Here is a 57,671-nt window from a genome sequence, read left to right as displayed (position 1 = left end):
TTCAATTCCATTTAACAAAAAGTAATTTTCAAAACACGGCCCTCGAACTGTTGAATTTCGTTACCTTTAATGGGTCCAGGATGCACATATCCAAAACCGATTGCCTATTGAGGCATCAACAAGCATTTACGTGCAAATAAATTAAATATTATTCAAGAAATGGTTGCCCCCAATGTTGTAACCCCTAAAAACAAAAAACCCGAAAACTCCTTTATTTACAAGGGTTTCCGGGCTGTTTTCGTGGTCCCACCTGGGCTCGAACCAGGGACTTTCTGATTATGAGTCAGATACTCTAACCAACTGAGTTATAGGACCTGAAATTGGAGTGCAATATTACTATTAATTTTATTATACTGCAAACCTTTTTTTAATTACTTGATGTCTTGGCAAAGCTCTACCAATACACCGTTTGTGGATTTGGGATGCAAAAACGCCACTAACTTATTGTCTGCCCCTTTTTTAGGTATCGTGTTCAAAACAGTAAAGCCTTCTTTGGTTAGTCGTGCAATTTCCTGTTCAATATCATCCACCGCAAAAGCTATATGATGAATCCCCTCCCCCTTTTTTTCAATAAACTTGGCAATGGGGCTATCTGGATTACTAGCTTCCAACAGTTCAATCTTGTTGGGACCTGATTGGAAAAAAGAGGTCTTCACTCCTTCACTTTCCACGGTTTCCTCTTTATACTTTGGTACACCCAATAAGGCTTCAAATAGAGGATTGGACACTTCCAAATCCTTAACGGCAATACCAATATGTTCTATTTTATTCATTTTAAGTTTGTTTTCTATCTGTAGGTCAAATTTAATGGGACTAAAAATAAGATATTCCTCAAATATGCTCTATTTTTGCAGTGTATTTCCTAATATATAAAACCTAAACACGTTGGAAGAGAGTCAAAGACAGAAAAAAATTGGAAGTGTTTTACAGGAAGATCTTGTAGACGTATTACAGGGTGCTGCCACAAAAGGAGGCCTTAGAGGCATTATCATTTCGGTAAGCAAGGTTAAAGTAACTACAGATTTATCCGTTGCTAAAGTCTATTTAAGCATTTTCCCTAACGACAAGGGTCAGGAACTATTGGAAGGTATTCGTTCCAACACGCCATTAATTCGTCACGAATTGGCACAGCGCACCAAAAATCAATTACGCCGTATGCCTAATTTGGAATTCTTTATCGACGATTCTTTGGAATATATAGACCGTATTGAACAGTCACTAAAAGGCGAAGAAAACCCTATACAAAATCCAGACCTTCTGGATAAACGTAAAAAATCATAATCATGATCACTCCACTCGGAGTGGTTTTTTCTTTAGTACTGCCTTTTCGGTTATTTTCTTTTTTCACCTTAAATTACGGCCATGAATGTATCCCTTTACATTGCCAAACGCTACCTGTTTTCCAAAAGCAGTAATAATGCCATCAATATCATGACCCTTATTGCGGCTTCCGGTATTGTAATTGCCTCAGCCGCCCTGTTTATTGTCCTTTCGGGATTTGCCGGTTTGAAAGATTTTAGTCTTCAGTTTACTTCCTATGTAGATCCAGACCTTAAAATGCTTCCTGCAAAAGGGAAATCCTTTCAATTTACTGAACAGGATTCTTTGGAACTTTCCAACATTGAAGGTGTAGCACTTTTTTCCGAAATCATAGAAGAACATGTCATTCTGGAATTCGATAACAAACGAAAATTGGCCACCCTAAAAGGAGTTGACGAACATTATACCCAAGTGACCCATATGGATTCTATGGTAGCATATGGATTTTGGTTTGAAAAAGGAACGGACCAAGTGGTTTGTGGATGGGGTATTTCCAGCAGTTTGTCTTTGGGTGTTTTGGATTATGCTAAACAACTTAAAATTTATGTGCCCAAACCAGGAACAGGTCAAATTACTTCTGTAAAAGGCGCTTTCAATTCTATAAATGCTGTGAATACAGGGGTTTTTCAAATCAATGAAGATTTAGACAATACCTATGTCTACTCCAACTTGGAAACCGCCAAATTTCTAATGAACTACAACGTTAACCAAGTAAGCAGCATTGAGGTAAAACTACATCCAAATGCCAACGAAGCGCAGATAAGACAAGCTCTGAACGACACGTTTGGAGACCGTTTTATAATAAAAAATAGAACAGAGCTTAACGACTCGCTCAACAAAATGCTCAACTCTGAGAACTTGTTTGTATACCTTGTCTTTACTTTGGTAATTGCTATTGCCCTGTTCAACGTTATAGGATCACTTATCATGATGATTCTGGACAAAAAGGAGTCCTTACACACCCTATTTAATTTGGGGACACCTACAAATGCCATAAAGCGTATTTTCTTCCTTCAGGGAAGTTTAATGACGATTTTGGCAGGTGTTACCGGAATCGTGATTGGATTTATACTTGTGGTCCTGCAACAGCAATTCAGTTTGGTCATGATTACCCCATCATTACCCTACCCCGTAGTTATACAGCCTATCAACTTTGTTGTGGTATTTGTAACGGTAGGTCTTCTAGGAGTGGTCGCTTCCAAAATTGCTTCTGGAAGAATATCGAAAGCTTTAGTTAGACAAACTGGTAATTAGAAAACTGGTCCAATACCTCATCAAACGCTTCGAATACATCCTTGGCATCATCACTGGTTACCATTTTGGTACGGTATTCCTTGAAGTTTGGAATTCCTTTGAAGTAGTTGGTATAGTGACGTCTGGTTTCAAAAACGCCTAACTTCTCACCTTTCCAGTCAATCGCCATTTGCAGATGGCGTCTAGCCGCTTCCACACGCTCTTCCAAAGAAATTGGTGCTAAGTGTTCCCCAGTCTTAAAGAAGTGTTTTACTTGTTTGAAGAACCAAGGATTTCCAATGGTAGCACGACCTATCATACAGCCATCCAAACCATAGCTATCACGCATTTCCATAGCGCGCTCAGGAGTATCCACATCGCCATTTCCAAATACTGGAATGTGCATTCTCGGGTTGTTTTTCACCTCAGCAATTGGGCGCCAATCGGCATTCCCCTTGTACATTTGTGCTCTGGTACGACCATGGATAGAAATGGCCTTACAGCCTACGTCCTGAAGACGTTCGGCTACTTCTACAATCCTAATAGAATCGTGGTCCCAACCTAAACGGGTTTTTACGGTAATGGGCAAATTGGTACGCTTCACCATTTCGGCTGTCAAGGTTTCCATTAAGCACACATCCTTAAGGATTCCTGCTCCAGCTCCTTTACTTACCACCTTCTTTACGGGGCACCCAAAATTGATGTCGATCATATCCGGATTGGACTTTTCAACAATATCAATGGTTTGGAGCATAGTGTCTAAATTGGCACCAAAAATCTGTATGCCTACAGGACGCTCCTTCTCGTAAATATCCAGTTTCATGGTACTTTTGGCCGCATCGCGAATAAGTCCTTCACTTGAAATAAATTCCGTAAATACCACATCTGCCCCCTGCTCCTTGCACAACGCACGAAACGGTGGATCACTTACATCTTCCATAGGTGCCAAAAGCAACGGAAAATCAGGAAGTTCTATATTGCCAATTTTTACCATAATAGCCCATTTTGGTGCAAAATTACATCTTTTTGGCTAATCCTCTTCTATTCCAATAAAATAGTACTGTAGTGACGAATGCTTGTTGTGAAAAAAATTAATTTTCCTGTGTTTCCAAACGATCCAATTCCTGAAGATCTTTACCAGATTCAGTCTCTGATTTAAGGGTTGTATTTCCGAAGTTATAGCGCAGTCCAACTTTAACGGTACGGCTGTCCACATCGTTAAAGCGAGAATTGTATTGATTCAAGAACCGTGTGGCATCTTCCATATCTTGCATATTGAACAAGTCTTCAGCAATCAAGGAGACTACTAATTTCTTCTTGCAAAGCGTTTTGGAAATAGACAAACTAGACACCAATCGATCTTCCACAATTCTGAACCCTTGCATATTCTTACCTACCCAAATTAAATTAAGGTTGGCATTTAAGCTTTTATCCTTTAAAAATTGCCAATTATTGCTCAACTCACTGTAATTGGACCACTGATCCTGTGATATGTCATTACCCCAAAAATTGGCCTCATCCTTAATGTTATAAAACGACGTCACCGCATAAAGGTACCAACGTGGTGATACATAAAAATTCACTACAAAATCGAAACCAAACTCAAGGGTTCTATCAAAATTAACAGGCGCGTAAGTGAGAATGTTATTGGCATTATCCTGTGCAGGCAATTCGTAAATATTGTTCTTGTTCACTTTGTAATAGGCTTCTACCGTATAGGTGTTTTTAAAGGAAGCTCCAATAACCGCATGGTCAATAAACACAGGTTGTAACTTAGGATTTCCAACCACAACTGTATTGTCATTCAAATAGAGTTTGAAAGGATTCAAGCTCTGGTAATCTGGCCTATTAATGCTGCGTTTGTAATTGGTGTACAGACTTAAATTATCCGACGCTGTAAAACTGATGCTCGCGGTCGGAAACCAACTCAAGTAATCCTGTTTGTTCACTTCGTTGTTGGTGATTGAAATCCCCTTTAATTGGGTTTGCTCAACCCTCAAACCAAAGTTCAAACTCCATAAATCCCAATCATTTGAAAAGTCCACATACCCTGCGTAAATAGATTCCTTGTAATCAAAAGCATCTGAGTTGTCCGGATTCAAAGTTTCCTGGCCTTCAAAAACATCGTATTGGGTGATATCGCTATTGGTGGAAATGTTAGAATATTTTACACCGGTTTCAAAACTTGAAGTTTCTGAAGCTGCTCTAGCATAATCCAATTGGGACGTAAAAATATCTGTGTCTTGATTGCTAAAGGTGTTGTAACTGGTGGTTTGCAAAAACTGATCGTTGTTGTCAAAATAATTACTGATCACACTTTGGTCTCTCGAATAGCCGTAGGTTGTATAGTGGGCATTTGCCGAGAGTTGCTCGCCATCCTCATTAAAATTATGGACATAATCCATGTTGAATCCCAAATTGTGTTTTTCATCAAAGGACAAGTTGTTGGCATCAAAATAATACATTAATGATTCGTTGGCATCTAACACTTCACTGGTGTTGTTGATGTTGTATTTAAAATCGGGCATCCAAAGTGTATTGGCTGAAAGACTCAAGGTACTTTGCTTGCTCAACATATAATCCAAGTACACATCCAAATTATGGGTTTTGGACCAAGTATTTCTATTTACCGAGGACAACCAAATTTGATCCACATTGCGGTTACTGTCAAAGTAGTTGATTTCTTCATCAGAATCCCTGTTGATTTTGTTTTGGGTATAGCTGTAGTTGGCAGATACATTCAATTTTTCAGTTTTGAAATAATGCCCCATACCACCATTGTACCTAGGAAAAACCCCTTGTGTAAAATTGCCAAATACATTGCCTTTGTAACCTGTTACCAAATTCTTTCCCATCACAATGTTGATGACCACTCCGCTTTCAGCATCATATTTTGCTGGCGGATTGGTAATCACTTCAATGGATTTTATGGACGATGCCGAAGATCCTTCCAATAGTTGGGTCAATTCTGAAGAAGACAAATTCACCTTACGGTTATTGATGTACACTGTAGGCGCCACACTTTTCACCATAATACTGTTATCTACCACCAAAACCCCTGGAGTACTTTGTATGGCCTGTAACATATTGCCTTCGGTTAGCGCAGTACTTTCCACATCAAACACCAATCTATCGGCTTCCTTTTTAATGGTAGGCTTTTTATAGGTAATGTTGATTTCCTCCAAGCTTTGCAGATCCTCTTGCATCACCATCACCCCCAAATCCAAATTACCACTCAAGGTAATTTCCTTGCGAATGTCTTTATACCCCATAAATGAAATGGTCAATAGATACGTGCCCACATCCAGATTGATAACTTCAAACTCCCCTCTATCATCAGTGGCACTGCCTTTCACGAAAGTTTCAGTGTCGCTGGTCTCAATCATAACATTGGCATAGGAAATAGGATTGCTGTGTTCATCCACAACCTTTCCTTTTACGAAGACTCCTTGTCCAAAACTCAATGATGTAACCAGAAATAGTAGGTTGATTAAGGGTGTTAATTTCAAGTTAAATTAGCTTTAGAGTATTGCAATATAACATTTGTTTTTTTATATCAATTATGGATTTCCGTTATTTTTATAGTTTCTTTTGTTATAAATAATTCATCACAAAGCATAATAAATCAACTATATTTGCAAAATCTTATGCATGTAAGTACCAATTATGAAGCACATTAGAAATTTTTGCATTATTGCACATATAGACCACGGTAAGAGTACCTTAGCCGATCGTTTGTTGGACTTTACCGGCTCGGTAACAGAGCGCGAAAAACAAGATCAGCTATTGGACAATATGGACTTGGAGCGCGAGCGTGGTATCACCATTAAATCGCATGCCATTCAAATGGAATATGTCCATGAAGGCGAAACCTATATCCTTAACCTTATTGACACCCCTGGTCACGTAGATTTCTCTTACGAGGTATCCCGTTCCATTGCCGCCTGTGAAGGTGCACTATTGATTGTAGATGCCGCACAAAGCATTCAGGCACAAACCATTTCCAACCTATATTTGGCTTTGGAAAATGATTTGGAAATCATCCCTGTATTGAACAAAGTAGATTTGCCAAGTGCCAATCCAGAAGAAGTAACCGATGATATTGTAGACCTTTTGGGTTGCGATCCTTCGGAAGTGATTCCTGCCAGTGCCAAAACCGGTTTGGGAATCCAAGATATTTTAACGGCCATTATCGAGCGTGTTCCTGCTCCAAAAGGAAATCCAGATGAGCCATTACAGGCCTTGATTTTCGACTCTGTATACAACCCATTTAGAGGTGTTGAAACCTATTTTAGGGTGATCAACGGTTCGATTAAAAAAGGACAGCAAATTAAGTTTATTGCTACCGGCAACACCTATTTTGCTGATGAAGTAGGAACCTTAAAGCTGAAACAACACCCACAAAAGGAAATTAAAGCTGGTGATGTAGGGTACTTAATTACTGGTATCAAGGAAGCCAAGGAAGTAAAAGTGGGTGACACCATTACCGATGCCAAGGAGCCTACCAAAAATGCGATTGGTGGTTTTGAGGACGTAAAACCTATGGTATTTGCGGGTATTTACCCTGTAGATACTGAGGATTACGAAGAGTTAAGAACCTCTATGGAAAAGCTGCAGCTTAACGATGCTTCATTGGTATTCCAACCAGAGAGTTCTGCCGCCCTAGGTTTTGGTTTTAGATGTGGTTTCTTAGGAATGTTGCACTTGGAAATCATCCAGGAGCGTTTGGAACGTGAGTTCGACATGACCGTAATTACAACGGTACCTAACGTGTCCTACCACGCCTTTACCAACAAAAACCCGGATGAGGTTATCATTGTTAACAACCCGTCCGATTTACCAGACCCTTCCACACTAAACCGTGTTGAAGAGCCTTATATTAAAGCTACCATCATTACCAAGGCCGACTTTATCGGAAACGTGATGTCGCTTTGTATTGAAAAGCGTGGACAGATTACCAATCAAACCTATTTAACGCCAGAGCGTGTAGAGCTGAGTTTTGACATGCCATTGGCAGAAATTGTATTCGATTTTTACGATCGCCTAAAAACGGTGTCCAAAGGATATGCCTCTTTTGACTATTCTCCTATTGGGATGCGCGCCTCTAAATTGGTACGTGTAGACATCCTGTTGAACGCACAGCCAGTAGACGCCCTGTCGGCCCTAATTCACGCCGATAATGCCTACAACATTGGTAAAAAAATGTGTGAGAAGCTTAAGGAATTGATCCCAAGACAGCAGTTCGATATTCCTATCCAAGCCGCCATTGGCGCCAAGATCATTGCGCGTGAAACCATTAAGGCCCTTAGAAAAGACGTTACCGCCAAATGTTACGGTGGGGATATTTCCCGTAAGCGTAAGTTATTGGAAAAACAGAAAAAAGGTAAGAAACGTATGCGCCAAGTAGGGAACGTAGAAATCCCTCAGCAAGCCTTTATGGCCGTTTTAAAGCTTAACGATTAAGCTTGTACCTTCTAGATGATATAAAAATCCCTGTAATGTTTACAGGGATTTTGTTTTTGTGTTGTGTATTTAGAAAATCATTGGCCTATGCAACGATCACCCGTGATATAAACAGTTTTCATTAGTATATGCTTTGATTCAATGAAGTATTTTTCATCCATTTTAGATCTTTAAATTCATATATACGCGTGTTTTTAAATCCACATAACGGACCACAAATTTGTTCTATATGGACAATTGCTAAATTATAGGTTTCATTGAATATTGGTTTTGAAATTGAAATAAATCCATATTCGCAATGATGTTCCTTTAACCAATCCAAATATTTAAAATTGTCCATTTCAAATGTTTTTGAGAAGTTATTGAAATCATCTTTTGTTATAATTTCTTTATCAGGGTTTAGCTCCTTCGTGAAAACAAATTTATGGGTGAGTTTAATCTGGAAATTGATGAAAGCAGTGTCCTTTATATTTAAATTTTCTTTGATATAGGACTCAAAGTCGCTAGGAGATTCCTTTAGTTTCCAAATAGGTTTTTCAAGAATGCAATTGGTCCTGTTTAAATTTTCATCAAGTAATAATTGACTAATTATTTCAATAGTTTTTTGCTTGTCTAAAGCTTCGTTATTAATATCAGATTTACATGATTGGATAATCATCAATGCCAATATTAATAGGTAAATCTTGTTTTTCATTGAATTGCTTCCAACTTAAGGCTCCGTGCTCCCAACTATCTTCTCAGATACAATTTAACTACACCCCTTCTGGCCTACCTAAATACACTAGCTGATACCCTTTTTCAACCTTGAAATCCTTATCCAAAGAGCAGATGATGTGCAGTTCGCCGGTAAGATCCTTTACGAAGAGAGGAATCATCTTTTGTTCGGAATTGAGGAAATCGATCTTTTCCAAATAATCCTTTTTAGACCTTAAATCTATCTCGTTGATAACCGGATAATCACGTGCTACTTCACTAAAGTTGATAAAATCGTCCTTAGTGGAGAAAATCATGTCCTTATCAATGGTTTCCGGATGTTTGATTTCTTCAGAAGAAATCAAACGGTATGCCCCAGATTCCCCTAAATAGGTTTTAAACTTATTGATGGAATGACGGTTCACCTCATCACTTCCCGTAAAGGCCAACAGATAGCCAATATCGCTCAATTCGACGTCATTGGACAGATCTTCGGAATATACATTGGCTTCCATGGCATCCAAGTCCTTGGCACGGGCCTTGTCGATGTTTTCCTTGTTGCTATCAATTAACACCACATGGCGTCCATTATCGATTAGGTAACGGGCAATGATTCTAGAGGCTTCGGAGGCACCCACAATTAAAATACCATCACTGGTTTTTAGGTACACCCCTACCCATTTGGCAAAGGAACGCGCCGTGGTAGCATTCAACAATACTGTTACCAATACAGTAGTAAACACCAAAGGTGTAATGTATTCAGCGCCGGGCTCACCCTTAAGTACTAATTTGGTACCAAACAGCGAGGCAATCCCCGCGGCCACAATCCCTCTAGGACCTACCCAACTTATAAAGAGCTTTTCGTTGGTTTTAAGTCCTGATTTTGTAGTGCTTAAAAATACGCCCAACGGACGCAACACAAATATGATTACTGCCATAAGAATGGCTGTTTTCCAATTGTAAACAGTCAGCAAATCTTCAATATTCACATTGGCAGAAAGCAAAATGAAAAGAATGGAAATGAGCAATACACTCAGCGATTCCTTAAAGTACAGCAATTCCTTTAAATTTTGAAGCTTACTGTTCCCCAATACCATACCCATGACTACAACCGCCAAAAGCCCAGATTCATGGGCAAATATATCAGACTCTACAAACACCAATAACACGACAGACAAGGCTGCTACATTCAATAAATAATGAGGAATTAACTTCTTATTAATAGCAAAATACAAGGCCAAAGCTGCAGTGGTTCCAAAGGAAAATCCGATAATAACAATCTTTCCAAATTCAATAAATGCTTGAGAAGTATACCCTGCATCATCACCAATACTAATGAATTCAAATACCAATACCGCTACCAAAGCACCAATAGGATCTATTAAAATACCTTCCCACTTCAACACCGCCGAGACATCCTTTTTAAGAGGAATATTCCTTAAAATAGGCGCTATTACCGTCGGTCCTGTTACAATAATCAAGGCCGAAAACAAGAAGGACATCTTCCAGCTAAGATTAAATATAAAATGCGTAGCAATACCCCCACCAATAAAGGTCACGGCAGCTCCCAAACTGATAAGTTTCATAATTACAGGACCTACCTTGGAGATTTCATTGCGCTTAAGGGTCAGACCTCCCTCAAATAGAACGACCCCAATGGCTAGGGATACAAAACTGTACAAACTGTCGCCGGGAAAGAGACCTTTTTCGCCATTCCATACAGGTTGAATCCACTTGGAACCATCGGCAGAAATCAAAGTAGAAAAGGGCCCAACGAACAGCCCAATTAAAATTAAGGGTAAAATTGCAGGAATTTTAAAACGCCATGCCACCCATTGTGCCAAAATTCCTAAAATTACAATGCCCGAAAGTTCAATCATACATTCAAATTTTTGTTAAAATAACAATAAAAGCGTCAATTTTCATCGCGAAATAGAAAATATTCAATTTTTAAAAAAATAGTATCTTGCCCATCCAACACAAAACCAAACCTTGACTTTAAAGCCTTTTCATACCATTGGCATTGGCGTTGCCTTCTCTCCTAACCTCGTTTCCAACATTTATGAAGCGTCTCGACTAGCTCTATTTTTTGACTGTAAGTTGCTCTTGATTCATGTTGGGGAAGCTTCGGAAAAAAAAGAAAAAGAAATTGAAGAAGTCCTGCAGCCCTTTATAGCACAGCAACTCTCTTACCAAATGGTTTTTAAAAGTGGAGATCCTGTGGAAGTGATATTATCGGCAACAAAGACCTATAATATTGATCTTTTGATTATTGGTGCATTAAAACGTGAAAACCTTCTAAAGTACTATGTGGGTTCCATTGCCAGAAAAATTACCCGTAAAGCCAAGTGTTCCATTTTATTGCTCACAAAGCCCTCAGTACAGCGTGTGCCATGTCAACATATTGTAGTCAACGGATTGAAAGATCCTAGAACCCAAGAAGCTATTTCGGCGGCCTTTTTTGTGGCCAACAAATTAGGTTCCAACAAAATTACAGTCGTAGAAGAAATTACCAAACAACAGGTAGCGGTAAGCGTTGAAGACCATAGATCCCTTAGAAAAGCCAATATTATTAAGGAACGTTTGGTACTAAGGGAAGACTCTAGGGTGAAAAAATTAATTGCTGAAATTCCTCAGGAATACAAAGACTCTGTGTTGGTAAAAACACAACCTATCTTTGGAAAACGAGGCTATTCCATTGGGCATTATGCGGAAGTGGTGCGTGCCGATTTACTGGTTATGAACGCTCCCTTAAAAATGTCGTTTTGGGACCGCCTGTTTCCGCATGACATTGAATACATTTTAACCGAATTGCCAACCGATGTTTTGATTGTCCAGTGAGCCCCAGAAAAAACAACATACAGACCTTTTTCAATCAACTCCCTCGCAATATTTTTTCGGGATTTGTGGTCAGCCTTATTTCACTTCCTTTGGGATTGGGATTGGCCATGGCCAGTGAAGCACCGCCCATTGCAGGAGTAATTACCGCCATAGTTAGTGGCCTTGTGGTATCTATCCTTGGAGGTAGCCATGTTACCATCACTGGACCTGGCAATGGTATGGTGGGCGTTACCCTTGTAGCCATAACAGCTTTAGGTCTCAATGGTGCCTATGCTGCCATTATCTGCTCCGGATTGGTGATGATTGCTCTTGGCTTTTTAAAATTGGGTAAACTGTCCGACTTCTTTCCTTCCTCTGCCATACAGGGAATGTTGGCTGCCATTGGACTTATCATTTTGGGCAAGCAATTCCATATCATGCTGGCACACAAAATACAACGAACCGATGCCATGGATTACTTAATAGAAATTCCTGTAACCATCAATGATGCTCTTCATTACGAAAGGAAAGGTTTGATTTTTGCCGCAATTATTGGTGTGGTGAGTTTAGTGATCATGGTTATTTACCCCAAACTGCGCAACAAATACCTGCAATTGATTCCCGCCCCAATGTGGATTGTTTTGCTCTCTATTGGCTTTAGTTATTATTTTGAATTGGTGTTACATGAAGACAACCCAATCAGTAAAAGCTATATGGTTTCGGGCATTCCTCATTTTAACGAAATCATCACTCAAATCCCTATGGTGGATTTCAGTCAATTGGGAAGTATCCCTTTTTGGTCCAGTGTTTTGGCCCTTACGCTCATTGCCAGTATAGAATCCTTACTCAGTATAAAAGCTGTGGATAAATTGGATCCTGAAAACAGACGTTCCAACGTCAATAAAGATTTGAAAGCACTAGGGGTTGCCAGTATAGGCAGTGGTTTTTTGGGCGGACTTAATGTGGTAACCGTGATAGCCCGAAGTTCGGTAAACGTCAACAATGGCGGCAGCAATACCTCATCCAACTTCTTTCATGCCTTCTTTTTGGTAATCTTCATCGTATTGTTCAGTACACAGCTTACCCGTGTGCCATTACCAGCCCTTATGGCCATTTTGGTGTTTACTGGGTATAAGTTGGCCTCTCCAACCGTCATCAGGAATATTGTTTTTATAGGAAAAGAACAGCTGATCATCTTCTTTGTAACCTTGTTTGTAACCCTTAAGATTGGTTTGATTACAGGGATTATTTCTGGGGTGATTACCACGTTGATCATTCATATCATTATCAACAAAAGTTTCATGCTTTTTGTAAGAAACTTGATGAAACCCAACGTTTTGATGTACAAAGAGGACAATGGCAATTATTATGTAAGTGTGAAACATTTCTGCAGTTTTTTAAACTACTATAAGCTGAAGGAAAAACTGGACGCCATTCCACCGCAATGTGATGTTATTGTAGACTTTTCGCTATGTAATTTTGTAGACCATACGGTTATGGAAAACCTCAACGGTTACCAAGATATGTTCACCAAAAATGATGGTCATTTTGAGATTGTTGGCTTGGACACCTACAAGGCCGATTCTGAACATCCTTTAGCTATTAGAAGAAAACTTTCCGGCACAAGATTGTTTGGACGCCACTTAACCAAACGTCAATCGCAACTACAAACCATTGCCGAGGATTTTTCATTGGGTTATAACCCCACCAAGTGTAGGGACACCTTGTTTCTTAAGGACTTTTTGTTCTTCAAGACAAAACAAATCAACCATATTTACAACCGTCTTTTTAACGATATTCATTCCATCAATCTCTTTGATATTGAGTTTTCCGAAGGAGAATTTATTGCCAAGGAAGTGGTGCGTACCACCATGTTACACATTGATCTTGAAAATGAAGTGCCTATTTTTACCTTAGACCGCGAAGGCTTTTTGGAAAAGGTATATGCCCTTGCAGGTTTTAAGGACATCCCCATCCAAGACCACGACGACTTTTCCAAACGCTTTTATTTATTAGGTGAAGATGTAGAAGGCATTACATCCTTCTTCAATGATGAATTGGTACTCTTTTTTGAAAGCAATCCCTATTATCATATTGAGTCCAATGGTAAAAGTTTGCTTATTTTCAGCAAGGAGCGCTTGGCCAGTATCAAGGAGTTAAAGGCATTATTAGACTTTGGCAAACGCCTTCAAAAAACCATTGATTAATTCCTTTGGGCATTCTTAATATTCTCTAAACGATACCCAATAATCCTTCGGCTTTTCATAATTTGCATAAAAATATTTTGATATGAAACTCTACCCTATAGAATCAGGAAATTTTAAGCTTGACGGGGGAGCCATGTTTGGCGTAGTCCCTAAATCTCTTTGGCAACGTACCAATCCTGCCGATTCCAATAACATGATAGACATTGCAGCACGCTGTTTATTGATTGAAGATGGCGATAGGCTTATCTTGATAGACACTGGAATGGGCGATAAGCAAAGCGACAAGTTTTTTGGTTACTACTATATGTGGGGAGATGATACTATAGACAAATCCTTAGCTAAATATGGCTTCCACAGAGATGATATTACCGATGTGTTTATGACCCATTTGCACTTTGACCACTGTGGCGGGAGCATTCAATGGAATGCCGATAGAACAGGGTATGAGCCCGCTTTTAAAAACGCTGCGTTTTGGAGCAATGCAGATCATTGGCAATGGGCAACCAAACCTAATAGGAGGGAACAGGCCTCTTTCTTAAAAGAGAACATTCTCCCAATGGAAGAAAGCGGACAGCTAAAATTTACCGAGCTTCCAAAAGGACACATTTTAAAAGATTCTCCCTTAGGTTTCGACATCTTTTTTGCCGATGGACATACAGACAAACAAATGATTCCGATGATCCATTACAAAGGAAATACCATTTGTTTTATGGCCGACTTATTACCTACCGCTGGTCACCTGCCATTACCTTTTGTGATGGGCTACGACACCAGACCTTTGTTGACCCTTGATGAAAAAGAACTGTTCCTGAACATGGCAGCCGACAATAATTTCTACTTGTTTTTGGAACATGATGCCCATAATGAAATCATCACTGTACAACACACCGAAAAAGGCGTTCGCATGAAGGATGTCCTACATTGTAACGATATCTTTTAGTCTATGAAAGCCTTGAAACTTGTTTTTGCAACAGCCCTTATTACCCCTTTTTTGGTAGGATGTGGAAGTACCCGAGTAAGTGGTATTTCCATGGAAAAAGTCACGCAGTCCTACTACAAGAAAACACCCATAACCGAAAAGGAAGAACATCACTGGGGCCATTTGGACCTCTTGACCGACACCATTCCTGGGATGAGTGTAGACAGGGCCTATAAGGAGCTTCTTAAGAACCAACAAGGCAAAACTACTGTGGTAGCGGTAATAGATTCAGGGATGGATATTGACCATGAAGATTTAAACGATGTTATTTGGACCAACCCCAATGAAATTCCCAACAATGGGATAGACGACGATAACAATGGCTATGTAGATGATATCCACGGTTGGAACTTTTTGGGTGATACTTACAACGAGCAATTTGAGTACACCCGTGTGTTGGCAAAGGGAGACACCTCCCATCCGCAGTATGCCGAGGCAGAAGCTAAATACGAAGAAGAATTTAAAAAATACAGCAATCTAAAGGATACTTACGATAAGATCACGGCACAGTTGTTAACGGCAGACTATTACTTGTCCACCCATCTAAAGAAAAGCACTTATTCCAAAGCAGATATTGACAGTATTAGCACCAACAACCAATCGTTATTAACTGCCATTGAAATTGTTAAATACTATACTGTGGGATATGATTCCTTATCAGACTTCAAGGAGGCTATCAAAAATGATTTAGTACTTATCAATGACCATTTAGACTACCATTTGAATAAAGATTTCCATGGAAGAACTACAGGGGACGATCCAGAAAATTTATCAGATGTCGGTTATGGTGACAATAATGTAAAACCACACGATCCAGAAGAAACCCACGGTACCCATGTGGCAGGAATTATTGCTGCAGAACGTAACAACCAGATTGGAGTAGATGGGGTTGCCAACAATGTACAACTAATGGCTATTCGCAGCACTCCCAATGGCGACGAATACGATAAGGACGTTGCTTTAGCCATTCGTTATGCGGTTGATAACGGTGCCAAAATTATCAATGGAAGCTTCGGAAAGTACTTTTCTACCCATAGTGAATGGGTAACAGATGCCATCATTTATGCAGCACAACATGATGTCCTTTTGGTAATCAGTGCAGGAAATGAAGCTTATGATTTGGATGTAACCGCTTCCTTTCCAAGCGATATGGTAAACGGCAAGGAAATATCAAATAACTTTTTGGTTGTGGGTGCCCTTAATCCCACCTATGGTACCAAGGTAGTGGCCGATTATTCCAACTATGGCCAACAAAATGTAGATGTGTTTGCTCCGGGTAGCGAAATTTATTCTACCATCCCTAACAATGCCTATAAAAGTGAAAATGGTACTTCTATGGCTGCTCCAGCCGTGGCCGGTGTGGCCGCTTTAATACGTTCGCATTATCCGCAGTTAAGCGCCTCACAAGTAAAACAGATCATCATGGAATCTGGTGTAGCTTTACCTTTAGAAGTACAGGTTGGAAAGGATGCCACATACATTCAAGCCTTTCAAAAATTATCAAAATCAGGGCATATTGTTAATCTTTATAATGCCTTATTGATGGCTTCTAAAATGAAGTAAAAGGGGTTTGTTGAAAACCGAGATATACAGATGTCACATTATTATAAATAAATGTCATTCAACCAATTTCAAACTTGTGTGGAGGTTTTCTAAAAAACATACCGTATTTTTATAAGAAACTTTAAGACCATGGATTTGCAATCTGCACTTTATACCGATTTGTACCAGCTGGCCATGGGACAATCCTACTTTTTAAAGCAAAAACACGAGGTAACAGCCACCTTTGATTATTTCTTTAGAAAGACTCCTTTTGAAGGAGGGTATGTGCTGTTTTGTGGTTTGGAAGAAGTACTGTCGCACTTGGAAACCTTTACCTTTTCTGAGGAGGATATTGCGTATTTGGCTTCGGAAGGATTCGATAAGAATTTTTTAGAATACTTAAAAACATTTCAGTTTAAGGGTACTATCAAGAGCATGCCCGAAGGCACTATTGTATTTCCGTTCATTCCTATTTTAACGGTGAGCGGTACTATTTTGGAGTGTCAACTTATAGAAACCTATCTCCTCAACACATTGAACTTTCAATCTTTGATAGCCACCAAGGCCAGTAGGATCAGGCATATTGCAGGTGATTCCAAAAGTTTGGCAGAATTTGGTTTGCGTCGTGCCCAAGGATTGGCAGGAATGCAGGCCAGTAGAGCCGCCTTTATTGGGGGGTTCGATCATACCTCCAATGTACTGGCTGGAAAAGCCTACGACATTCCCATTTCTGGAACCATGGCCCATGCCTTTATTCAAAGTTATGACGACGAGCTCACGGCCTTCCGTGATTTTGCCGAAACCAGACCTCACAATTGCGTGCTTTTGGTGGATACCTACAATACCTTAAAACAAGGGGTTCCCAATGCCATTACCGTAGCCAAGGAAATGGAAGCTAGAGGCGAAAGGCTTTTGGGCATTCGTTTGGACAGTGGCGATTTGGCCTATTTATCAAAAGCCGCCCGAAAACAGTTGGATGATGCAGGATTGCCCTATGTAAAAATTGCGGCCTCCAACCAATTGGATGAACATGTGATACGAAGTTTAAAAGAACAACAGGCCCAAATAGATCTGTACGGGGTAGGCACCAATTTGGTAGTAGGTAAGGAGAGTGCTGCCTTGGACGGGGTTTACAAACTCTGCAGTTTTAACAACACCCCTCGAATCAAGATCTCGGAGAATTTAAAGAAAATGAACTTCCCAGGAGAAAAGCAGGTCTACCGTTATTTCAATGAAGAACAACAGCATATTGCCGATGCCATTACCTTAGATGATATGGACGCTCCAAACACCATGGCACATCCTTTCGAACCACACAAACAAATGGCCTTGTCTCCATATCAAGCGGTTCCATTGCTTCAGGTAGTGCTCAAGGAGGGTAAGCGTTTGCATCCTGAATTATCAGTCAAGGAACTAGCCACCATTGCCAAACAAAACCTAGAGAAATTGCCTATTGAACACAAGCGCTTTGCTTATCCACATATCTATAAAGTAGGTTTGAGCCCCGAGTTGGAAGCTTTGAGAAACCAATTAAAAAAGGAAAAACTGAAACGCTAGAGTATGAAGGCATTAATTTTAGTAGATATTCAAAATGATTTTTTACCCGGAGGTGCTTTGGCAGTTCCCGATGGCGATGCTATCATTCCCATAGTCAATGCCATTCAATCAAAATTTGATTTGGTTGTAGCCTCACAAGATTGGCATCCCAAAACCCATAAAAGTTTTGCGTCCAATCATGAAAAAGCACAGGTACTTGATGTGATTGACTTAAATGGAAATCTACAGGTATTGTGGCCTGACCATTGCGTACAGGGGAGTGAAGGCACTCAATTTTCGGAAGCACTTCATACCGATAAAGTGGCCGCTATTTTTAGAAAAGGGATGGACATAGAAGTTGATAGCTACAGTGCTTTTTATGATAACAACCATAGCAATGCTACAGGATTGGAGGCTTATTTAAAAGGAAAGGAGATAAGCGATGTGTATGTGTGTGGATTGGCGGCCGATTATTGTGTGTATTATACCGCAAAAGATGCTAAATTAGCCGGTTTTAATACCTACTACCTTACAGATGCTACCCGCTGTATAGATCAGGCCAGCTATGAGGCTGCATTAACCGATTTAAAGGCGCATAAAGTTCATCTTGTAGAGACCTCAAATCTATAGTATGAAATATACGTTTAACGCTTCAGAAAAACTTAAAAGTAAGATTGTCATTTCCCATTTGTTTGAAGAAGGCAAATCGGTTTCGGCCTACCCTTTAAAAATAATTTATTTGCCAACTCCCCATGCCGATGGCACCTTAATCAAGGCTGGGGTATCCGTAAGCAAGCGACGATTCAAAAATGCCACCGATCGTAACCGTATAAAACGACTTATGCGAGAGGCCTATAGATTGAACAAACCAACTTTTTTTAACAACATAAGTGAGCCTTATGCGTTAATGATTTTGTACATTGGTAAAGATGGTACATCTTTTGAGCAAGTTGATAAAAAAATGAAGCAACTGCTCACAAAATTTACACAAACGATTACCCTAGATTAAACGTTACTGCTATGAAACATCGATTACGCAAACATATCCTTGTTCCGGTTATTATTGCCTCTATTTTTTTAACGGGAACTGCATTTAAGAGTGATTTTTTTGAAATTGCCAAACAGATAGAAATCTTCACCACACTTTTTAAGGAACTCAACATGAACTATGTTGATGAAACCAATCCCGGCGAGTTAATGGATACGGCCATTAAAAGTATGTTGGAGGATTTGGATCCCTATACCAACTTTATGAACGAACAGGATGTGGAAGCCTCTAGAATCAACAATACAGGGGACTATACGGGCATAGGTGCCAGTATTTTGACACTTAAGGATAAATTGGTAGTCATTGAGCCTTATAAAGATTATCCCGCCGATAAAGCAGGTTTAAAGGCCGGTGACGAAATCATCAAAGTTGAAAATGTCGTAGTCGCCGATTTTAAAGACGATGCTGGAAACTTGTTGCAAGGTGCTGCAGGAACCACGGTCAACGTGACTTATTTACGTCAAGGGCAAACCCATACAGCCACTATTAAACGTGAATCGGTAGAAATTCATGCCGTACCCCATTATTCTATGGTGAATGACCAAACTGGTTATGTGGTGTTGCGAAAATTCAACGAAAAAGCTTCTGCTGAAACCATCAATGCCATAAGAAGTCTAAAAAAAGAAGGGGCTAAAAAATTGATTTTAGACCTTAGAGGTAATCCTGGAGGTTTATTGAGTGAAGCCGTAAATGTGGTGAATATTTTTGTGCCACAAAACCAATTGGTGGTTACCACAAAATCTAAAGTAAAAAAATACAACAAGACCTATTATACCTCAAAAGAGCCATTGGATACGGAAATCCCTTTAGTAGTGCTAATTGATGGTCGCAGTGCTTCCGCCAGTGAAATTGTATCAGGAGCTTTACAGGATTTGGATCGTGCGGTTGTGGTAGGTGCCAGAAGCTTTGGAAAAGGTTTGGTGCAACGCCCTAAACCGTTGGTATATGGTACCCATATGAAAATTACCATCTCAAGATATTACACACCTTCTGGCCGTTGTATTCAGGCTTTGGACTACTGGAACAGGGATGAAGATGGAAAAGCAACCAGAGTAAAACAGGAAAATTACAATGCGTTTAAAACCAAAAAAGGAAGAACCGTATATGACGGTGGAGGTATCCAACCAGATGTAGAAATGGAGGAATCTATATACAGTCCAATTACTACAGCAATCTTAAACGATAACCTCATTTTTGATTTTGCTACCAAGTACTATTACAACCATAAAGTAGCAGATTTGAACAGTTTTAAGTTTACAGATGCCGATTTTAAAGATTTTAAAAACTTTTTGAAAACCAATAATTTCAATTTTGAAACCAAGACTGAAAAAGCTTTTGACGATGCTCTTGAAGTAGCAAAAGAAGAGCAGTTAAAAACAGTGGTCAACCCAGAGTATGATGCCTTGGTTAAAGCTTTAAATTCCTATAAAAACCAAGCTGTAGACGCCGATAAAACACAATTGTCTTCCTTATTATCTGACGAGATTGTTAAACGATATTTTTACAGAGAAGGTTTGTATACTTATTACATAGCTACCAACACTGAAATTCAAAAAGCCACAGAAATTTTGGGGAATTTATCGACCTATCAAGGGTACTTGAAGTAAAAAAATTCTTAAGTACATTTTTAAAAAGTAGAAAAATAAAGTATATTTATTTCCCCTTATTGTAATAATAATGAAAAAATTAATAGCATTTTTTATTTTAATTACACAATTTTTATGTGCCCAACAAGATCTAACCCACGAGGTATATTTCGAAACTGACAAGTTTGAAGTTCCACCAACTGAGCACAATAGATTACTGTTATTTCTCTCTGAAATTGAAGGTTTGGATATTGAAAAAATATCCATTTATGGCTTTACGGACGACCGCGGAAGTGATACCTATAACTTAAAACTTTCCCAACAAAGAGCCAATTCCATTAAAACTATTTTCTCCAACAACGAATTTGACGAATCTGTGATTACCAATGTTGATGGCAAGGGAGAAGTACTTTTAAAAGTGGTAAAAGAGCAAGATGTTAATAAAATAAGAGGCCTTAATCGAAAAGTTGAAATTATCGTACATCCATACAATCCACCAAGAGTAGTTATCGAGGAACCTAAAAAAATGGATGTTACAGAGCAATTAAAAGGAGATCTTAAAGCTGGAGATAAATTCACTCTTGATAATATTTTGTTCAAAACTGGATACAGTTATTTACTTCCGGAATCCATTAAAACCTTAGAAGAACTTGCCAAAGTTATGGTGGAACGCGACGATATTTACTTCACCATTCAAGGTCATGTGTGCTGTACTCAAAACAGCAGGGATGCCATAGACAGAAAGACCAAAAAGCGTAATCTTTCTGTAGCCAGGGCCAAGTATATCTATGATTATTTAGCGAAAAGAGGCGTTGATAAAAAGCGCATGAAATACGTAGGAATGCGTCGTCTATTTCCACTTGGTGGCGATCCTAAATTTGACAGGCGCGTAGAAATTTTGGTTACTTACGTTGGAGGCGTAGCTAGCAAATAAAACCTAGTTTCTCAGCATGGCAATATGCAGGATGCCATCCTCTAAATAAGATTCTCCAATTTCCTTAAACCCAAGATTGTTATAAAATTGTTGCAGGTAACACTGTGCTGATATTTTAATGGTTTTCTCATTGAAATATTCAGAAATAGCTTCAATGGAGTTTTCCATTATTTGGTATCCATATTTATGTTTCCGTCTGTTAGCAGCCACCACAACCCTTCCAATACTAGCCTGTTCAAAATAATCACCGGGTTTGAACAATCGGGTGTAGGCTACCAAAGTATCTCCTTCATAACCCAAAACATGTAAGGCCTTTTGGTCTTTGTTATCCACATCTTGATAAACACAATCCTGTTCCACCACAAACACTTCAGATCTTAAGCGCAAAAGATCATACAGTTCTGGAACCGTCAATTCTGAAAAATATTTAATGGTTATTGACAACATTAATCTTGAACTATCACTTCTTTAGGATCTTTTTTGTTGAATTCTGGCTGAATTGTAACATGATTTATTTCAAACTTATGGTGCAACAGTTCTTCTATCTCATGTAAAAGTTCGTTGAATTCGGTTGTGGAAATATCTTCATTTAAATCTAAATGCGCTTCTAAATGCAGTTCATGATCACTCAAATTCCATATGTGAACGTGATGTAGTTTACTCACTTTAGGCAATTTGTTTACAGCCCTTACGACATCTTTTATGTTAATGTGATCTGGTGTAAACAACATCAACATTTTGGTAGACGTCTTTAATAAATCGTAGCCTACCCAAATAAGGTAAAGCGCAATTAAAAAGGTAAGCACACTATCTACCCAAAACAATTGGTAATACTTCATTAACAGTCCGCCAACCAACACAGCAACACTTGCCAACATATCTGTTAACAGATGTAAATAAGCAGAACGGATATTAATGTTCTTTTCTGAATCACCTTTCAACAACAACACACTAAACCCATTGGCAGCAATGGCTATTAAGGATAACCATATAACTAAATTGGATTCAATTTCCTGTGGTGCTTTAAAACGTTTGATAGCTTCAATTATCAACAAAATAGCCACTACTACCAAAGTAATGGCATTTACAAAGGCTGCTAATATTTCGGCACGTTTAAAGCCAAAAGTTCTGTTGATGGAGGCTTTTTGTCTGGAAAGTTTTGATGCCGCGTAACTTACAATAAGGGATAGGACATCACTAAAATTATGAAGCGCATCACTTAACAACGACAAACTTCCAGAAATTAGCCCACCGATAATCTGGGCTACGGTGATAACTATATTTAAAAAGATAGAAACCATAAGATTTCTATCTTTTGTACTAGCGTGTAAGTGTGTATGTGAGTGTGAGTGCCCCATTTAGCAAGACACTGGGATCTTGTTCACACGGTTTTGGTGGCGTCCACCTTCAAATTGGGTTTCCAAAAACGCATCTACCATTTCAATGGCTTGTGGAAGCGCGGTAAAACGTGCTGGAATACTCAATATATTGGCATTGTTGTGCTCTCTGGCCAAAGTTACAATTTCCTTTGTCCAGCAAAGCGCAGAACGTACACCTTGATGTTTGTTGGCCGTCATGTTGGCACCATTGCCACTACCGCAGATAATAATTCCAAAATCTGCAGCTTTGCTTTCCACATCATTTGCCACAGGATGTACAAAATCTGGATAATCTACACTGTCATTACTATCTGTTCCATAGTTTTTAACAGTATATCCCTTAGCTTCCAAATGCTTTACAATAGCAAATTTATACTCTGTTCCTGCGTGATCGTTACCGATTGAAATGTTCATTGTATGTATTAAATTGATTTAAAGGTACAAAGGTACAAAATGCCCCCATACAACCTATAGTTATGCACATTTTAAAGTAGCAGTTAATTACTTTTAGTATTTCTTTTTATAAGTTGTTAATAACTGTTAATTAATTTCTGAAAGATATTTTTTCATAATTCAAATTTATTTCCAATACAGGAATTGGATTGAATAAACCAAAATATAACTTCACTTTTTTTGGAGGAGTTTTCAGCATTGAATTTTTCATTATAAACACCAAAATTTCCAAAAGTTGTTAAATCAAAACTATTAACATTCGTTTTAAACAGGTTTTAATAACTACATAAATTTCATTCAAAATGAAGTATTTAAGTAAATAAAGATTGTTAATAACATTTTAATAGACCGTAAACTGTGAGTTTTCAAAAAAAAATCGAAAAAAGTTATGCCACTTATTAACACCCTATCATAAACAACAATCATTTTTTTAAAATTTCAAAAAAGAAAAGTAATTATAGTATTAATTGTGAATAACGATTGGATTAACAAATTCTGGTTGAAAAGGAATATTTGAAGTGTGATTATTGATTCCTTTGAAATCTTAGCGTAAAAGAAATATGATTTAGTATATTAAAGCTTAGATTTGTTACTATTAGAAAAAAGAGAATGGCTAGAAAGAAAAAAAGAAGGAAATCGAACAACCAAATTTCCAACCTTACAAATACGATCTTAAGTATTTTAAAAAAGGAACGTAACAAAACCTTTAACTATAAGCAGATTGCTGCTAAGCTTGGAGTGAACGATGCCAGCAGCAGAAACCAGATCATTAAGAAACTTCAGCAACTTAAAGCCAAACAGGAAATAGAAGAAGTAGAACGGGGCAAGTTTAAAGCTATTGTTACTACGGAGTATTATACGGGAATTGTGGATATGAGTGCCAGAGGGTCTGGGTATATTATTTCGGATCACTTTGAAGAGGATGTATTTATAGCCTCCAACAATATGCACAGAGCTTTAGATGGAGATGAAGTGGAGTTTTATGTGTATAAGAGACGTAGCAGAGGCCGTCAGGAAGGAGAGGTCACTCAAATTTTAAAACGCGCTAAAACAGAATATGTTGGCGTAGTACAATTGCATAGTAACTATGCCTTTGTAATTCCGGATAGCAATAAAATGTACAAGGATATCTTTGTACCAATCAATAAAACCAACGATGCTGAAGATGGTGACAAAGTGTTGGTAACCTTGGAAGATTGGCCAGAAAAGGCCGATTGTCCCTATGGTAAAATCCTTAAGGTTTTAGGAAAACCAGGGGATCATAATACCGAAATACACTCAATATTAGCGGAATATGGTTTGCCTTATGAATTTCCTTATGAAGTGGAGGAGTACGCAAACAATTTGGATACCTCGATAACTAAAGAGGAAATAGCCAAAAGACGCGATATGCGGGACGTATTGACCTTTACAATCGATCCAAAGGATGCTAAGGACTTCGACGACGCTTTGTCCTTTAGAGTGCTTGAAAATGGCTTATATGAAATAGGAATCCATATTGCGGATGTGTCGCATTATGTACGCCCAAATACCGTGTTGGATGATGAAGCTTATGAGCGGGCTACTTCGGTGTATTTAGTGGATAGAGTGGTACCAATGCTTCCTGAAGTTTTATCAAACAATGCCTGTTCCTTAAGACCACATGAAGAAAAATACACCTTTTCGGCTGTGTTTCAAATGAATGACAAAGCAGAAGTTAAGGAGCAATGGTTTGGGAGAACGGTGACTTACAGTGATGCAAGGTTTGCCTACGAAGAAGCACAGGCCATCATTGAATCCGAATTGAACCACATACCGGAAGAAGTGTCCTTAACAGGAAAGGCTTATAAGGCAGATCAAGCCATTGCCGATGCGATATTAACCATGGATACCTTGGCGAAAAAAATGAGAAGCAGACGTATGAGGGCTGGAGCTATTTCGTTTGATAAAGTGGAGGTAAAATTCAATTTGGATAAAGACAATAATCCGGTTGGCGTATTCTTTAAAACCAGTCAGGATGCCAATAAACTGATAGAGGAATTCATGCTTTTAGCCAATAAAAAAGTAGCCGAATTTGTTGGGAAACAGAAACCGCCGAAGACTTTTGTTTACCGTGTTCATGACGAACCGGATGAAAGTAAATTGGCTGCATTGCAAGGGGTGGTATCTAGATTTGGATATAAATTGAATTTCAAGGATCGTAAAAGTATTTCCAGTTCGCTTAATAATTTATTGTCTGAAGTAAACGGGAAAAAAGAACAGAATTTGGTGGATACACTTACGATTCGAAGTATGAGTAAAGCCGAATATACCACACACAATATTGGGCATTATGGATTGGCTTTTGATTACTATAGTCACTTTACATCGCCTATTCGTCGTTATCCAGATGTGATGGCACATCGCTTGTTACAAATGTATTTGGATGGCGAAAAATCGGCCAACGAGGAGATTTTTGAAGACAAATGCAAGCATTCCAGTGATATGGAATACTTAGCAACCAAGGCTGAGCGTGATTCCATTAAATACATGCAAATCAGGTTCATGCAAGATCATAAGGATGAAACCTTCCTAGGTGTAATTTCCGGAGTGACCGATTGGGGAATTTATGTGGAAATCATTTCCAATAAATGTGAAGGCATGGTGAGAATCCGTGACATTCGTGATGATTATTACGAATTTGACGAAACCCAATTCGCCATTATTGGTAGAGAAACCAAACATATGTATCAGTTGGGTGACGAAGTTTTGGTAACGGTTAAGGAAACCGACTTGGTTAAAAAGCATTTAGATTTTAATTTAGTGGGAAAACCAGAGGTATAACTAAGTGTTGATAATATGATTTTAACTACAACTGATAATATAGAAGGCCATCCAATTTTGGATTATTTGGGAATTGTTTCTGGGGTTTCCACCAGAATGCAAAAGGCTGCTTTTACCTTTAATATGGAAAAATATTACCAATCCATGGAAGATAATTTGAATGAAGTGAAGGAAGAGGCTTTTCAACAATTGCGTGATAATGCCTTGAAATTAAAGGCTAATGCGGTTGTAGGCATCAAATTGGACATCGAAACTTTTCCTAATTCTGCCATTATTATTGTTTCCATTACTGGAACCGCAGTGTTGTTAAAGGCCTAATATTATTCAGAATTGTATTTTTGTACTTCCAATCTGGAATTTGGAAACCTTGTGTTTTCCTTTTTCTAACTTTGTAAAAACAAACATCTTTTATGCTCGATGCTATTTTAGCAGCTGTACCTTTTGGTATTATTTTAGCTTTTACCATAGGTCCTGTTTTTTTTGTGCTGTTGGAAACCAGTGCCACTAAAGGTTTTAAGAGTGCCCTTATCTTTGATTTGGGAGTTATTTTTGCGGATATTCTCTTTATCCTAGTTGCTTTTTTTAGTACTAGTAACTTGATTGAAAAGCTGGAGGATGATCCTAATTTTTTAATTTTTGGTGGGGTGCTGTTGGCGGTGTACGGTTTTATTTCATTTGTAAAAACTTCTAAGTCGTTTAGGGAAATTGTTAGGGAATACCATCGGGTTGAAATCCAAAAAAATTACGGTAAACTCTTTTTAAAAGGCTTTTTGCTCAACTTTATTAACATTGGTGTACTGTTGGGATGGTTGGGGTTTATCATTATTGGTAATTCACTCACCGAGGGTAGGGAAGCACTTTATGTGTTTTTAGGTACCATTTTAGCGGTTTATTTCATTGTAGACCTAATAAAAATTGTGGTTGCCAAAACACTTCGGAATAAATTAACGCCCAGATTAATCTTCAAAACAAAGAAAATTGTGGCTTTGGTAATTCTTGGATTCGGGATTTTATTGTTGCTTCAGGGCTTCTTTCCAAAGGAAAAAGAATTGATAAAGGATAAATTGGAACAGATCAATCAATAGACCTAAAATAAAAAAGCCTTAAGAATCATTTTCTTAAGGCTTTTTTGAGGCGTCTAGCGGATTCGAACCGCTGTACAAGGTTTTGCAGACCTTTGCCTAGCCACTCGGCCAAGACGCCCTGCTTGGTGCGGCAAATGTAAAAAAAATATACGTTTTACACTACTTACAACTATTTTTTTCTTTTTTCCGTCATCTTTATCGTGACCATTTCAACATCGCCACCAATGGGAGGATTCAATTTACTCACCCAAACTGTAGCTTCGGAAACCTTTGGGCTTTCGTTAAGTATCCTTACCACAATGCGTTTGGCAACGGTTTCCAACAGTTGTGAAGCCTTGTGCATTTCTTCCCTAACAATTTTGTTCAAAAGCACGTAATCTACAGTATCCACTAAATGATCGGTCTGAGCCGAAGTCTGTAAATTGGCCTTGATTTTTAAATCCACACGATAGTCACTGCCTATTTTGGTTTCTTCCTTTAAGCAACCATGGTTGGCAAATACCCTAATGTTTTCAACTTTTATGATTCCCATGTTGCAAAGGTACGGGATAAAAGGCTGGTTTGTAAATATGGATTGAAAATATTAGTCCATAAATTCTAGTAATTAGACATTTGTTAGTTGGTTGAAAATAAATAGGAAACCTTACGGTTTATAGGTGTTTAGATTACTGTTCATTAATGATATAGTTTCTTTAAATTTGACTAATTTTGTGGAAAAATTTAAAAGAAAAATTTAGAGCAATAATTCCGATACTTTATGTCTGAAGAAAAAAGACCACTCAATTTTATTGAGCATATCATTGAAGAGGACTTGGCCAATGGTTTATCTACCGATAAACTGCGTTTTAGGTTTCCTCCAGAACCCAATGGCTATTTGCATATTGGGCATACCAAAGCCATTGGTATTAGTTTTGGATTAGGGGAGAAGTACAATGCTCCTGTAAACCTTCGTTTTGACGATACCAATCCTGTTAAGGAAGAACAGGAATATGTAGACGCCATCAAAAAGGATGTGTCTTGGTTGGGATACCAATGGGCCAATGAATTGTATTCTTCAGATTATTTCCAGCAGTTGTATGACTGGGCAGTAGCGTTGATTAAAGAAGGAAAGGCTTACGTAGATTCACAGTCTAGTGAAGCTATGGCGGAGCAGAAAGGAACGCCTACACAACCTGGAACGGATGGTCCATATAGAAACAGATCTGTTGAAGAAAACCTGGATTTGTTTGAGCGTATGAAGAATGGTGAATTCGATGAGGGTTCTCATGTATTACGTGCCAAAATAGATATGGAACATCCAAATATGTTGATGCGTGATCCTATCATGTATCGTATTTTGAAAAAGTCACATCATAGAACAGGAGATGCTTGGTGTATCTACCCAATGTATGACTGGACACATGGTGAAAGTGATTATTTGGAACAGATTTCGCACTCCTTATGTTCTTTGGAATTTAAGCCGCATAGAGAGCTGTACAATTGGTTCAAGCATAATGTACACAAATATCAGCCAGAAGTGCTTCCTATGTTGCCAAAACAGCGTGAGTTTGCCCGTTTGAACTTGAGTTATACGGTAATGAGCAAGCGTAAATTGCTTAAATTGGTAGAAGATGGGGTAGTAAGTGGTTGGGACGATCCAAGGATGCCAACTATTTCCGGGTTGAGACGTCGTGGATATACACCTGCTGCCATCAGACAGTTTATTGAAAAAGTTGGAGTTGCCAAGCGTGAGAATGTAATTGATGTGTCGTTGTTGGAGTTTTGCGTTAGGGAAGATTTAAACAAAACGGCACCTCGTGTCATGGCGGTTTTGGATCCTGTGAAATTAGTAATTGACAATTATCCAGAGGATAAAGAAGAATGGTTGGAAGCTGAAAACAATCCTGAAGATCCAAATGCAGGGTTTAGAAAAGTTCCGTTTTCAAAAGAATTATATATAGAACGTGACGACTTCAAGGAAGAAGCCAATAGTAAATATTTCAGATTGAAGCTTGGTGGGGAAGTACGTTTAAAAAATGCTTATATCGTGAAAGCAGAAAGCGTTGTAAAGGACGCTGCTGGTAATATTGTTGAAATCCATTGTAACTATTCGGAAGATACTTCCAAAAAAGTTAAGGGAACCTTGCATTGGGTATCTGTAAAACATGCTGTGAAGGTAGAAGTACGTGAATACGATCGTTTGTTTAAAAACGAATCTCCAGATGGTGATCAGGAGGTTGATTTTATGGAATTTTTAAATCCTGACTCTTTACGAATCATTGAAGCCTATGTGGAGCCAAGTTTGAAAGAGGCTCAGATAGGGGATCGTTTTCAATTCCAACGTTTGGGATATTTCAATGTGGATGACGATACTTCTGCAGATACTTTAGTATTCAATAAAACGGTAGGATTACGTGATACTTGGGCGAAACAGCAACCCGCTCCAGAACAAAAGGCGCAAGCTAAACAGCCACAGCAAAGTCAGCCAAAGCGTCCAGCTATTGAAGTCATCAAGCAATTGGGAAAAAAATATACCAATCTTCCAGAAGCGAAGCAATTGAAAACCAAGGCTGAAATTCAAAAATTGGCTAAGGAAGTTAGCTATGAAGAACTGGAACCTTTGTTTGAAACAGCAGCTAAAAAAGTGGGAACACGTATTGCGGCGATGTTAACTTTAGGAGTGTTACTGGACGAAGGTCTTGAGAAGAATGACGCTATTGAAGCATTTATCAACAAGGCTCAGGAAGATCAAAATGAATTGTTGGTGATGGAAGCCAATTTGGTTTAGTCATAAATAATCAAACAGTTTTAAAAAAGCATCAAATTCTAAATTTTGATGCTTTTTTGTTGATATATTATTAGTTATGGGATTTAAAATATATTAAATATTTACAATTTGACTATATTTATCATACTAACTGAAACAATTTATTTATGGAATTTAATATTCTGGCACTCGTTGTCGCAGCGGCTTCAACCTTGGTTGTTGGTGCCATTTGGTATAATCCTAAGGTGTTCGGTACTGCTTGGATGAAAGCGGCAGAAATGACCGAAGAAAAAATGAAAGGCGCGAACATGGCAAAGATTTTTGGTTTGGCCTTGTTATTTGCGTTTTTTATTGCGGCTACTTTACGTGCTCTTGTGGTCCATCAATCAGGGGTTTTTAGCTTGATTGAAGGTGATGTAGATGGCGCTTTGCCATCGTATGCAGCCTTTATGAACGACTATGGAACTTCTTTTAGGACCTTTAAACATGGAGTGCTTCATGGATTTATAACTGGGGTCACTATGGCTTTACCAATCATTGGTACCAATGCCTTATTTGAAAGAAAAAGTGCCAAATATATCTTTATAAACAGTGGCTTTTGGATTGTCTGTATGATGATTATGGGAGGTATTATTTGTGCTTGGGAATAGTTTGTAACAAATCACATAATCAAAAGACTGACAGTATTGTTCAGTCTTTTTCTTTTTAAACATTGATTGATTTTAAAATTTATAGTTCGGTAGCAGAATTGCCCAAAAGTTGGGATCCATTGGTGGGTCACGATATTTTTTTACAACAAGGGTATCTAAAAGCATTGGAAAAAGCTTCACCAAGCAATATTACCTGGTATTATATCGGTTTTTTTGAAAATGAAATGTTGGTTGGAGTTGGAATATTTCAGAGGGTACAGTTGTATTTGGAAGATATTTTCAGAAACCCCGATGACCATTGTTTGGAACAACGTTTTAAAAATTTGGTTTCAAAAATATTGAAGGGAAATGTGTTGGTGGTGGGTAATTTAATGCACACAGGACAGCATGGTTTGTATTTTAAACAAGAAATACCTGGAAAGAATAGGGTAGAAATTATTCTTAAGGCGCTTTCTTCTTTGGAAAAAATCATCAAAAAGGAATCTGGCAAAACGATTAGATTATTGCTTTTTAAGGATTATTTTGAAGATGATGGTATTCATAGCCAATCTGAAATCTTTGATCAACATAGCATCTACAAAGTAACAGCCCAACCCAATATGATCATGTCCGTCCAATCCAATTGGCATTCTATGGAAGATTATGTGGGTAGTTTGAATAAAAAATATCGACGACGATACAAAACCGCTATAAAGAAATCACATGGAATTGTTAGAAGAGAACTGACTTTAGAAGAGATTGAATTGCATTGCAAAGAGCTGTATCAGTTATATAAAAATGTGTGCGATAATGCTAAAATCAATACTTTCATCTTACCAGAAGGGCATCTGTATCATTTAAAACTTCAGCTCGGTGAAAGGTTTAAGGTGATGGGCTATTTTCTGGATGAAACGCTTATTGGATTTTACACCTTGATTCTCAATGGCGATATTTTGGAAACTTATTTTTTGGGGTATGATAGTGCGCACCAATATGAAAATCAACTGTATTTAAACATGTTGTATGACATGGCTAAATTTGGTATTGAACATTCCTTTTCAAGTATTGTATATGCCCGTACGGCTATGGAAATAAAAAGTTCTGTAGGAGCTAAAGCCATTCCTATGAGTATGTATATGAAACATACCAACGGACTTTTGAATGTTTTACTGCAACAGATTTTTAAGTTGATGAATCCTTCAACAGAGTGGGAGGAACGGCATCCCTTTCAACAATAAATCTTTTCTTCAGCTCTTAAATTTCGTAACTTAAGGGAAAAATAGGAACGATGAAGAATGTACATGAATTGCTGACGAAAATTGCCGATATCACCAGAGAGATTGAAACCAATTACCCTGAGGTGTATAACTATTTAAACGAAGACCCCATGACCATTCCAAACATGGAACACCCATCGGTAGATGAAACCGAATTAAGGGAATATTTAGCTAGTTTGGAGATGCTTTTGGAAAAATATAAGAAAGACCATTAAAAAAGCCCCAAACGTTTGTTATGGGGCTTTAAATTACTTTTAGAGGAGTTCTTATTGTTTTCCTTTGTTTTTGGCTTCTTTCATAGCTTCACCAATTTGGTTACTGGCCGTAAAGCTGGCAACCATTTCATTCAGCATATTACTTCCTGCCTGTGGCACGTTAGGCAGCAGGATCAAGTTACTGTTGGTTTCTTCACCTAAGGATTGTAAGGTGTCGTAGTGTTGGGTTACCACGATCAACGCAGAAGCTTCCTGTGAATTGATACCAACACGGTTCAATACTTCTACAGATTCTTCCAAACCTCTGGCAATTTCACGACGCTGGTCGGCAATACCTTGGCCTTGTAAACGCTTGCTTTCAGCTTCGGCTTTAGCTTTTTCCACGATTAAGATACGTTGTGCATCCCCTTCATATTGCGCCGCTGTTTTTTCTCTTTCTGCAGCGTTAATACGGTTCATTGCGGCCTTTACTTGCGCATCTGGATCAATATCGGTTACCAAGGTTTTAATGATGTCAAAACCGTAGTCTAGCATGGCATCATTCAATTCAGCTTTTACAGCAAGGGCAATATCATCCTTTTTTACAAAGACGTCGTCCAATTTCATTTTTGGAACTTCGGCACGTACCACGTCGAATACGTAAGAAGTGATTTGCTCATGGGGATAATCCAATTTATAAAAGGCATCATACACTTTATCGCGAATTACTTTGTATTGAACAGACACTTTTAAACGTACAAATACATCATCCAAAGTTTTGGTTTCCACAATCACATCCAATTGTTGAATCTTTAAACTTAAGCGTCCTGCAACCTTATCCACCAAAGGAATTTTTAGCTGAAGTCCAGAGTGCCTGATGCTTTGAAACTTACCAAAACGCTCGATGATAACGGCGGTTTGTTGTTTAACGATAAAGAGAGCTGAGATTAAAATTACGACTCCAAAAAAGAGAATCGGAACTAGGATAAATTGTCCCATGATAAATTTTTTAAGGTTAATTATTTAATGATTACTAAATTAAGCTTATTTTGCCCGTAAGAATTATATTTCGATAATAATTACGGCAATCTAAGTGCTATTTTTTATTAAAATGAGCTGGATTGTTGATACCCTGATAATTACATTATGAAGCACAACAACTTTATCTTATTAGTAGTCTTTTGTATTGGTTTTGTTACAACTTCTCTGGCACAGCACAAACGTTATAAAATTAAAAATGGGATAGGCATTCACGGAGGGATTACCCAATTTGATATTCTTACGGATAATTTTGAAACAAGCTCCTCAACAGGTTGGATTGGAGGTTTGAGCGCTACGGTAGATTTGCCACACAAATGGTATACGGTTAGTTATAATATTCATTTATCTGAAAACAAAGTGAATGTTATTGGAGGGGCCTTGCCATTGGTATTTCAAGAGGAAGAAATTGAATATAAAATGTTTACGGCACAGGTATCTTTTTTGTTCCACGCGAAAATTGTGGAGGATTATATCACGGCAGATTTTGGTCCCATGATTCAATACAACAGTGAGCTGGAATTAGTGGACGATTCACAGGAAAACTATTTTATTAAAGGATACAATAATGTTTTGGCAAGTGATATCACCGATATTTCTAAATTTAATGTGAATGGAGCTGTGGGATTGTCGGCAGGGTTTCCTGGTTTTAAATTGCGTGGGCAATACATTTATGGGTTTACCAATATGTTAAACAAACTCAACAATAATAACGATATTGATACTTTTGGAGGGCCTTCGAAGTTTAAAGGACATCAATCGATGTTGGTATTTACAGCGATGATTTTGTTCTAAAGATATATTTTAAAACAAAAAAGCGAGCTCTAAGGCTCGCTTTTTTTATGTGATATACTTCTATAAAGTGGCTATCAACTTCTCAATTCTGGAAACCGATTCGTTTTTGCCAATTAGGTACATGATTTCAAAAACATCAGGACCTTGTAATTCTCCAACAAGGGCAATACGCAATGGCATCATTACTTTGCCAAAACCTATTTCCTTGGACGTGATCCATCCTTTAATGATGTTTTGAAGCCTTTCTGCAGTAAAATCTTCTACATTGTTTACCTGTGTCAACAATTTTTCCATTAAGGCCTTAGTATCGTCCTTAATGGCTTTTTTATATGCTTTCTCGTCATAACTTTCTGGGGCTACAAAGAAATAGCTTCCCAACTGCCAAAAGTCACCAACAAAGGTGGCACGCTCTTTAATCAAACCTATTACCAAAGAAATATAGTTGACGTCAATATCGGCCAATTCTGGTTTACTTGCTTTAAATATTGCAGCCAAATCATCGTTGTGTTGGTCTTGCATGTAATGGTGGTTGAACCATTTAATTTTGTCTGGATCAAAACGCGCACCCGCTTTATTTACACGTGTTAGATCGAACGCATTGGTCAATTCTTCAAGACTGAAAATTTCCTGTTCGGTACCAGGATTCCATCCCAAGAACGCCAAAAAGTTGATCATTGCTTCTGGGAAGTAACCATCTTCTTTATAACCTCTAGAGATTTCCTGTGATGTTGGATCTAGCCATTGCAATGGAAATACGGGGAATCCTAATTTATCACCATCGCGCTTGCTCAATTTCCCTTTTCCGGTAGGTTTCAAAATCAATGGTAAATGAGCAAATTCTGGTGCGTCCCAACCAAAGGCATTATAAAGAGCTATATGAAGTGGGAGAGAAGGTAACCATTCTTCTCCACGAATCACATGGGTGATTTCCATTAAATGATCATCCACAATGTTTGCCAAATGATAGGTTGGCATACCATCGCTTTTATATAATACTTTATCATCAAGTGTTTCTTTTTTGAAAGAAACATGACCACGTACTATATCAGTTGTTGAAATGGTTCCATGAGCTCCTTCATTTTCTATATCATGCATTTTGAATCTTACTACATAAGGCTCACCAGCTTCCAATTTTGCTTTTACTTCCTCTTCTGAAAGCGAAAGGGAGTTGCTCAATTTTAATCGGTTGTGCCAATTGTAAATAAAGGTCTTTCCTTTTTCTTCGTGATCTTTTCTGTGGAAATCTAAAGATTCTGCGGTATCAAATGCGTAGTAGGCATTCCCGGAGGCAATCAGTTCTTCGGCATAAGCCTTGTATAAATGTTTGCGTTCGCTTTGGCGATAAGGACCAAACTTTTCATTTTTACCTGGACCTTCATCAAATGGAATATTGCACCAGTTAAGGGCATCTACAATGTATTGTTCGGCACCTTCCACATAACGGTTTTGATCGGTGTCCTCAATTCTCAACACAAAGGTTCCATTGTGTTTTTTTGCAAATAGGTAGTTGAATAGGGCGGTGCGAACCCCTCCAATATGTAAAGGCCCCGTTGGGCTAGGGGCAAATCGTACGCGAACTTCTTTGGTCATGTTTTGTAAATTTGTTGCAAAGATAGATTGATATCGTGTAAGATAAAAGTAGTTTGATGAAAAGACTTGCGGTGATTTTGATAGAACGGATTTTAAGTTGAAATCATCGAGTTTAACAGAATGTTATTACTTTCGTCTAATTACAGCTAAAAATAAAATTGTAGATTAGTAAGTCAATCCCATTCCACGTGAGTCATTTTAACAGCATACAACTTAAATTAGAGGAATTTATCAGGCGATATTACTTCAATGAATTGCTCAAAGGAGCCATTCTTTTTTTCGCTATTGGCCTTTTATATTTTTTACTCACATTATTTATCGAGTATGTGTTGTGGCTCAATCCTACGGCAAGAACTATTCTGTTTTGGGTATTTATAGCTGTTGAATTTGGGCTGTTTCTAAAATTCATCTTGTTGCCATTGGCTAAGTTGTTCAAACTTCAAAAAGGGATCAATTACGAACAGGCTTCGCAAATTATTGGAAAGCACTTTCCTGAAGTAAGTGATAAATTGTTGAATGTGTTGCAATTGCAACGCTCTTCTGCTGTACAAACACGGGAATCTGATTTATTGTTGGCTGGAATAGAACAAAAGGCTGCCGAATTGCAACCTGTACCTTTCAAATTGGCCATTAACTTCAAAAGGAATTTCAAATATTTAAAATACGCGGCCATTCCATTGCTCATAATTGGCTTATCCTTCCTCACAGGACATTTCAATCTGTTTAGCGATAGCTATGAGAGGGTAGTGAATTACAAAACTGCTTATGAACCGCCAGCGCCGTTTAAGTTTTTTGTGTTGAACGACAATTTAACGGCGGTTGAAAACAAGAATTATGTGTTGAAGGTGTCAACTGCGGGAAAGGTCATTCCGGAAAATGCCCAAATTCAATTTAACAACGAAACTTATTTTTTACAGCAAACCTCGCCAGGACATTTTGAATATGTGTTTGAACAGCCCATGGAATCCTTGGATTTTAGGATGATGGCGAATGATGTGGTTTCAAGAGATTATACTTTGGAAGTGACTAAGGTTCCTGCTTTAGTGAATTTTTTAATGATTTTGGATTATCCATCGCATACCAAAAAAGGAAATGAGGTTTTAAAAAGTACGGGGAGTGCTACCGTGCCGGAAGGAACTAAGGTGACTTGGAAAGTAAATACCAGATCTACAGAAGGGGTGACCTTGTATGCTGAAGATACCTTGCGTTTTGAAAAACTTGACGAGAATAACTTTGAGGGTAGTAAACAACTTTTCAATAATAGCGATTATCAAATCAGTACAAGCAATCATGCTTTAAAGGATTATGAAAGTTTGGCTTTTACCTTGAAAGTAATTAAGGATGATTATCCAGAAATTAGAGTGCAATCGCAAAAGGATAGTTTGGATCAACAGAGTTTGTATTTCTACGGTCAGGTGAGTGACGATTATGGATTGAGCAAATTGCAATTGGTGTATTATCCTGTGGAGAACGAGACAGCAAAGGAATTTGTTTCCATTCCAGTGAGCAATTCCAATTTTGATGAGTTTGTAAGCGCCTTTCCAAACCAGTTGAATGTAGAACCCGGGAAAGCTTATGAATTGTTTTTTCAGGTGTTTGATAATGACCGTTTGCATAATTATAAGCAGGTAAAGAGTCAAGTATTTTCTTATCGAAAATTGACTAACGAGGAAGAGGAGGCTAAGCAATTAAATGAGCAAAATGAAACGATTAAGGATTTAAATAATTCCTTTGATAAATTAAAAGAACAGGACCAACAGCTTGAAGAGTTTTCCAAAACGCAAAAGGAAAAGGAGGAACTGAATTTTAACGACAAACAGAAGTTGCAACAGTTCTTGAAACGTCAAAAGGCGCAGGAGGAAATGATGCAAAATTTCAATAAAAAGCTTCAGGAAAATCTAGAGGAATTTCAAAAGGAGAGTAATGAAAAGGATGAATTCAAGGAAGCTTTAAAGGAACGTTTGGAAGAACAGGAACAGCAATTGAAGCATGACGAGAAACTGTTGGAAGAATTGGAAAAGCTTCAGGAGAAAATTCAAAAGGAAGAATTGACCGATAAGTTGGAACAATTGGCTAAACAAAATAAAAACAAACAACGCAGTTTAGAGCAGTTATTGGAACTTACCAAACGCTATTATGTCGCCAAAAAAGCGGAACAATTGCAACAGGATTTGGAGCAATTAAGTGAAAAGCAAGAAGACTTATCCAACAAAAATTCTGAAGAAAATAATAAGGAAGCACAAGATGAATTGAATAAAGCTTTTGAGGAATTCCAAAAAGAAATGGATGAGTTGGAAAAGGAAAATGAAGGGTTAAAGAAGCCTATGGATTTACCTAAGGATGATATGACCGAGGAAGAAATCAAGGAAGAGCAACAAGGGGCGTCGGAGGATTTGGAAAATCAAAAACAACAAGAACAGCAAAACGATCAACAAGGCGCACAGCAAAGTCAACAAAATGCAAAGCAAAAGCAAAAGTCGGCTGCGCAAAAGATGAAACAAATGAGTTCTGAAATGTCTCAAGCCATGATGGGCGGAGGTGGTCAGCAAATGGCAGAGGATGCTGAGATGCTAAGACAGATTTTGGATAATTTAGTGGTGTTTTCTTTTGATCAGGAAGCTTTGTTGAATACATTCAAAAGCATTGAAGTGAACCATAACGAGTATGGCAAATATTTGCGCAAGCAAAGCAGTTTAAGGGAACATTTTGAGCATATAGATGATAGCCTGTTTTCATTGTCCTTAAGACAACCTATGTTGTCTGAACAGGTAAATAGTCAAATCACAGAGGTGTTTTATAACATTGACAAATCTTTGGAACAGCTTTCCGAGAACCAATTGTATCAGGGTATAGCTGCTCAACAATATACCATAACCGCCACCAATACTTTAGCTAGTTTTTTAAGTGATGTGTTGGATAATATGGAAGCTCAAATGAATTCTTCTCCAGGACAAGGGCAGGGTAGTGAAATGCAATTGCCGGACATCATCAAAAGTCAAGGGGAATTGAATAAAGAGATGCAGGAACAAATGGATAAGCAACAGGGTAAACCTAAAGATGGTCAACAACAAGGCGAGCAAAAGGGACAAGAGCCTCAGCAAGGGCAGGAGGGTGAACAGAATGGAGAATCTGACCAGAACAATGAAGAAATGAATGGTGAACTTTTTGGAATCTATCAAAGACAACAGGAATTGCGTAATGCTTTAGAAGAAAAGTTGACTAAGGAAGGACTGAATGGGCAAGCGCAAAAGTTGTTGAAAGGTATGGAAGAGGTGGAGTTGGATTTATTGAATAAAGGTTTTACCAATCAAACGCTTCAAAAAATGATGGAATTGGAACATCAATTATTGAAAATGGAGAACGCTACGTTCATGCAGGGAGAGGATAATAAGCGTCAATCTGAAACTAATTTAAAGGATTACGATAATACGGTTCGAGACCAAATTCCAACTGCCAGAGAATATTTTAACACTACTGAAATTTTAAACAGACAAGCTTTACCTTTGCAGCAAATTTATAAAGTAAAAGTACAAGAGTATTTCAAGAGAACAGATGATTAGTTTTAATTACGAAACGGAGTTCGAGCTTTCCAATGAAGCCGATTATTCCAAATGGATATCAGAGACTATTAGCGAAGAAAGCTGTAAAGAAGGAGAGCTTAATTATATTTTTTGTGATGATGAATATCTACATAAAATCAATGTGGAATTTTTAAATCACGACACCTTGACGGATATCATAAGTTTCGATTATTCAGTAGGAAAAGAACTACATGGAGATATTTATATCTCTATTGAAAGGGTTGAGGATAATGCTAAGGATTTTAATGTAGAATTCAAGGAGGAATTGAAGCGTGTGATGATTCACGGAATCCTACATTATTGTGGGTACAAAGATAAGACAGATGAGGACGCTTTGCAAATGAGGAGCAAGGAAAATTACTATATTTCTAAGTTTGTATAATACTCACTAAATCAGTGTATATTTGCAAACTTATTTTTTAATGATTAAATGAAACACGGAAGAGTGTTTCACGTGGAACAATGATGAGTTTATTTCAAGAGACATATGATGTTATTGTGGTTGGTGCAGGTCATGCCGGTAGTGAAGCGGCGGCGGCGGCAGCCAATATGGGGTGTTCAACTTTGTTGGTGACCATGAATCTTCAGAACATTGCACAGATGTCCTGCAACCCTGCTATGGGGGGAATTGCAAAGGGACAGATTGTGAGGGAAATTGATGCGCTTGGAGGTTATAGTGGGATTGTTAGTGACACATCTGCTATACAGTTTAAGATGCTCAATAAATCTAAAGGTCCAGCTATGTGGAGTCCGCGTGTGCAGAGTGACCGTATGAAGTTTGCTGAGGATTGGCGTTTGATGTTGGAGCAAACACCTAATTTAGACTTTTATCAGGATATGGTTTCTGGTTTGTTGATAGAAGGAGAGCGTGTGGTGGGAGTGAAAACATCTTTGGGAATTGATATCAAGGCGAAGACTGTAGTGCTTACCAATGGAACTTTCTTGAACGGTTTGATTCATATCGGAGATAAGAATTTTGGTGGAGGTAGAGCAGGTGAAAGAGCGGCTAAAGGAATTACTGAACAGTTGGTGGATTTAGGATTTGATGCGGGAAGAATGAAGACGGGGACTCCTCCTAGGGTTGATGGTCGTTCTTTGGATTATTCTAAAATGATAGTACAGCCAGGGGATGAAAACCCGGAGAAATTCTCTTATTCTGATATTACAAAACCGTTGACGAAACAACGGGATTGTCATATGTCTTATACTAGTACTGAAGTGCATGATTTGTTGCGGGAAGGCTTTGATCGTTCTCCTATGTTTAATGGTAGAATTAAAAGTACAGGACCTAGGTATTGTCCGTCTATAGAGGATAAGATTAATCGATTTGCAGATAAGGATAAGCATCAATTGTTCGTGGAGCCAGAAGGGTGGAATACGGTTGAAGTGTATGTTAATGGGTTTTCTACATCTTTACCTGAGGATGTTCAATTTAAGGCATTGCGTTCTGTTGCTGGGTTTGAAAATGTGAAATTCTTTAGACCGGGATATGCTATAGAGTATGATTATTTTCCGCCTACACAGTTAAAGCATACGTTGGAAACAAAGTTGATTGAAGGTTTGTATTTTGCTGGACAGATTAACGGTACTACGGGTTATGAGGAAGCGGCTTCTCAAGGTTTGATGGCTGGTATTAATGCTGCTTTGAAAGTACAGGAAAGGGAATCTTTTATATTGAATCGTAGTGAGGCGTATATTGGCGTGTTGATTGATGATTTGATTACAAAGGGTACGGAAGAGCCTTATAGAATGTTTACCTCAAGGGCTGAATATCGCACTTTGTTACGTCAGGATAATGCGGATTTAAGATTAACGCCTAAGTCTTTTGAGTTGGGGTTAGCTTCTGAAAAGCGTTTAAAACGTATGGAGGAAAAGCATTCTTCAGCCGAGGATTTTGTGTCGTTCTTTAAAGAGACTAGTGTAAAGCCTGAGGATATTAATCCTATTTTGGAAAGCAAAGATTCGGCTTTGGTTAAACAATCTGATAAGATGTTTAAGGTGTTTTCTAGGCCAAACATCACGATTGATGACATGCGTAAATTGGATGTTGTTGAAGCGTATGTTCAAGACCATGGTTTGGATCCTGAGGTTATTGAGCAGGCCGAAATACAAGTGAAGTATTCTGGGTATATCGAGAAGGAAAAGAATAATGCTGATAAGTTGAATCGATTGGAGAATATTAAAATTCCTGAGAATTTCGATTATTCTAAAATCACAAATATGAGCTTTGAAGCTCGTGAGAAATTAAATAAAATTAGGCCTGTTACTATTTCTCAGGCATCACGAATAAGCGGGGTTTCTCCAAGTGATGTGTCTGTACTTTTGGTGTATATGGGGCGATAATTTAAAATATAAATTTAAAGTGTTTCACGTGGAACATAACATTCCTGCTTTTGCAGGAATATTTTTTTATGGCAAAAACAGATAATTTTTTAAAGGTTAAGGATCATTCCGTATCGGGTGAAGAATTTGTTTTGGTCCGTCATCCAGAATTGGATTTATTGGAGACAACTCCAAAACCTTCTTTAGAACGTCTTCCTGAATATTATAAAAGCGAAGATTATATTTCACACACCGATGCAAAACGTAATGTGTTTGAAAAGGCGTATCATGTTGTACGCAATATTTCACTTCAGAGAAAATTAAAACTGATTAATTCCGTAAGTAAGGAATCCAAATCACTTTTGGATATTGGTTGTGGAACTGGAGATTTTTTAAAAGTGGCTCAAGATGCTAATTGGAATGTTTGCGGGATTGAGCCAAATGAAGAGGCCAGGGGAATCGCTAATAGAAAAACAAAGGACAATGTTTTTGATGTTTCAAAATTGCCGACGTTAAAGGATCAAAGTTTTGATGTAATTACGTTATGGCATGTTTTGGAACATTTACCAGATTTGAAAAAGGAAATAGAACAATTGAAGCGTTTGTTACGTCCAAACGGTACTTTGATTATTGCTGTTCCCAATTTTAAGAGTTACGATGCCAATTATTATAAATCGCATTGGGCCGCTTATGATGTGCCAAGGCATTTGTGGCATTTTTCTAAAACCGCTATTTCAAAATTGTTTTTGGAACAGGATATGGTTGTGAAAAATATTTTGCCAATGCCATTTGATGCGTTTTATGTGAGTCTGCTTTCAGAAAAATACAAAAATGGCAAGATGAATTTTTTTAAAGCGTTTTGGGTGGGATTTCAGTCGAATCTTAAGGCGAAGGGCTCCGGAGAGTATTCTTCTCTAATTTATGTGTTGAAAAACAAGTAAAACCTTAAATAAGGTTCTGAAATTGGATTTTCGGGGCTGTATTGTTGGATTACCTTCCCTTTTTTTAAAAGTGGCTTAAATCGCTTTAAAATGCGTTGTTTTTGATAGGGATTTTTAATGGTAGACTCTAATTGTTATAAGATTATTTTATAGAAGGTTATTTTGAATAATAATCTGCTAAGTTGATACTTTTACGAAAAATTTAATTGGATACATAAAATGAAAAAAATTGCGTTGCTTTTTGGTTTGGGACTTGGATTGTTGTCATGTCAAAACCAACAAAAAATTGCTTTCGTGGATAACGGGAAAGTAATTAATGATTATCAAGCTAAAATTGATGTCGAAGAAAAATTTAAGTTAAAGGATTTAGAATTTCAAAAGTTGAGAGATAGTTTGATTGCCAAATATCAATTGGAATATAAATCGGCTCAAGACAAGGCAAGAGGGATGTCGGATAATGATGTTCAAAAATTGTCTCAGGAATTGGGGATGAAAGAACAGCAATTGATCCAACAAATTAAAATGGAGCAGGAGCAAATGACTCAGGAGTTTCAAACGGAAATTGATTCTGTAATTGTTGAAGTTAAAGAATTTGTAAAAGAATACGGCAAAAAGAACGATTATACTTATATACTAGGTACTAGCGAGGTTGCTGCAAGTGTTCTATATGGAAAAGAGGATAATGATCTTACCGAAACCATTACAGAAGCTCTCAATGAAGCTTACAAAGCAAAAGAATAGTTTTTACATATCATATAGGCCAGTTAAAGTAACTGGCTTTTTGTTTGACTACTGTTTAACCTTTCCAAATTATTTTCATCAATCAATATAACTAAATCATTACTGCATGAAGCATTTCTTATGTATTGCTTACTTTCTTTTAAGTTTTTCCGGTTTTGCCCAAGATAAATTCACGATTAGAGGAACTATAACTGATGCTTCCAATGGGGAAACCTTAATGGGTGCCACGGCATTTTTGCAGGGAACGGATAATGGATCTGTTACCAACGAATATGGTTTTTATTCCTTGACGGCTATTGGAGGAAATTACACTTTAATCATTTCCTATATGGGCTACGAAACCCAAACCAAACAAATTAGTTTGGATAAGGATCAAACTATCAATTTTGAATTGAGTGAATCCGCAACTGCTCTAGATGAGGTTGTAATTACGGCCGAAGAATCGGAACAAATCAATATTAAAAAGCCTGAAATGAGTGTGGCTAAACTTAATGCGGCCACCATTAAGCAAATGCCTGCCGTTTTGGGAGAGGTAGATGTTGTAAAATCCATTCAAATGCTGCCTGGGGTTACCAATAATGGCGAAGGTTCTTCAGGGTTTAATGTGCGTGGTGGTGCGGCAGACCAGAATCTGGTGCTTTTGGATGAGGCAATTATTTATAATACCTCGCATTTTTTCGGTTTTTTCTCTGTGTTTAATAGTGATGCCATAAAGGATATCAAACTTTACAAGGGAGATATTCCTGCGAAATTTGGTGGCCGTGTATCTTCCGTTTTAGATGTACGCCAAAAGGAAGGAAACCGTAAAAATTTCAATTTAACAGGAGGTATTGGTTTGATTTCTAGTAGATTAACTGCTGAATCTCCCATTTTTAAGGATAAAGGGTCTTTCTTGATTGCTGGTAGAACCTCTTATGCGCATCTGTTTCTTAAGGCAGTCGAGGACTTTAAGGATGATAAGATTTCCTTTTATGATCTCAACCTGAAGGCTAATTATGAGATTAATAGTAATAACAAGATTTATCTCTCTGGATATTTTGGGAGAGATGTGTTCAACTTGAACAAAATCATTGAAAATGGCTACGGTAATGTTTCTGGAAACTTGCGTTGGAATCATGTATTTACGGATCGTTTGTTTTCTAATTTATCTATGATTTATAGTAAATATGATTATCAAATTGTGCTGGATTTTATCGAGTTGGATTGGATTGCAGATATTGCCAATTATAACCTAAAATATGATTTAAAGTATTACTTGAATGATAAGCTTGATTTGGATTTTGGGGTTAGTGGAATTTCTTATTTATTAAATCCCGGAGAGGTTAGTCCAACATCAAGCGAGTCTCCAATCAACTATTTAAAATTGGACGACAAACGTGCTTTTGAAGGGGCGGCCTATATAAGTGCGGAACATCAAATTAGTAAAAAATTCACTGCTCAATATGGCTTGCGATTTAGCCAATTCATGCGTCTTGGGGGACAGGCCATGACTACCTATGTGAATGATCAACCTGTGATTTACAATGATGAATTGGAAATTTACGAAAGGGGAGAAGCTTTGGATGAAATCTATTATAGTAAGGGTGAAAGTATTAAGGATTATAATGGTTTGGAACCTAGGCTGGGGCTTTCTTATGAGCTCAACAGTGCTTCTTCTTTAAAAGCCAGTTTTACCAAGTCTACCCAATATTTACATCTGTTATCGAACACTGCTTCTGTGACACCTTTGGATGTTTGGACGCCTAGTGGTCAATACATTAAACCGCAGCGTTCCACACAATATGCTGTGGGATATTACAGAAATTTTTCGGAGAAAGGGTATGCCTTGGAGTTGGAAACCTACTATAAAACCATTAAAAACCGAATCGATTATATCGATGGCTCAGATTTGATTGGGAATAACAACATTGAAACCGAAATCCTAAATGGTGAAGCGCGAGCTTATGGTATGGAGGTGTTATTGAGAAAAACCAAGGGTAAATTCACCGGTTGGGTGGCTTATACACTTTCAAAATCGGAACAACGTACGCTAGGAGGAAAGGCCGCAGGGCCTGGAATTAATAGTGGTAATTGGTATAATACACCTTATGATAGAACGCACGATGTATCTGTTACTGGTGCTTATCAACTGAATGAGAAATGGAGTTTCAGTTCCAATTTTGTGTTTCAAACAGGACGTCCCGTAACGTATCCAAATGGACAGTATGAATACGAAGGTCTTTCTATAGCGAGTTATTCCAATAGAAATAGGGATCGATTGCCGCAATATCATCGTTTGGATATATCGGCCGTTTACAAACCAAATAAACATCCTGAGAGACGTTTAAAGGGCGAATGGGTATTTGGTGTCTATAACGTCTATAATAGGCGAAATGCGGCCTCTATTTCGTTTGGCCAAAGTAAGGTGTCTGGACTCAATGAAGCCACTAGATTGTCTATTTTCGGAATCATTCCTTCGGTAACGTATAACTTTAAATTCTAAAAATATGAAAATCAATATATACATAATTCTACTGGCTATTTTTGGAATCTTCATGTCTTGTGAAGATGTTATTGATGTTGAAGTTACAACAGCGACGCCTAGGTTGGTAATTGAAGCATCCTTGGATTGGGAGAAGGGGACTATAGGCAATGAGCAGCTTATAAAACTAAGCATGTCCACACCGTATTTTGATGTTACTTCGGATAGTGGTGTATCTGGAGCTTCGGTGAAAGTGACCAATACAAATTCAGGAGAAGAATTTTTGTTTGAGGACCAAAATGACGGAACCTACACAACGTCCAATTTTGTTCCTGTTTTAAATGATTCGTATACTTTGGAAGTAGTTTATAATAACCAAACTTATTTGGGTAGTGAAACCTTGATGCCTGTTACAGATATTTCCAATGTGACGCAGTCTGTTGAAGGAGGTTTTGATGACGAATTATTGGAACTTAACGTGTATTTCAATGATCCTGCAGATGAAGAGAATTATTATTTTTTCAGGTATTATGAAGAAGGGGATCTGTTCCCATTGTTGGCAGATTTGTCGGATGAATTTATCAATGGAAATGAAGTCCACGATTTCTGGGAAAAGCAGGATGATGAAGATAACAACGAGGAAGCTTTTGAACCTGGGGATACGGTTGAAGTTAGCCTTTATGGAATTTCAGAACGCTACTACAATTATGTTCGTTTGTTGATTGAACAATATTACTCTGGTGGTGATCCTTTTAGTTCCAATGCTGCGCAATTACGCGGAAATTGTGTCAACCAAACCAATCCAGACAACTATCCATTTGGATATTTCAGGGTGACAGAATTTGTAAAAGCGTCCTATACGTTTGAATAAACTGAAGGCTTGAAAAGTTTACTTATTTTTTGTGAAGCAAGCGTGTGAGTTTAATGGATAAATCCGTGAGGATGATCTTTGAATTTCCGTTGCGCTCAATGTGGTAAATGGCATCCTGCAACTCTTCGCTAATCTCCAAGATGTTGGCATTGTGCACAAAGGGGGCAAACTTTTCAAGCTTGAAATTCTGGGTTTTGGGTTCCATATATACCAAATCATCAGCGCCGTAATTCATTAGAAGCGCCTGTCTGAAAAAGTCGATGCAGAAATGTAAAAACTGCTTTTGGGTTTCCCTCCCTGTTTTGGCAATATCCTCACTCCATGTTATCAAATCCAAGATAGCACCTTTGTTGCCTTTGGCTTTAAATGCCGATCGTATCCAAAATACAAACCATTCTTCAAATTGTAAATCTTCAGAATCTTGATATACAATATCGCAGGCTTTATTGTAGTTGCCGTTGGCTTGATGTGCAATTTTGGTGGCTTCTCCTTCGTTGAGATCGTACTGCTTCATCAAGGCCTGTTTGATTACTTCTTCGGCCAAAGGCGGAAAGTGCAAAATTTGACAACGCGATTTGATGGTATTGATAATCTGTTCCTCGTCTTCAGCAATTAGGATGAAAATGGTTTTGCTGGGCGGCTCTTCAATCAATTTCAGTAGTTTGTTGGCGGCGGCGGTATTCATCTTATCTGCCATCCAAATCAACATAACCTTGTAACCTCCTTCGTATGATTTTAGGGAAAGCGCTTTTACAATATCTTGTGCTTCGTCCACACCAATCTGTCCCTGCTTGTTGTCAATTCCCAAAAGTTTGTACCAATCAAACAGGTTTCCATAAGGTTGCTCGGCTACTAATTGACGCCATTCTTCCAAGAAATGCGAGGACACTGGGTGACTTTTCACCTTATCATTGGTAGCTACCGGAAAGGCAAAGTGCAAATCGGGGTGGGAGAGGTTTTTAAACTTCAAATTACAAGCCTCGTTGCCTCCCTCGTTTTCAGAATTTTGGTTTTTGCATAAAATATACTGCGCATAGGCAATGGCCATGGGCAAGGTGCCGCAGCCTTCCGGTCCAATGAATAATTGTGCATGTGCAATACGGCCATTGTCCACACTTTGTGTGAGATGGCTCTTTAAATGTTCCTGTCCTAAAATATCTGAAAATAACATACGGCAAAACTATGTAAATTTCTCTTATAAAGAAGAGGAGGACTTTATAATCCAAGAAGATAAAATATTTTTCAACCTATAACGATTTCGGTTGGAAAACGCATTTTATGGCATTGTTTATTTAATTACTTTTGTGTTACACTAAAAAACATCACATTATGAAAACGATTAACGACTTCAATTTTAAAGATAAAAAAGCCTTAATTAGAGTAGATTTCAACGTGCCTTTAAATGAGCAATTTGAGGTAACGGACGATACCAGAATTGTGTCTGCAAAGCCAACCATTATCAAAATTTTGGAAGATGGAGGAAGCTGTGTGTTGATGTCGCACTTAGGAAGGCCAAAAGGCGTTGACGATACGTTTTCATTACGTCATATTGTAGATAAGGTTTCTGAGGTTATTGGCGTTGAAGTGAAATTTGTAGCCAATTGTGTGGGAGCTGAAGCTGAAGCAGCGGCCAAAGCACTACAACCAGGTGAAGTGTTGTTGTTGGAAAACTTAAGATTCCACTCGGAAGAAACTGCGGGTGATGTAGCCTTTGCTGAAGGACTCTCAAAATTGGGAGATATTTATGTGAACGATGCATTTGGTACAGCTCATCGTGCCCATGCTTCTACTACCATTGTGGCACAATTTTTCCCAGAGCATAAATGTTTTGGATACCTGTTGGCTGAAGAAATTGAAAGCATCGAAAAAGTGATGAAAACAGGTGAAAAACCTGTATTGGCTGTATTGGGAGGTGCTAAAGTATCTTCAAAAATTACAATTATTGAAAACATTTTGGACAAGGTAGACCACTTGATCATCGGTGGGGGAATGACCTTTACCTTTATCAAAGCACAAGGTGGTTCTATTGGAGAGTCTATCTGTGAAGATGATAAATTGGATATGGCCCTTGAAATCTTGAAGAATGCCAAAGCCAAAAATGTACAAGTACATATTCCTGTTGATGTAGTTGCAGCCGATAGTTTTAGCAACGACGCCGCTACTCAAATTGTAGACGTTACCAAAATCCCTGACGGATGGCAAGGTTTGGACGCGGGTCCAAAATCGTTGGCCAATTTCCACGATGTGGTAATGCAGTGCAAAACCATTCTTTGGAACGGTCCATTGGGAGTGTTTGAAATGGAAAACTTCTCAAAGGGAACCATTGCTTTAGGAAACTCTATAGCTGAAGCAACGAAAAAGGGTGCGTTTTCTCTTGTTGGGGGAGGTGATTCTGTAGCGGCCGTGAAACAATTTGGGTTTGAAGACAAAGTGAGCTACGTGAGTACAGGTGGTGGTGCTATGTTGGAAAGTTTGGAAGGAAAAACGCTACCTGGAATTGCTGCAGTTTTGGAGTAATCCATACAAAACCAGTCGTTTAAAAGCCTATATTTCTGTTAAAAGAAGTGCTTCGTCTTTTATATGTTTCAAAAAAATACGATTTTAGCGCCATCTATCGTTGATAGTACAGATAATTTTTACAAATGAACAAACCTATTACCTTAGTTGTAGGCGCTTTGTTATGTTGTGGAGTTTCTTTCGCTCAAGAAAATAAAAAGCAGGAAACGCATATTAAAGAAGATTCTGTCAAGGTTGAGACCGTTGTCCCAAAACAGGTCGATTCCTTGATTGATGGAAAAAGCGCTGAAATTAAAGCAATCACCCCTGTGGCTGATTCTACCGCTCTTATGGTTTATGAAGACCATAAACAAGCTGCCGATATAGACCAGAAATGGCTGGACGAGTTGTACAGTAATTCATTATACGATACTATTTATAAGTCGGTCACAGAGCTGACTTATGAGGATGTTGAATATCCTGAGTTGCCTACAGATACCTTAAAGGCGCGTTTAAAGGAGCTTAATGCTAGAACACCTTTCAATATTGAGTACAATCCTTCTCTGGAGAATGTCATCAAGTCGTATTTAAAAAACAGACGAGAGTCTTTAGATAGACTGATGTCTTTGAGCGAGTATTATTTCCCTCTTTTTGAGACGACTTTAGACAGTTACAATTTGCCTTTGGAGATGAAGTACTTGGCCATTGTGGAATCTGCTTTAAAGCCGAAGGCTAAATCTAGAGTAGGCGCAACGGGATTATGGCAGTTTATGTTTGGTACCGGAAAAATGTACGGGCTTAATGTAAGCAGTTATGTAGACGAACGTAGCGATCCTATTAAATCTACTGAAGCTGCCAGTAAATATCTTGCTAAATTATACGAGATTTTTGGTGACTGGGATTTGGCTTTAGCGGCCTATAATTCGGGTCCTGGAAACGTGAGCAAGGCGATTCGACGTTCGGGTGGATATCAGAACTATTGGAACATCAGACCGTTTCTTCCACGTGAAACAGCGGGTTATGTTCCTGCCTTTTTCGCTACCATGTATATTTTTGAATATGCGGAAGAACATGGTTTCAACAGAATCAAGCCAGAATTTCACTATATTGAAACCGATACGATCCACGTGAAACAAATGATTACCTTGGATCAGGTGTCTGAAGTTTTGGATTTGCCTATAGAGGAGCTACAGTTTTTAAACCCTTCTTATAAATTGGATATCATTCCATATATTAAGGATGAAAACTATACCTTAAGACTGCCAATGCACGCAGTGGGCAGGTTTGTGGCCAATGAAAACGACATTTATGCTTATGCTCAGACTGAGTTTGACAAGCGAGAAAAACCATTGCCTCAGTTTTTTGAGTCGGATGTAAAGATTACCTATAGGGTTAGGAGTGGCGATTATCTTGGGAAAATTGCTAGAAAGTATGGCGTTAGGGTAAGTCAAATCAAACAATGGAATGGTTTGCGAAGCAACGATCTTAGAATAGGCCAACGCTTGAGTATCTACCCGAGGAAACCTGTGTTTACAGATCCGCCGGCCAAAACAAAAAGTGCTGTGAAAACCGTTGAGGTTGAAGGAAAACAAACGTATTTGGTGCAGCAAGGAGATACACTTTGGGGCATTTCCCAAAAATTTCCTGGAATTTCTGTCCAAAATATTAAAGATTGGAACGGTATTAGTGGTACACAATTAAAAGTAGGCATGAAGCTTATTGTATCTAACTAAAACTAAAAAATAATAAATGAAACACTTAGCCATTGTAGCTGTTTTTGCCACCCTGTTTTTTGGGTGTAAGGACGCTTCAAAAAACCAACGTTTAGTACCAGCATCATCAGGAAATCTTAATCATCTTACCGTTGTTGTAGACAATCTTCTTTGGGAAGATAAAGTTGGTGAAGCTATGCGTGATGTTTTGGCGGCACCGGTTCCAGGGCTTGCCATTGATGAACCCTTGTTTACAATCAATCAATTGCCAACTCAGGTGTTTTCTGGGTTTACTACCAAAAGCAGGATTATTGTTAAGGTTGAAAAGGGGAAAGAAGCTGGTATAAAAGTAGGTCATGATGTGTTTGCAAAGCCTCAAACGGTGGTTTATGTTACTGGCACAACCAATGATGAAATTATTGAGCAATTGCAATCCCATTCCGAAGAAATTGTCAAAGCTTTAAAGGATGAGGAAATTAAGGAAAAGCAACGACGTATTAATTTGTCGTTGTTTGACGATACAAGACTTAAGGAAGAATTGGGGGTGTCTTTAAAGTTGCCATCTGTGTATAGAATGGCTAAGGATGAAGATGGTTTCTTCTGGATTCGTAAGGACATCACTACCGGAACTATGGATTTAATGGTTTATGCAGTGCCATTAAGTACTTTAAGACCAGGCGATAGTTTGGCAATGGATGTAGTGAAAATGCGTGATTCGGTTGGGAAAACCCACATTGAAGGACGTTTGGAGGGCTCTTACATGAGTACTGAAAATAAATATGCACCTTTTGTTTTTGAATCTCAAATAGACAAGAAACCGACGATTGAAACCAAAGGGATTTGGGAGGTTAAAAATGATTTTATGGCAGGTCCATTTATCAACTACGCTATCGAGGATAAGGCTAAAAATAGATACGTAATTATTGAAGGGTATGCTTTTGCACCGTCGGTAGATAAGAGAGATTATATGTTTGAATTGGAGGCGATCATCAGGTCAGCCAAAATTCAATAGAAAAGAAACTACAGCTTACAAAAAAAGCCAACTTGAAGAAGTTGGCTTTTTTTGTATTATAATAAGATTAAATTATCACTAAGAATAACTTAGGTTGTTTTATCCTCGTCCTCTTTGCTGGCATCTTTAAATTCCTTAATCCCACTTCCTAAACCTCTCATTAACTCAGGAATCTTTTTACCACCAAAAATTAATAAAACTACCACCGCAATTAAAACTATTTGTGGCCATCCAACAACTAATGGTAACATAAGTAAACTCATAACATAATATTTAGAACTGCAAATTTAATAATTAAACTTCAAATTGTACGTTTTAAACTAAACTTTAAGATTAAGCAAAAAGACTTGCACTTATTTTATTTAATTTTGTGTCATAATGACTACGAAAAAGAAAGAAAAGAAATTCACCAAAAAGCTACTGCACAAGTACCGTTTGGTCATATTAAACGAGGATACTTTTGAAGAGCGTTTTGCTATCAAGCTAACACGTTTGAATGTGTTTGTGATTGTGGCTATTTCCTCAATTTTGTTAATAGCAGCGACGACTTTATTGATTGCCTTTACGTCCCTAAGGGAATTTATTCCAGGATATTCTTCAGCAGCCCTAAAGAAAGAGGCTACAGAGCTTCATTATAAAACCGATTCTTTGCAACAGGTTATTACCATGAACGAGCGCTATTATAGCTCTATCAAAAAGGTCTTGACAGGAGATGTGAAAACCGAAGAACTTAATAAGGATTCTATTATCAATGCGGTACAAAATGAAGTGAACACCGAAAGATTGGTGCCGAGTAAAGAGGATTCCCTCTTAAGGGAAAAAGTAGCGAAGGAAGACAAATACAATTTGTTTGAGTCGGCTATTTCGGCTACCAATTTTGTGCTGTTTCCTCCCGTGAGCGGAACAATTTCAGATGGTTATGATGTGGAGAAAAAGCATTATGCTGTCGATATAGTAGTAGCTAAAGATACTCCAGTAAAAGCCGCTGCAGATGGCACCGTAATTTTTGCTGAATGGACTGCCGAAACGGGTTATGTGGTCGTTTTGGAACACAGCCATGAATTGATTTCGGTTTATAAACACAACGGTGCGATTACCAAAGAACAAGGAGATTTGGTGAAAGGGGGAGAAGTGATTGCTATGGCCGGAAATATGGGAGAATATTCCACTGGACCCCATTTGCATTTTGAATTATGGAACAGAGGGTATCCGGTGAACCCAACTAACTTTATCGATTTTAACTAATGCTTTCAATAAAATCTGCCTTAGCCAAACCATTCGCAAAAAGAGTCAAAAAATCTGTGTTGAAATGGGCTAAAAAACCTATAGAAACACAACAAAAGGTGTTCAATGAATTGATTTCTGAAGCTGCTGGGACACAATTTGGGAAAGACCATGATTTTGTCAGTATCAATTCTTATGAAGACTTTAAGAAAAGAGTGCCTATTCGGGATTATGAAGCCTTAAAAAGTTATGTAGATAGAGTAGTTGCGGGAGAAGAAAATGTACTTTGGAAAGGAAAGCCGCTCTATTTTGCTAAAACTTCAGGGACCACTTCGGGAGCAAAATATATTCCATTAACAAAGGAAAGTATGCCAAGTCATATCGATGCGGCAAGAAACGCTATCCTCATGTATATTGCTGAGACGGGAAATGCCAAATTTGTGGATGGCAAGATGATTTTTTTACAGGGTAGCCCAATTCTTAAGGAACAAAACGGTATTCAGTTGGGAAGATTGTCTGGGATTGTAGCCCACTATGTGCCAAAATATTTGCAAAAAAACCGCATGCCTTCATGGGAAACCAATTGTATAGACGATTGGGAAACTAAGGTCAATGCTATTGTGGAAGAAACGCTTCCTGAAAATATGACGGTCATTTCAGGGATTCCTTCTTGGGTACAGATGTATTTTGAGAAGATTCAGGAAAAGACAGGAAAAAAGGTTGGAGATGTATTCAAAAACTTTGAGCTCTTTATTTATGGTGGCGTCAACTATGAACCTTACAGAGCAAAGTTTGAAAATTTAATAGGTAGAAAGGTGGACAGTATAGAACTGTTCCCTGCCAGCGAAGGCTTTTTTGCTTTTCAGGATAGCCAGAAGGAAAAAGGGATGTTACTCCAATTGAATTCAGGAATATTTTATGAATTCATTAAAGTGGATGATTTTTTTAATGACAATCCAGAACGTATCAGCATTGCCGATGTGGAATTGGGCGTAAATTATGTGATGATTGTGTCTACGAATGCGGGACTTTGGGCCTATAATGTGGGAGATACAGTAATGTTTACCTCTTTAAGGCCTTATCGCGTTATTGTTTCGGGAAGGATTAAGCACTTTATTTCGGCCTTTGGAGAGCATGTTATTGGTAAGGAAGTGGAGCAGGCGCTGAAAGAGGGAATGGAAGGAACTTCTTTTGAAATTTCAGAATTCACGGTTGCACCTCAAATTAATCCAGAAAATGGATTGCCTTATCATGAATGGTTTATTGAATTCGAAACTATTCCAGAGGATATAACCTCTTTGGAAGCCAAAATAGATGCATCCCTTCAGCAGCAAAACACCTATTATTTTGATTTAATTGAGGGTAAAGTATTGAGGCCTCTTAAGATAACCGCTGTAAAAAAGAACGGATTTACTGAATATATGAAATCCATTGGGAAGTTAGGAGGCCAGAATAAAATTCCAAGATTGTCCAATGATAGGAAAATTGCGGATGCCTTGTATGGACAGGGATTAACTAAATAGTCCTATATTTGTAGGTTAACAAGTATGGCAAACACAGCAAAAAGACACGAAAGAACTAGGGCTCAGGAGAGTTCTAGCGCTATTGAAAAAATGTACATCACGATGCGGCATTTGTTCAATAGGGGCTTCTATAAGCCTATGGGAGTTTCTGGAGAAACTCTTAGGGAGTCATTGTTGTTGTTGAGACCTGAAATTTATGGTTCTATTGCCGACGAAAAGGCGGAGTTAGAAGGCTTGCTTTATGTAATCGATAGATTGCCTTTAGGAATTGAAGAGTGTTCCTTTATAAATTTGACCAGTGATGAAGGTTATGGAAATTCGCATTTTAAAGCGATCATTCCAGCCAAAAGAAGACGGAACTGTTACCGAATCGATGAGGAGCAGATGAACATTGAGATTACTAGAGGACGTTCCGAAATATATGATATTCTCACTCACTTAACTTTTTTATTCGTTGAATCCCATAAGATTAGTAATCGGGTGCTTGTCGATGAACAAGGAACGACCACTAGGGATTGGGTGAAATTGGAAAAGGCTGTTTTGTCAGAAGAAAAACTGTCTCAAAAGGAACGGGAAATTGCAATAACGCATACGGCCAATATTTTAGGAAGAACCTTTAATGAGATTACTGAAATCTATAATCAATTTGCTACACCTAAGCAACCAGACAGATTGTTGCATATCGTCTATTGGTTGGGGAAATTGGCTATTGAAGAAACGGTAAGTGATACCAAAAGAACAGTAACATTTTCCCCTGTTCTTAGAGAGCGCTTGGGACACCATATTCATGGCGAAATTTGGGCAGATAATATCAAGGCGGTTTTGATAGAAAACGAATTGTTGGATCGTCCTATTCACATCATAAGTGCTAATATGCACAGTGTGATGAATTCCCTGTTTACCCCGAGTGTTTTAAAAGGAAGTTTGGCCAAAAAGGACATTTTCGAAATCTATCAAGAACTGAGTAAGAAAGACAATGAATCCCTGCGCAATAAAGTGAATAAGGAGGCGATGCAACAAGGGATGTTGTACATACCTGATAGTTCAGGAACCAATATTGATGTTCAGATTTTTGATACTTCCAAGATTGATTTATCAAAGTTGGATATGCAATTAGATGAGCAAAAGCTCCAACGGGATAAACCCGTGATTGTGGTTATGGATTATGCCTTTGGAGAGCAGGCTTACGAAACTATGGATGAACTCTTGAAGCCAGTCGTTATAGAGGATTATAAGAAGCATCTAAAAGTTGAATCTATCTCTATAATGGGGAAAGCTGGGATTTTGGAAGGCGGAAAAGGTGATATCATGATACCATCTGCTCATATATTTGAAGGAACTGCTGATAATTATCCTTTCGACAATGAATTATGTAAAAAGGATTTAGAAGGACATGGCATTAGTATTTACGAAGGCTCTATGATTACGGTATTAGGCACTTCCCTACAAAATAAGGAAATATTGAAATTCTTTTACAATTCCACATGGAATGTGATTGGTTTGGAAATGGAAGGGGCTCATTATCAAAAAGCCATTCAATCAGCATCTAAAGTGAGAGGAAATATTAGCAAAGACGTCAAAGTAATATATGCTTACTATGCAAGTGATAATCCTTTAGAAACAGGAAGTACCTTAGCCTCTGGTGGATTGGGGACCTCAGGAGTAAAACCTACTTACTTAATAACAAGAAAAATACTAGAACAAATTTTAAATTAACATATCTAACTAATGAATAAAAACCTACCGGAAACTAACACTTCTGAAGAAGTGGATTTAGGACAATTGTTTACTCTTATTGGAAGTTTATTTACAAAGCTTTTCAATTTTATTGGTTCCATATTTACAAAACTTTTCTACTTATTTGTGGCTTTGGTATTTTTCATTAAGAAAAATATTTTAATCTTGATCGGTGCTGGTGTTATTGGACTTGGTTTTGGAATTTTTAAAGAAAAAACAAAGACGCCCGTATACTCGTCGAATGCCGTCATCAAACAAAATTATGATACAGGGGAAAGTTTATTCAATCTTTTAAATTATTACAATGATCTCATAATGGATAAAGATTTTCAATCTTTATCAGAAGCATTGAATATAACAATTGAAGAAGCGAGAAATATGGTATTCTTTAAAATGGAATCGGTCTTGAACAATAACCAAAAGTTGAAGGTTTATGATGAGTTTAAAAAGGAAATAGATTCAACATTAGCTGATTATATTGATTTTGAAAGGTTTTTGGATAATTCTTATGATTATGATTTTGAATATCAGCGTCTCACAGTAAGCTCTACCCAAAAAAATTTACTAAAAAAGGTGCTGCCAGAGATTATAAAAAATATAGAGTCCATAGAATTCTTTAAAAATGAACAAAAAAAGGATTTAGACGAGTTGAAATATCAGGAGGAAGTAATCATGGAGTCTTTGCGTGAATCCGATTCATTGCAGAAAGTTTATCATAAAGTTCTTGAAAAGCTAAATGAAAATCCGAATTCTCAAACAAGTATCTTGATTGATAATACAGGAGATAAGAATTCAACAAAAGAATATGAATTGTTTAGTGATGACATTAAATTGAGAAGGGAGTTGGTGAGAATAAAAAGGGAAAAGGATGAAATTAATAAGATTGTAGAGGTTATTTCGAGTCAACAGGACGAGGGGATATTGACAAATTCTAAAGAACTTTTTAAATATAATCTTGGATATAAAAGTTTTTATAGTGTCTTATTGCTAATGTTGACTTTTTTGGTGTTAATTGGATTAAGATTTCTTAAATATTTAGATCAATTTAAAGAGAAAATATAAGTACTATGAATGTATTAATAACTGGAGGTGCTGGATTTATAGGATCTCATGTAATGAGACTTTTTGTAGAGAATTATCCTCAATATAATATTTATAATTTGGATAGTCTTACCTATGCTGGGAACTTAGAAAACTTAAAAGATATTGAAAAGAAATCAAATTATACATTTCTTAAGGCTGATATTACGGATGAGGCTTACATAAATGAATTGTTTGAAACCTATAAGTTTGAAAGAGTAATTCATTTAGCGGCTGAATCACATGTAGATAGATCTATCACGGATCCATTGGCGTTTGTAAAGACCAATGTTATTGGTACGATGATACTTTTGAATGCCTTTAAAAAGATATGGAATAATAACTATGAAGGGAAACTGTTTTATCATGTGAGTACGGATGAGGTTTATGGGACTTTGGGAGAAACTGGACTTTTTACAGAGAATACGTCTTACGATCCTAATTCCCCATATTCGGCTTCCAAAGCCAGTTCCGACCATTTTGTAAGAGCCTATGGAGAAACCTATGGCATTCCGTATGTTATCACTAATTGTTCCAACAATTATGGTCAAAATCAATTTCCAGAAAAACTGATTCCTTTATTCATTAATAATATTTTAGAAGGAAAACCGCTTCCTGTGT

Annotated in this window: 49 protein-coding genes and 2 tRNA genes (2 of these 51 only partly in view); 36 read left to right on the top strand and 15 right to left on the bottom strand. The window is 37.9% G+C overall.

Annotation, left to right across the window (positions count from 1 at the left end):
* Positions 1 to 140: the 3' portion of a hypothetical protein gene (locus BKM32_RS04215; RefSeq protein WP_076662662.1), read on the top strand. Its footprint begins 442 nt before the window's first position; the window shows 140 of its 582 coding nt (coding positions 443-582); its start codon lies off the left edge, out of view; the stop codon is at positions 138 to 140.
* Positions 141 to 241: 101 nt separating this feature from the next.
* Here BKM32_RS04215 and BKM32_RS04210 read toward each other — a convergent pair.
* Both BKM32_RS04210 and mce read right to left on the bottom strand, forming a co-directional pair.
* Positions 242 to 315 (bottom strand) — tRNA-Ile (locus tag BKM32_RS04210).
* A 56-nt stretch (positions 316 to 371) separates the two neighbouring features.
* Positions 372 to 773 (bottom strand): methylmalonyl-CoA epimerase, encoded by a 402-nt coding sequence (gene mce, locus BKM32_RS04205; protein ID WP_076662661.1) that lies wholly within the window; start codon positions 771 to 773, stop codon positions 372 to 374.
* Between the two features lie 112 nt (positions 774 to 885).
* Between mce and rbfA the strand changes: the two genes are divergently transcribed.
* Positions 886 to 1,281 carry a 30S ribosome-binding factor RbfA gene (gene rbfA, locus BKM32_RS04200; protein WP_076662660.1) on the top strand — a complete coding sequence of 132 codons (396 nt, stop codon included), beginning with the start codon at positions 886 to 888 and terminating at the stop codon, positions 1,279 to 1,281.
* Between the two features lie 81 nt (positions 1,282 to 1,362).
* The gene (locus tag BKM32_RS04195; RefSeq protein ID WP_076662659.1) at positions 1,363 to 2,574 is read left to right on the top strand and encodes an ABC transporter permease; all 1,212 of its coding nucleotides are present in this window, start codon (positions 1,363 to 1,365) and stop codon (positions 2,572 to 2,574) included.
* On the opposite strand, the gene dusB is transcribed toward BKM32_RS04195, so the two are convergent.
* Entirely contained in the window at positions 2,555 to 3,547 is a 993-nt protein-coding gene (dusB, locus tag BKM32_RS04190; RefSeq protein WP_076662658.1) for a tRNA dihydrouridine synthase DusB, read from the bottom strand. The two genes, BKM32_RS04195 and dusB, sit on opposite strands and share 20 nt — an antisense overlap.
* A gap of 97 nt (positions 3,548 to 3,644) precedes the next feature.
* Positions 3,645 to 6,062 (bottom strand): TonB-dependent receptor domain-containing protein, encoded by a 2,418-nt coding sequence (locus BKM32_RS04185; protein ID WP_076662657.1) that lies wholly within the window; start codon positions 6,060 to 6,062, stop codon positions 3,645 to 3,647.
* A 157-nt stretch (positions 6,063 to 6,219) separates the two neighbouring features.
* Here BKM32_RS04185 and lepA point away from each other — a divergent pair, with 157 nt between their 5' ends.
* Positions 6,220 to 8,016: a translation elongation factor 4 gene (lepA, locus tag BKM32_RS04180; protein ID WP_053976566.1), complete on the top strand. Its 1,797-nt coding sequence runs from the start codon at positions 6,220 to 6,222 to the stop codon at positions 8,014 to 8,016.
* 121 nt (positions 8,017 to 8,137) lie between these two features.
* On the opposite strand, the gene BKM32_RS04175 is transcribed toward lepA, so the two are convergent.
* Positions 8,138 to 8,710 (bottom strand): hypothetical protein, encoded by a 573-nt coding sequence (locus BKM32_RS04175; RefSeq protein WP_076662656.1) that lies wholly within the window; start codon positions 8,708 to 8,710, stop codon positions 8,138 to 8,140.
* A gap of 58 nt (positions 8,711 to 8,768) precedes the next feature.
* Positions 8,769 to 10,589, bottom strand: coding sequence for a sodium:proton antiporter (locus tag BKM32_RS04170; RefSeq protein ID WP_053976564.1), 1,821 nt, complete (start codon positions 10,587 to 10,589; stop codon positions 8,769 to 8,771).
* A 112-nt stretch (positions 10,590 to 10,701) separates the two neighbouring features.
* Between BKM32_RS04170 and BKM32_RS04165 the strand changes: the two genes are divergently transcribed.
* From BKM32_RS04165 to BKM32_RS04125, 9 genes are all read left to right on the top strand, one after another.
* A complete protein-coding gene (locus tag BKM32_RS04165) occupies positions 10,702 to 11,550 on the top strand; it encodes a universal stress protein (protein ID WP_076662655.1) in 849 nt (282 codons plus the stop codon).
* Positions 11,547 to 13,736, top strand: a complete 2,190-nt coding sequence (locus BKM32_RS04160; protein WP_076662654.1) for a SulP family inorganic anion transporter — start codon at positions 11,547 to 11,549, stop codon at positions 13,734 to 13,736. The genes BKM32_RS04165 and BKM32_RS04160 overlap by 4 nt, the downstream gene beginning before the upstream one ends.
* An 82-nt stretch (positions 13,737 to 13,818) precedes the next feature.
* On the top strand, positions 13,819 to 14,676 hold the full coding sequence (locus BKM32_RS04155) for an MBL fold metallo-hydrolase (protein WP_076662653.1): 858 nt from the start codon (positions 13,819 to 13,821) through the stop codon (positions 14,674 to 14,676).
* 3 nt (positions 14,677 to 14,679) lie between these two features.
* Positions 14,680 to 16,278 carry a S8 family peptidase gene (locus tag BKM32_RS04150; protein WP_076662652.1) on the top strand — a complete coding sequence of 533 codons (1,599 nt, stop codon included), beginning with the start codon at positions 14,680 to 14,682 and terminating at the stop codon, positions 16,276 to 16,278.
* Positions 16,279 to 16,407: 129 nt separating this feature from the next.
* On the top strand, positions 16,408 to 17,814 hold the full coding sequence (locus tag BKM32_RS04145; RefSeq protein ID WP_076662651.1) for a nicotinate phosphoribosyltransferase: 1,407 nt from the start codon (positions 16,408 to 16,410) through the stop codon (positions 17,812 to 17,814).
* 3 nt (positions 17,815 to 17,817) lie between these two features.
* Positions 17,818 to 18,423: a bifunctional nicotinamidase/pyrazinamidase gene (gene pncA, locus BKM32_RS04140; RefSeq protein ID WP_076662650.1), complete on the top strand. Its 606-nt coding sequence runs from the start codon at positions 17,818 to 17,820 to the stop codon at positions 18,421 to 18,423.
* 1 nt (position 18,424) lies between these two features.
* A complete protein-coding gene (gene rnpA, locus BKM32_RS04135) occupies positions 18,425 to 18,802 on the top strand; it encodes a ribonuclease P protein component (protein WP_076662649.1) in 378 nt (125 codons plus the stop codon).
* Positions 18,803 to 18,813: 11 nt separating this feature from the next.
* On the top strand, positions 18,814 to 20,448 hold the full coding sequence (locus BKM32_RS04130; RefSeq protein ID WP_076662648.1) for a S41 family peptidase: 1,635 nt from the start codon (positions 18,814 to 18,816) through the stop codon (positions 20,446 to 20,448).
* Positions 20,449 to 20,518: 70 nt separating this feature from the next.
* Positions 20,519 to 21,361 carry an OmpA family protein gene (locus tag BKM32_RS04125; RefSeq protein ID WP_053976554.1) on the top strand — a complete coding sequence of 281 codons (843 nt, stop codon included), beginning with the start codon at positions 20,519 to 20,521 and terminating at the stop codon, positions 21,359 to 21,361.
* 3 nt (positions 21,362 to 21,364) lie between these two features.
* On the opposite strand, the gene BKM32_RS04120 is transcribed toward BKM32_RS04125, so the two are convergent.
* From BKM32_RS04120 to rpiB, 3 genes are read right to left on the bottom strand one after another with little or no spacing between them, the layout of a single operon-like run.
* Positions 21,365 to 21,808 (bottom strand): GNAT family N-acetyltransferase, encoded by a 444-nt coding sequence (locus BKM32_RS04120; protein WP_076662647.1) that lies wholly within the window; start codon positions 21,806 to 21,808, stop codon positions 21,365 to 21,367.
* Entirely contained in the window at positions 21,808 to 22,719 is a 912-nt protein-coding gene (locus BKM32_RS04115) for a cation diffusion facilitator family transporter (protein ID WP_076662646.1), read from the bottom strand. The genes BKM32_RS04120 and BKM32_RS04115 overlap by 1 nt, the downstream gene beginning before the upstream one ends.
* Positions 22,720 to 23,154, bottom strand: a complete 435-nt coding sequence (gene rpiB / locus BKM32_RS04110) for a ribose 5-phosphate isomerase B (RefSeq protein WP_053976551.1) — start codon at positions 23,152 to 23,154, stop codon at positions 22,720 to 22,722.
* A gap of 648 nt (positions 23,155 to 23,802) precedes the next feature.
* On the opposite strand from rpiB, the gene rnr reads away from it, so the two are divergent.
* The 3 genes from rnr (at position 23,803) to BKM32_RS04095 (ending at position 27,080) form a co-directional block, all read left to right on the top strand.
* Positions 23,803 to 25,995 (top strand): ribonuclease R, encoded by a 2,193-nt coding sequence (gene rnr, locus BKM32_RS04105; protein WP_076662645.1) that lies wholly within the window; start codon positions 23,803 to 23,805, stop codon positions 25,993 to 25,995.
* A gap of 15 nt (positions 25,996 to 26,010) precedes the next feature.
* Positions 26,011 to 26,313 (top strand): heavy metal-binding domain-containing protein, encoded by a 303-nt coding sequence (locus tag BKM32_RS04100; RefSeq protein WP_076662644.1) that lies wholly within the window; start codon positions 26,011 to 26,013, stop codon positions 26,311 to 26,313.
* Between the two features lie 92 nt (positions 26,314 to 26,405).
* The gene (locus BKM32_RS04095; protein ID WP_053976548.1) at positions 26,406 to 27,080 is read left to right on the top strand and encodes a LysE family translocator; all 675 of its coding nucleotides are present in this window, start codon (positions 26,406 to 26,408) and stop codon (positions 27,078 to 27,080) included.
* 47 nt (positions 27,081 to 27,127) lie between these two features.
* On the opposite strand, the gene BKM32_RS04090 is transcribed toward BKM32_RS04095, so the two are convergent.
* A tRNA-Cys gene (locus BKM32_RS04090) sits at positions 27,128 to 27,198 on the bottom strand.
* 51 nt (positions 27,199 to 27,249) lie between these two features.
* Entirely contained in the window at positions 27,250 to 27,612 is a 363-nt protein-coding gene (folB, locus tag BKM32_RS04085) for a dihydroneopterin aldolase (protein WP_076662643.1), read from the bottom strand.
* Positions 27,613 to 27,837: 225 nt separating this feature from the next.
* On the opposite strand from folB, the gene BKM32_RS04080 reads away from it, so the two are divergent.
* From BKM32_RS04080 to BKM32_RS04065, 4 genes are all read left to right on the top strand, one after another.
* Positions 27,838 to 29,847 carry a glutamine--tRNA ligase/YqeY domain fusion protein gene (locus BKM32_RS04080; RefSeq protein WP_076662642.1) on the top strand — a complete coding sequence of 670 codons (2,010 nt, stop codon included), beginning with the start codon at positions 27,838 to 27,840 and terminating at the stop codon, positions 29,845 to 29,847.
* 146 nt (positions 29,848 to 29,993) lie between these two features.
* Positions 29,994 to 30,476: a DUF1761 domain-containing protein gene (locus tag BKM32_RS04075; protein WP_053976545.1), complete on the top strand. Its 483-nt coding sequence runs from the start codon at positions 29,994 to 29,996 to the stop codon at positions 30,474 to 30,476.
* Between the two features lie 62 nt (positions 30,477 to 30,538).
* The gene (locus BKM32_RS04070; protein WP_076662641.1) at positions 30,539 to 31,693 is read left to right on the top strand and encodes a GNAT family N-acetyltransferase; all 1,155 of its coding nucleotides are present in this window, start codon (positions 30,539 to 30,541) and stop codon (positions 31,691 to 31,693) included.
* Positions 31,694 to 31,743: 50 nt separating this feature from the next.
* Complete coding sequence (locus BKM32_RS04065; RefSeq protein ID WP_076662640.1) at positions 31,744 to 31,947, top strand: hypothetical protein; 204 nt, start codon at positions 31,744 to 31,746, stop codon at positions 31,945 to 31,947.
* 51 nt (positions 31,948 to 31,998) lie between these two features.
* On the opposite strand, the gene BKM32_RS04060 is transcribed toward BKM32_RS04065, so the two are convergent.
* On the bottom strand, positions 31,999 to 32,925 hold the full coding sequence (locus BKM32_RS04060) for an SPFH domain-containing protein (RefSeq protein ID WP_053976542.1): 927 nt from the start codon (positions 32,923 to 32,925) through the stop codon (positions 31,999 to 32,001).
* Positions 32,926 to 33,072: 147 nt separating this feature from the next.
* Between BKM32_RS04060 and BKM32_RS04055 the strand changes: the two genes are divergently transcribed.
* Positions 33,073 to 33,759, top strand: a complete 687-nt coding sequence (locus BKM32_RS04055; RefSeq protein ID WP_076662639.1) for a hypothetical protein — start codon at positions 33,073 to 33,075, stop codon at positions 33,757 to 33,759.
* Between the two features lie 60 nt (positions 33,760 to 33,819).
* Here BKM32_RS04055 and gltX read toward each other — a convergent pair whose 3' ends face one another.
* Positions 33,820 to 35,349: a glutamate--tRNA ligase gene (gltX, locus tag BKM32_RS04050; protein ID WP_076662638.1), complete on the bottom strand. Its 1,530-nt coding sequence runs from the start codon at positions 35,347 to 35,349 to the stop codon at positions 33,820 to 33,822.
* A gap of 188 nt (positions 35,350 to 35,537) precedes the next feature.
* Between gltX and BKM32_RS04045 the strand changes: the two genes are divergently transcribed.
* The 7 genes from BKM32_RS04045 (at position 35,538) to BKM32_RS04015 (ending at position 46,266) form a co-directional block, all read left to right on the top strand.
* The gene (locus BKM32_RS04045) at positions 35,538 to 38,909 is read left to right on the top strand and encodes a DUF4175 family protein (protein ID WP_076662637.1); all 3,372 of its coding nucleotides are present in this window, start codon (positions 35,538 to 35,540) and stop codon (positions 38,907 to 38,909) included.
* The gene (ybeY, locus tag BKM32_RS04040) at positions 38,902 to 39,312 is read left to right on the top strand and encodes an rRNA maturation RNase YbeY (protein ID WP_076662636.1); all 411 of its coding nucleotides are present in this window, start codon (positions 38,902 to 38,904) and stop codon (positions 39,310 to 39,312) included. The genes BKM32_RS04045 and ybeY overlap by 8 nt, the downstream gene beginning before the upstream one ends.
* Positions 39,313 to 39,392: 80 nt before the next feature.
* Positions 39,393 to 41,273 carry a tRNA uridine-5-carboxymethylaminomethyl(34) synthesis enzyme MnmG gene (gene mnmG, locus BKM32_RS04035; RefSeq protein ID WP_305791411.1) on the top strand — a complete coding sequence of 627 codons (1,881 nt, stop codon included), beginning with the start codon at positions 39,393 to 39,395 and terminating at the stop codon, positions 41,271 to 41,273.
* A 68-nt stretch (positions 41,274 to 41,341) separates the two neighbouring features.
* Positions 41,342 to 42,193 (top strand): bifunctional 2-polyprenyl-6-hydroxyphenol methylase/3-demethylubiquinol 3-O-methyltransferase UbiG, encoded by an 852-nt coding sequence (locus BKM32_RS04030; RefSeq protein ID WP_076662634.1) that lies wholly within the window; start codon positions 41,342 to 41,344, stop codon positions 42,191 to 42,193.
* Between the two features lie 219 nt (positions 42,194 to 42,412).
* Entirely contained in the window at positions 42,413 to 42,934 is a 522-nt protein-coding gene (locus BKM32_RS04025; protein ID WP_053976535.1) for an OmpH family outer membrane protein, read from the top strand.
* A 106-nt stretch (positions 42,935 to 43,040) separates the two neighbouring features.
* Positions 43,041 to 45,416 carry a TonB-dependent receptor gene (locus BKM32_RS04020; protein ID WP_076662633.1) on the top strand — a complete coding sequence of 792 codons (2,376 nt, stop codon included), beginning with the start codon at positions 43,041 to 43,043 and terminating at the stop codon, positions 45,414 to 45,416.
* Between the two features lie 4 nt (positions 45,417 to 45,420).
* Entirely contained in the window at positions 45,421 to 46,266 is an 846-nt protein-coding gene (locus BKM32_RS04015) for a DUF4249 domain-containing protein (RefSeq protein ID WP_076662632.1), read from the top strand.
* Between the two features lie 22 nt (positions 46,267 to 46,288).
* Here the strand turns inward: BKM32_RS04015 and BKM32_RS04010 are convergent, their stop codons facing one another.
* Entirely contained in the window at positions 46,289 to 47,437 is a 1,149-nt protein-coding gene (locus BKM32_RS04010; protein WP_076662631.1) for an ATP-binding protein, read from the bottom strand.
* Positions 47,438 to 47,595: 158 nt separating this feature from the next.
* Here BKM32_RS04010 and pgk point away from each other — a divergent pair, with 158 nt between their 5' ends.
* From pgk to BKM32_RS03995, 3 genes are all read left to right on the top strand, one after another.
* Positions 47,596 to 48,783, top strand: a complete 1,188-nt coding sequence (gene pgk, locus BKM32_RS04005; protein ID WP_076662630.1) for a phosphoglycerate kinase — start codon at positions 47,596 to 47,598, stop codon at positions 48,781 to 48,783.
* Positions 48,784 to 48,908: 125 nt separating this feature from the next.
* A complete protein-coding gene (locus tag BKM32_RS04000; protein WP_076662629.1) occupies positions 48,909 to 50,495 on the top strand; it encodes a lytic transglycosylase domain-containing protein in 1,587 nt (528 codons plus the stop codon).
* Between the two features lie 16 nt (positions 50,496 to 50,511).
* The gene (locus BKM32_RS03995) at positions 50,512 to 51,486 is read left to right on the top strand and encodes a DUF4837 family protein (RefSeq protein WP_076662628.1); all 975 of its coding nucleotides are present in this window, start codon (positions 50,512 to 50,514) and stop codon (positions 51,484 to 51,486) included.
* Between the two features lie 89 nt (positions 51,487 to 51,575).
* On the opposite strand, the gene BKM32_RS03990 is transcribed toward BKM32_RS03995, so the two are convergent.
* The gene (locus BKM32_RS03990) at positions 51,576 to 51,749 is read right to left on the bottom strand and encodes a twin-arginine translocase TatA/TatE family subunit (RefSeq protein WP_053976528.1); all 174 of its coding nucleotides are present in this window, start codon (positions 51,747 to 51,749) and stop codon (positions 51,576 to 51,578) included.
* Between the two features lie 115 nt (positions 51,750 to 51,864).
* Here BKM32_RS03990 and BKM32_RS03985 point away from each other — a divergent pair, with 115 nt between their 5' ends.
* The 5 genes in view from BKM32_RS03985 to rfbB are tightly spaced (at most 24 nt apart) and all read left to right on the top strand, a layout consistent with a single transcriptional unit that may run on beyond the window.
* Positions 51,865 to 52,731: a M23 family metallopeptidase gene (locus tag BKM32_RS03985; RefSeq protein WP_053976527.1), complete on the top strand. Its 867-nt coding sequence runs from the start codon at positions 51,865 to 51,867 to the stop codon at positions 52,729 to 52,731.
* On the top strand, positions 52,731 to 54,233 hold the full coding sequence (locus BKM32_RS03980; RefSeq protein ID WP_076662627.1) for a GH3 auxin-responsive promoter family protein: 1,503 nt from the start codon (positions 52,731 to 52,733) through the stop codon (positions 54,231 to 54,233). Before BKM32_RS03985 ends, BKM32_RS03980 begins: the two co-directional genes overlap by 1 nt.
* A 24-nt stretch (positions 54,234 to 54,257) precedes the next feature.
* Positions 54,258 to 55,949 (top strand): hypothetical protein, encoded by a 1,692-nt coding sequence (locus BKM32_RS03975; protein WP_076662626.1) that lies wholly within the window; start codon positions 54,258 to 54,260, stop codon positions 55,947 to 55,949.
* Positions 55,950 to 55,961: 12 nt separating this feature from the next.
* A complete protein-coding gene (locus tag BKM32_RS03970; protein WP_076662625.1) occupies positions 55,962 to 57,032 on the top strand; it encodes a hypothetical protein in 1,071 nt (356 codons plus the stop codon).
* A gap of 5 nt (positions 57,033 to 57,037) precedes the next feature.
* A protein-coding gene (gene rfbB, locus BKM32_RS03965) for a dTDP-glucose 4,6-dehydratase (RefSeq protein ID WP_076662624.1) crosses the window boundary here: on the top strand, positions 57,038 to 57,671 show its 5' portion. It continues 410 nt past the right edge of the window; 634 of the gene's 1,044 nt are visible here — the first part of the coding sequence; its start codon is at positions 57,038 to 57,040; its stop codon lies beyond the right edge, outside the window.

Source organism: Mangrovimonas sp. DI 80 (assembly GCF_001975575.1).
GTDB lineage: Bacteria > Bacteroidota > Bacteroidia > Flavobacteriales > Flavobacteriaceae > Mangrovimonas_A > Mangrovimonas_A xylaniphaga.
This window is presented reverse-complemented; position numbering and strand designations above follow the sequence as displayed.

Bases quoted from the DNA above. Each gene is read 5' to 3' on its own strand.
- mce (WP_076662661.1), bottom strand. From the start codon at position 773: ATGAATAAAATAGAACATATTGGTATTGCCGTTAAGGATTTGGAAGTG.
- BKM32_RS04195 (WP_076662659.1), top strand. From the start codon at position 1,363: ATGAATGTATCCCTTTACATTGCCAAACGCTACCTGTTTTCCAAAAGC.
- dusB (WP_076662658.1), bottom strand. From the start codon at position 3,547: ATGGTAAAAATTGGCAATATAGAACTTCCTGATTTTCCGTTGCTTTTG.
- lepA (WP_053976566.1), top strand. From the start codon at position 6,220: ATGAAGCACATTAGAAATTTTTGCATTATTGCACATATAGACCACGGT.
- BKM32_RS04175 (WP_076662656.1), bottom strand. From the start codon at position 8,710: ATGAAAAACAAGATTTACCTATTAATATTGGCATTGATGATTATCCAA.
- BKM32_RS04170 (WP_053976564.1), bottom strand. From the start codon at position 10,589: ATGATTGAACTTTCGGGCATTGTAATTTTAGGAATTTTGGCACAATGG.
- BKM32_RS04155 (WP_076662653.1), top strand. From the start codon at position 13,819: ATGAAACTCTACCCTATAGAATCAGGAAATTTTAAGCTTGACGGGGGA.
- BKM32_RS04150 (WP_076662652.1), top strand. From the start codon at position 14,680: ATGAAAGCCTTGAAACTTGTTTTTGCAACAGCCCTTATTACCCCTTTT.
- BKM32_RS04145 (WP_076662651.1), top strand. From the start codon at position 16,408: ATGGATTTGCAATCTGCACTTTATACCGATTTGTACCAGCTGGCCATG.
- pncA (WP_076662650.1), top strand. From the start codon at position 17,818: ATGAAGGCATTAATTTTAGTAGATATTCAAAATGATTTTTTACCCGGA.
- rnpA (WP_076662649.1), top strand. From the start codon at position 18,425: ATGAAATATACGTTTAACGCTTCAGAAAAACTTAAAAGTAAGATTGTC.
- BKM32_RS04130 (WP_076662648.1), top strand. From the start codon at position 18,814: ATGAAACATCGATTACGCAAACATATCCTTGTTCCGGTTATTATTGCC.
- BKM32_RS04125 (WP_053976554.1), top strand. From the start codon at position 20,519: ATGAAAAAATTAATAGCATTTTTTATTTTAATTACACAATTTTTATGT.
- BKM32_RS04120 (WP_076662647.1), bottom strand. From the start codon at position 21,808: ATGTTGTCAATAACCATTAAATATTTTTCAGAATTGACGGTTCCAGAA.
- BKM32_RS04115 (WP_076662646.1), bottom strand. From the start codon at position 22,719: ATGGGGCACTCACACTCACATACACACTTACACGCTAGTACAAAAGAT.
- rpiB (WP_053976551.1), bottom strand. From the start codon at position 23,154: ATGAACATTTCAATCGGTAACGATCACGCAGGAACAGAGTATAAATTT.
- rnr (WP_076662645.1), top strand. From the start codon at position 23,803: ATGGCTAGAAAGAAAAAAAGAAGGAAATCGAACAACCAAATTTCCAAC.
- BKM32_RS04100 (WP_076662644.1), top strand. From the start codon at position 26,011: ATGATTTTAACTACAACTGATAATATAGAAGGCCATCCAATTTTGGAT.
- BKM32_RS04095 (WP_053976548.1), top strand. From the start codon at position 26,406: ATGCTCGATGCTATTTTAGCAGCTGTACCTTTTGGTATTATTTTAGCT.
- folB (WP_076662643.1), bottom strand. From the start codon at position 27,612: ATGGGAATCATAAAAGTTGAAAACATTAGGGTATTTGCCAACCATGGT.
- BKM32_RS04080 (WP_076662642.1), top strand. From the start codon at position 27,838: ATGTCTGAAGAAAAAAGACCACTCAATTTTATTGAGCATATCATTGAA.
- BKM32_RS04075 (WP_053976545.1), top strand. From the start codon at position 29,994: ATGGAATTTAATATTCTGGCACTCGTTGTCGCAGCGGCTTCAACCTTG.
- BKM32_RS04065 (WP_076662640.1), top strand. From the start codon at position 31,744: ATGAAGAATGTACATGAATTGCTGACGAAAATTGCCGATATCACCAGA.
- BKM32_RS04060 (WP_053976542.1), bottom strand. From the start codon at position 32,925: ATGGGACAATTTATCCTAGTTCCGATTCTCTTTTTTGGAGTCGTAATT.
- BKM32_RS04055 (WP_076662639.1), top strand. From the start codon at position 33,073: ATGAAGCACAACAACTTTATCTTATTAGTAGTCTTTTGTATTGGTTTT.
- gltX (WP_076662638.1), bottom strand. From the start codon at position 35,349: ATGACCAAAGAAGTTCGCGTACGATTTGCCCCTAGCCCAACGGGGCCT.
- ybeY (WP_076662636.1), top strand. From the start codon at position 38,902: ATGATTAGTTTTAATTACGAAACGGAGTTCGAGCTTTCCAATGAAGCC.
- mnmG (WP_305791411.1), top strand. From the start codon at position 39,393: ATGATGAGTTTATTTCAAGAGACATATGATGTTATTGTGGTTGGTGCA.
- BKM32_RS04030 (WP_076662634.1), top strand. From the start codon at position 41,342: ATGGCAAAAACAGATAATTTTTTAAAGGTTAAGGATCATTCCGTATCG.
- BKM32_RS04025 (WP_053976535.1), top strand. From the start codon at position 42,413: ATGAAAAAAATTGCGTTGCTTTTTGGTTTGGGACTTGGATTGTTGTCA.
- BKM32_RS04020 (WP_076662633.1), top strand. From the start codon at position 43,041: ATGAAGCATTTCTTATGTATTGCTTACTTTCTTTTAAGTTTTTCCGGT.
- BKM32_RS04015 (WP_076662632.1), top strand. From the start codon at position 45,421: ATGAAAATCAATATATACATAATTCTACTGGCTATTTTTGGAATCTTC.
- BKM32_RS04010 (WP_076662631.1), bottom strand. From the start codon at position 47,437: ATGTTATTTTCAGATATTTTAGGACAGGAACATTTAAAGAGCCATCTC.
- pgk (WP_076662630.1), top strand. From the start codon at position 47,596: ATGAAAACGATTAACGACTTCAATTTTAAAGATAAAAAAGCCTTAATT.
- BKM32_RS04000 (WP_076662629.1), top strand. From the start codon at position 48,909: ATGAACAAACCTATTACCTTAGTTGTAGGCGCTTTGTTATGTTGTGGA.
- BKM32_RS03995 (WP_076662628.1), top strand. From the start codon at position 50,512: ATGAAACACTTAGCCATTGTAGCTGTTTTTGCCACCCTGTTTTTTGGG.
- BKM32_RS03990 (WP_053976528.1), bottom strand. From the start codon at position 51,749: ATGAGTTTACTTATGTTACCATTAGTTGTTGGATGGCCACAAATAGTT.
- BKM32_RS03985 (WP_053976527.1), top strand. From the start codon at position 51,865: ATGACTACGAAAAAGAAAGAAAAGAAATTCACCAAAAAGCTACTGCAC.
- BKM32_RS03980 (WP_076662627.1), top strand. From the start codon at position 52,731: ATGCTTTCAATAAAATCTGCCTTAGCCAAACCATTCGCAAAAAGAGTC.
- BKM32_RS03975 (WP_076662626.1), top strand. From the start codon at position 54,258: ATGGCAAACACAGCAAAAAGACACGAAAGAACTAGGGCTCAGGAGAGT.
- BKM32_RS03970 (WP_076662625.1), top strand. From the start codon at position 55,962: ATGAATAAAAACCTACCGGAAACTAACACTTCTGAAGAAGTGGATTTA.